The 57,671-nt window shown below is 69.0% G+C and carries 41 protein-coding genes, 1 tRNA gene and 6 pseudogenes (2 of these 48 running past the window's edge); 24 read left to right on the top strand and 24 right to left on the bottom strand.

From position 1 onward, the window contains the following. Nucleotides 1-911, bottom strand: the beginning of a protein-coding gene (locus tag GVO57_RS08860) for a ribonuclease R family protein (RefSeq protein ID WP_160592838.1). Its footprint begins 1,393 nt before the window's first position; the window shows 911 of its 2,304 coding nt (coding positions 1-911); the start codon lies at nt 909-911; the stop codon falls past the left edge of the window. Nucleotides 912-1,069: 158 nt separating this feature from the next. Here GVO57_RS08860 and glpD point away from each other — a divergent pair, with 158 nt between their 5' ends. Next, a complete protein-coding gene (gene glpD / locus GVO57_RS08855; RefSeq protein ID WP_233281310.1) occupies nt 1,070-2,536 on the top strand; it encodes a glycerol-3-phosphate dehydrogenase in 1,467 nt (488 codons plus the stop codon). 120 nt (nt 2,537-2,656) lie between these two features. Here glpD and GVO57_RS08850 read toward each other — a convergent pair whose 3' ends face one another. The 6 genes and pseudogenes from GVO57_RS08850 to GVO57_RS08825 all read right to left on the bottom strand — a co-directional run bounded on the left by GVO57_RS08850 (nt 2,657) and on the right by GVO57_RS08825 (nt 9,835). Further along, nucleotides 2,657-4,192 carry an aminoacyl--tRNA ligase-related protein gene (locus GVO57_RS08850; protein WP_160592836.1) on the bottom strand — a complete coding sequence of 512 codons (1,536 nt, stop codon included), beginning with the start codon at nt 4,190-4,192 and terminating at the stop codon, nt 2,657-2,659. A 224-nt stretch (nt 4,193-4,416) separates the two neighbouring features. Beyond that, a complete protein-coding gene (gene mmsB / locus GVO57_RS08845) occupies nt 4,417-5,292 on the bottom strand; it encodes a 3-hydroxyisobutyrate dehydrogenase (RefSeq protein ID WP_160592835.1) in 876 nt (291 codons plus the stop codon). A 42-nt stretch (nt 5,293-5,334) separates the two neighbouring features. Continuing rightward, a pseudogene (locus tag GVO57_RS08840) lies at nt 5,335-6,107 on the bottom strand (enoyl-CoA hydratase). 25 nt (nt 6,108-6,132) lie between these two features. Further along, nucleotides 6,133-7,166: pseudogene (locus tag GVO57_RS08835) on the bottom strand (enoyl-CoA hydratase/isomerase family protein). A gap of 25 nt (nt 7,167-7,191) precedes the next feature. Beyond that, nucleotides 7,192-8,337, bottom strand: coding sequence for an acyl-CoA dehydrogenase family protein (locus tag GVO57_RS08830; protein ID WP_160592834.1), 1,146 nt, complete (start codon nt 8,335-8,337; stop codon nt 7,192-7,194). A gap of 4 nt (nt 8,338-8,341) precedes the next feature. Next, on the bottom strand, nt 8,342-9,835 hold the full coding sequence (locus GVO57_RS08825; RefSeq protein WP_160592833.1) for a CoA-acylating methylmalonate-semialdehyde dehydrogenase: 1,494 nt from the start codon (nt 9,833-9,835) through the stop codon (nt 8,342-8,344). Between the two features lie 189 nt (nt 9,836-10,024). On the opposite strand from GVO57_RS08825, the gene GVO57_RS08820 reads away from it, so the two are divergent. Then, on the top strand, nt 10,025-11,026 hold the full coding sequence (locus GVO57_RS08820; RefSeq protein WP_160592832.1) for a DMT family transporter: 1,002 nt from the start codon (nt 10,025-10,027) through the stop codon (nt 11,024-11,026). Nucleotides 11,027-11,548: 522 nt separating this feature from the next. Here the strand turns inward: GVO57_RS08820 and GVO57_RS08815 are convergent. The 4 genes and pseudogenes from GVO57_RS08815 to GVO57_RS08800 all read right to left on the bottom strand — a co-directional run bounded on the left by GVO57_RS08815 (nt 11,549) and on the right by GVO57_RS08800 (nt 16,723). Next, the gene (locus GVO57_RS08815; protein WP_160592831.1) at nt 11,549-12,586 is read right to left on the bottom strand and encodes a DUF6607 family protein; all 1,038 of its coding nucleotides are present in this window, start codon (nt 12,584-12,586) and stop codon (nt 11,549-11,551) included. Nucleotides 12,587-12,635: 49 nt separating this feature from the next. After that, complete coding sequence (locus GVO57_RS08810; RefSeq protein WP_160592829.1) at nt 12,636-14,831, bottom strand: TonB-dependent hemoglobin/transferrin/lactoferrin family receptor; 2,196 nt, start codon at nt 14,829-14,831, stop codon at nt 12,636-12,638. Nucleotides 14,832-14,891: 60 nt separating this feature from the next. Then, nucleotides 14,892-16,211, bottom strand: a pseudogene (locus tag GVO57_RS15620) (DNA-packaging protein). Between the two features lie 38 nt (nt 16,212-16,249). After that, nucleotides 16,250-16,723 carry a hypothetical protein gene (locus tag GVO57_RS08800; protein ID WP_160592828.1) on the bottom strand — a complete coding sequence of 158 codons (474 nt, stop codon included), beginning with the start codon at nt 16,721-16,723 and terminating at the stop codon, nt 16,250-16,252. Nucleotides 16,724-16,949: 226 nt separating this feature from the next. Between GVO57_RS08800 and GVO57_RS08795 the strand changes: the two genes are divergently transcribed. Beyond that, complete coding sequence (locus tag GVO57_RS08795; RefSeq protein ID WP_160592827.1) at nt 16,950-17,714, top strand: hypothetical protein; 765 nt, start codon at nt 16,950-16,952, stop codon at nt 17,712-17,714. Nucleotides 17,715-17,756: 42 nt separating this feature from the next. Here GVO57_RS08795 and GVO57_RS08790 read toward each other — a convergent pair whose 3' ends face one another. Then, the gene (locus tag GVO57_RS08790) at nt 17,757-18,236 is read right to left on the bottom strand and encodes an SH3 domain-containing protein (protein ID WP_160592826.1); all 480 of its coding nucleotides are present in this window, start codon (nt 18,234-18,236) and stop codon (nt 17,757-17,759) included. 113 nt (nt 18,237-18,349) lie between these two features. Here GVO57_RS08790 and GVO57_RS08785 point away from each other — a divergent pair, with 113 nt between their 5' ends. Beyond that, on the top strand, nt 18,350-19,339 hold the full coding sequence (locus GVO57_RS08785; protein WP_160592825.1) for a 2-hydroxyacid dehydrogenase: 990 nt from the start codon (nt 18,350-18,352) through the stop codon (nt 19,337-19,339). A gap of 80 nt (nt 19,340-19,419) precedes the next feature. Here the strand turns inward: GVO57_RS08785 and GVO57_RS08780 are convergent, their stop codons facing one another. Next, nucleotides 19,420-20,826, bottom strand: a complete 1,407-nt coding sequence (locus tag GVO57_RS08780; protein WP_160593922.1) for an NAD(P)H-dependent flavin oxidoreductase — start codon at nt 20,824-20,826, stop codon at nt 19,420-19,422. Nucleotides 20,827-20,931: 105 nt separating this feature from the next. Beyond that, nucleotides 20,932-21,803: pseudogene (locus GVO57_RS08775) on the bottom strand (alpha/beta fold hydrolase). A 37-nt stretch (nt 21,804-21,840) separates the two neighbouring features. On the opposite strand from GVO57_RS08775, the gene GVO57_RS08770 reads away from it, so the two are divergent. The 8 genes and pseudogenes from GVO57_RS08770 to GVO57_RS08735 all read left to right on the top strand — a co-directional run bounded on the left by GVO57_RS08770 (nt 21,841) and on the right by GVO57_RS08735 (nt 29,163). Next, on the top strand, nt 21,841-23,223 hold the full coding sequence (locus GVO57_RS08770; protein ID WP_160592824.1) for a protein adenylyltransferase SelO family protein: 1,383 nt from the start codon (nt 21,841-21,843) through the stop codon (nt 23,221-23,223). A 33-nt stretch (nt 23,224-23,256) separates the two neighbouring features. After that, entirely contained in the window at nt 23,257-24,687 is a 1,431-nt protein-coding gene (astD, locus tag GVO57_RS08765; protein WP_160592822.1) for a succinylglutamate-semialdehyde dehydrogenase, read from the top strand. A gap of 57 nt (nt 24,688-24,744) precedes the next feature. Then, entirely contained in the window at nt 24,745-25,569 is an 825-nt protein-coding gene (cobA, locus tag GVO57_RS08760; RefSeq protein WP_160592821.1) for a uroporphyrinogen-III C-methyltransferase, read from the top strand. Then, on the top strand, nt 25,566-25,862 hold the full coding sequence (locus tag GVO57_RS08755; protein ID WP_160592820.1) for a DUF2849 domain-containing protein: 297 nt from the start codon (nt 25,566-25,568) through the stop codon (nt 25,860-25,862). Before cobA ends, GVO57_RS08755 begins: the two co-directional genes overlap by 4 nt. Before the next feature lie 84 nt (nt 25,863-25,946). Next, the gene (locus GVO57_RS08750; RefSeq protein WP_160592819.1) at nt 25,947-26,360 is read left to right on the top strand and encodes a hypothetical protein; all 414 of its coding nucleotides are present in this window, start codon (nt 25,947-25,949) and stop codon (nt 26,358-26,360) included. A 3-nt stretch (nt 26,361-26,363) separates the two neighbouring features. Beyond that, nucleotides 26,364-27,997: pseudogene (locus tag GVO57_RS08745) on the top strand (nitrite/sulfite reductase). Next, nucleotides 27,990-28,418 carry a DUF934 domain-containing protein gene (locus GVO57_RS08740; protein WP_160592817.1) on the top strand — a complete coding sequence of 143 codons (429 nt, stop codon included), beginning with the start codon at nt 27,990-27,992 and terminating at the stop codon, nt 28,416-28,418. The pseudogene GVO57_RS08745 and the gene GVO57_RS08740 overlap by 8 nt, the downstream one beginning before the upstream one ends. After that, nucleotides 28,411-29,163, top strand: a complete 753-nt coding sequence (locus GVO57_RS08735; protein ID WP_160592816.1) for a phosphoadenylyl-sulfate reductase — start codon at nt 28,411-28,413, stop codon at nt 29,161-29,163. The genes GVO57_RS08740 and GVO57_RS08735 overlap by 8 nt, the downstream gene beginning before the upstream one ends. Nucleotides 29,164-29,190: 27 nt before the next feature. Here the strand turns inward: GVO57_RS08735 and GVO57_RS08730 are convergent, their stop codons facing one another. Beyond that, nucleotides 29,191-29,901, bottom strand: a complete 711-nt coding sequence (locus tag GVO57_RS08730) for a uracil-DNA glycosylase (RefSeq protein WP_160592815.1) — start codon at nt 29,899-29,901, stop codon at nt 29,191-29,193. Nucleotides 29,902-29,930: 29 nt separating this feature from the next. Between GVO57_RS08730 and folK the strand changes: the two genes are divergently transcribed. The 3 genes from folK (at nt 29,931) to GVO57_RS08715 (ending at nt 32,032) form a co-directional block, all read left to right on the top strand. Continuing rightward, on the top strand, nt 29,931-30,467 hold the full coding sequence (gene folK, locus GVO57_RS08725; RefSeq protein WP_160592814.1) for a 2-amino-4-hydroxy-6-hydroxymethyldihydropteridine diphosphokinase: 537 nt from the start codon (nt 29,931-29,933) through the stop codon (nt 30,465-30,467). Nucleotides 30,468-30,491: 24 nt separating this feature from the next. After that, nucleotides 30,492-30,567: transfer RNA gene (locus tag GVO57_RS08720), tRNA-Lys, on the top strand. 436 nt (nt 30,568-31,003) lie between these two features. Further along, the gene (locus GVO57_RS08715; protein WP_160592813.1) at nt 31,004-32,032 is read left to right on the top strand and encodes an oxidoreductase; all 1,029 of its coding nucleotides are present in this window, start codon (nt 31,004-31,006) and stop codon (nt 32,030-32,032) included. Here GVO57_RS08715 and dmeF read toward each other — a convergent pair. From dmeF to GVO57_RS08700, 3 genes are read right to left on the bottom strand one after another with little or no spacing between them, the layout of a single operon-like run. Then, nucleotides 32,018-32,956, bottom strand: coding sequence for a CDF family Co(II)/Ni(II) efflux transporter DmeF (gene dmeF / locus GVO57_RS08710; protein WP_160592812.1), 939 nt, complete (start codon nt 32,954-32,956; stop codon nt 32,018-32,020). The two genes, GVO57_RS08715 and dmeF, sit on opposite strands and share 15 nt — an antisense overlap. Next, nucleotides 32,895-33,689 (bottom strand): 3'(2'),5'-bisphosphate nucleotidase CysQ, encoded by a 795-nt coding sequence (locus tag GVO57_RS08705; RefSeq protein ID WP_160592811.1) that lies wholly within the window; start codon nt 33,687-33,689, stop codon nt 32,895-32,897. Before GVO57_RS08705 ends, dmeF begins: the two co-directional genes overlap by 62 nt. Beyond that, nucleotides 33,686-34,294 carry an NADPH-dependent FMN reductase gene (locus GVO57_RS08700; protein ID WP_407695683.1) on the bottom strand — a complete coding sequence of 203 codons (609 nt, stop codon included), beginning with the start codon at nt 34,292-34,294 and terminating at the stop codon, nt 33,686-33,688. The genes GVO57_RS08705 and GVO57_RS08700 overlap by 4 nt, the downstream gene beginning before the upstream one ends. Nucleotides 34,295-34,338: 44 nt before the next feature. Here GVO57_RS08700 and GVO57_RS08695 point away from each other — a divergent pair, with 44 nt between their 5' ends. Continuing rightward, nucleotides 34,339-35,181 (top strand): HpcH/HpaI aldolase/citrate lyase family protein, encoded by an 843-nt coding sequence (locus GVO57_RS08695; RefSeq protein ID WP_160592809.1) that lies wholly within the window; start codon nt 34,339-34,341, stop codon nt 35,179-35,181. Between the two features lie 37 nt (nt 35,182-35,218). On the opposite strand, the gene GVO57_RS08690 is transcribed toward GVO57_RS08695, so the two are convergent. The 6 genes and pseudogenes from GVO57_RS08690 to GVO57_RS08665 all read right to left on the bottom strand — a co-directional run bounded on the left by GVO57_RS08690 (nt 35,219) and on the right by GVO57_RS08665 (nt 42,617). Then, entirely contained in the window at nt 35,219-37,075 is a 1,857-nt protein-coding gene (locus GVO57_RS08690; RefSeq protein WP_160592807.1) for an acetyl/propionyl/methylcrotonyl-CoA carboxylase subunit alpha, read from the bottom strand. Between the two features lie 84 nt (nt 37,076-37,159). Continuing rightward, nucleotides 37,160-38,761: a carboxyl transferase domain-containing protein gene (locus GVO57_RS08685; protein ID WP_160592806.1), complete on the bottom strand. Its 1,602-nt coding sequence runs from the start codon at nt 38,759-38,761 to the stop codon at nt 37,160-37,162. A gap of 175 nt (nt 38,762-38,936) precedes the next feature. Then, entirely contained in the window at nt 38,937-40,106 is a 1,170-nt protein-coding gene (locus GVO57_RS08680; RefSeq protein ID WP_160592805.1) for an isovaleryl-CoA dehydrogenase, read from the bottom strand. Further along, nucleotides 40,107-40,939: pseudogene (locus tag GVO57_RS08675) on the bottom strand (HpcH/HpaI aldolase/citrate lyase family protein). Further along, the gene (locus tag GVO57_RS08670; RefSeq protein WP_160592804.1) at nt 40,936-41,388 is read right to left on the bottom strand and encodes a MaoC family dehydratase; all 453 of its coding nucleotides are present in this window, start codon (nt 41,386-41,388) and stop codon (nt 40,936-40,938) included. The pseudogene GVO57_RS08675 and the gene GVO57_RS08670 overlap by 4 nt, the downstream one beginning before the upstream one ends. A gap of 104 nt (nt 41,389-41,492) precedes the next feature. Beyond that, the gene (locus tag GVO57_RS08665) at nt 41,493-42,617 is read right to left on the bottom strand and encodes a YeiH family protein (protein WP_327785505.1); all 1,125 of its coding nucleotides are present in this window, start codon (nt 42,615-42,617) and stop codon (nt 41,493-41,495) included. A 122-nt stretch (nt 42,618-42,739) separates the two neighbouring features. Between GVO57_RS08665 and GVO57_RS08660 the strand changes: the two genes are divergently transcribed. From GVO57_RS08660 to GVO57_RS08625, 8 genes are all read left to right on the top strand, one after another. After that, a complete protein-coding gene (locus GVO57_RS08660) occupies nt 42,740-43,456 on the top strand; it encodes a hypothetical protein (protein WP_160592803.1) in 717 nt (238 codons plus the stop codon). 557 nt (nt 43,457-44,013) lie between these two features. Then, a complete protein-coding gene (locus tag GVO57_RS08655) occupies nt 44,014-46,533 on the top strand; it encodes a TonB-dependent receptor domain-containing protein (RefSeq protein WP_160592802.1) in 2,520 nt (839 codons plus the stop codon). Nucleotides 46,534-46,608: 75 nt separating this feature from the next. Next, nucleotides 46,609-48,468, top strand: a complete 1,860-nt coding sequence (locus GVO57_RS08650) for a methyl-accepting chemotaxis protein (protein WP_160592801.1) — start codon at nt 46,609-46,611, stop codon at nt 48,466-48,468. 73 nt (nt 48,469-48,541) lie between these two features. Next, nucleotides 48,542-49,597: a DUF2332 domain-containing protein gene (locus tag GVO57_RS08645; RefSeq protein ID WP_160592800.1), complete on the top strand. Its 1,056-nt coding sequence runs from the start codon at nt 48,542-48,544 to the stop codon at nt 49,595-49,597. A 222-nt stretch (nt 49,598-49,819) separates the two neighbouring features. Beyond that, nucleotides 49,820-51,013 (top strand): efflux RND transporter periplasmic adaptor subunit, encoded by a 1,194-nt coding sequence (locus GVO57_RS08640; RefSeq protein ID WP_160592799.1) that lies wholly within the window; start codon nt 49,820-49,822, stop codon nt 51,011-51,013. A 12-nt stretch (nt 51,014-51,025) separates the two neighbouring features. Beyond that, entirely contained in the window at nt 51,026-54,205 is a 3,180-nt protein-coding gene (locus GVO57_RS08635) for an efflux RND transporter permease subunit (protein WP_160592798.1), read from the top strand. A 10-nt stretch (nt 54,206-54,215) separates the two neighbouring features. Further along, a complete protein-coding gene (locus tag GVO57_RS08630; protein WP_160592797.1) occupies nt 54,216-55,655 on the top strand; it encodes an efflux transporter outer membrane subunit in 1,440 nt (479 codons plus the stop codon). Nucleotides 55,656-56,117: 462 nt separating this feature from the next. Further along, nucleotides 56,118-57,671 carry the 5' portion of a hypothetical protein gene (locus GVO57_RS08625; protein WP_160592796.1) on the top strand. Its footprint extends 498 nt past the window's final position, so the window shows 1,554 of its 2,052 coding nt (coding positions 1-1,554); it begins with the start codon at nt 56,118-56,120; its stop codon lies beyond the right edge, outside the window.

Below are 57,671 nucleotides of genomic sequence, written 5' to 3'. Positions count from 1 at the left end.
ACGATCGCCTGCCAGCCGCTGTCCGTCTCCTCCGCCCACACGGCATCGTCATGATCGCGGGCATCGGCCGGATCGATGGCGACGATCGGCAGGTGGCGCAGATCCTCGCGCGCGCCCAGGTCGAGCCGCGCCATCCGCTCGGCCTCGGCCAGCGCCTCGTCGGCGAAGCGGTCGGGAATGCCGTGGCGGTGAATGGCAACCAGCGAGAAGCTGCGCGGCTGGAACGGATCGCCCAGCCGCTCGACCACCCGCGCGGTGATGCGCGGCGGCCGGCCGGTCTTTTCGGCGAGCACCAGATCGCCCGGCTCCGCACTACCGGGATCGGACACCGGCAGATCGCGCCGCTCGCGCTTTTCAACGCCCTGCAGCCACCAGCGATCGCCCTCGCGGTGCAGCACGCCGAGCAATTGTTCGGAGCCGCGCGCCAGCGTCTTCATCGGATGGGCGATCCACCCCCGCCCCGCTTCCTCGGTGCGCGCCAGCACCCGGTCGCCCGGCGCGACCGCCGACTGGCGACGGCGTTCGCGCAGGCGCAGCCGCGGCGGCGGGGTTGCCGCTTCCCAGCGTTCGGGCACGGCCCAGGCCTGACCGTCCTCATCGACATCGACAACGCGCAGCACCGTGACCTTGGGCACGCCGCCCATCTTGTGAAAGGCGCGGCCGGGGGCGCTGTCGATCAGCCCCTCATCGGCCATGTCCTTGAGCAGCGCCTTGAGCGCGATCTTGTCCGCGCCCGACAGGCCGAAGGCGCGGGCAATCTCGCGCTTGCCGGCGGGCGTGTCCGACCGGGTGATGAAATCAAGGATCTGCTCCCGGCTCGGCAGGCCGGGCACGGGCTTGCGGCCCCGCTTGGCAGCGGGGCGGACGGTGTCGGAGCGGGCGGATGCGGGGCGTTCGGGGGATCGGGCCATGGCCCGGTCTAGACCCCGCCCCGGTGCGATGCCAGCCCCGCCGGGCGGGTGCAGCCAATCGATCCGGCTTTCGCGGATCCGGCGCACCGCCTATCGACGGATGCAGCGCGGCCGCGCTATGGGGCGTGCCACAAGATAGCGTTGTCAGAAGGGCGAACGTGACCGACTGCGATCTTCTCATCATCGGCGGCGGGATCAACGGCACGGCGATCGCGCGCGAAGCGGCGCTCAACGGGCTCGGCGTCATCCTGGTCGACAAGGGCGACCTGGCGGGCGCGACGTCCTCGGCCTCGACCAAGCTCATCCATGGCGGGCTGCGCTATCTGGAGTTTTTCGAGTTCAAGCTGGTGCGCGAGGCGCTGATCGAGCGCGAACGGCTGGTGCGCATGGCCCCGCACATCATCTATCCGATGCAGTTCGTGCTGCCGCATGATCATGCGCTCCGCCCCTGGTGGATGGTGCGCGCCGGGCTGTTCCTCTACGATCATCTGGGCGGCCGCATGTCGCTGCCGCGCTCGCGCGGGCTGAAGCGCGGATCTCCGCTGCTCGCCCCGCTCGCGCGGTCGCTGCCGGGCTTTTCCTATTCGGATGCCTGGGTCGATGATGCGCGGCTGGTCGTGCTCAACGCCGTCGATGCCGCACGGCATGGCGCGGAGATCCTGACCCGGACCGAGCTGCTGTCGGCCAGGCGGCAGAACGGGCTGTGGCGCGCCTATCTGGCGGGCGGGCGGGAAATCACCGCCCGCGCCATCGTCAATGCCGCCGGGCCATGGGTGGCGGAAGCGGGCGGACGGCTGGGCGTCAATGCCCGCGCCGGGGCGCGGCTGATCCGCGGCAGCCACATCATCGTGCCGGGCCTGTTTGACGGCGACCACGCCTATATCCTGCAGCAGCCGGACCGGCGCATCGTGTTTGCCATTCCCTATGAAAACGGCACGACGCTGGTCGGCACGACCGATGTCGCCGTCGAGGATCCGCGCGATGCGCAGATCAGCGCGGCGGAGACCGATTATCTGCTCGCCGCGGTCAACCGTTATTTCCCGCGCCAGCTGAGCCGTGGCGACATCATCGCCACCTATGCCGGCATCCGTTCGCTCTATGACGACGGGGCAAGCGAGGCGCGGCAGGTGACGCGCGACTATGTGCTCGAACTGGACGACAGCGGCCCGCCCCTGCTGTCGGTGTTCGGCGGCAAGATCACCACCGCCCGGCATCTGGGCGAGGTCGCGGTCGAACGGCTTGCCGCGCCGCTCGGGCTGACCGTCCGGCCGATGACGCTCGACCGGCCGCTGCCGGGCGGCGAGATCGGCGATTTCGCGGCGTTCCTTGCACGGGTGCGGCGGCAATGGCCGTTTCTGGGCGAGGCGCGCAGCCTGCGCATGGCGCGCGCCTATGGCGGGCTGCTGGACGAGATGCTGGCCGGGGTCGAGACCGAGGCCGGACTGGGCGAGGATTTCGGCGCCGGGCTGACCGCGCGCGAAGTCGATTGGCTGGTCACCCGCGAATGGGCGCTGACGCCCGAGGACATTCTCTGGCGGCGCACCAAGATCGGCCTGACCGGCGCGGTCGATCCCGAACGACTGGCGGCCCATCTGGCCGGCATGACCAGCGGCCGGACGGGCTGAGGCGGGAGCGGCGTTCGATCCGGCTTCATCGGATCGGCCGCTCCAGGCTTTTGTTTTAACCTGTTTTCCGCACCGCCGGGTCAGGTCCACCCGGCTTGAAAACGCTCTGTCCGGCCCGGATCAATAGGCGCGCGCGACCAGGATCCGTTCGACCGCCGGCCTGCCGGTGAAGATGCACGCCCCGTCCGCCGGCGCGGCATCGCTGGCGACGTTGCGGAAGGTGAGCTTCAGCGCCTTCAGCCGCTCGACCACCGCGTCCAGTTCGGCACCGGTCGGCCGCGCCCAGTTCACCTCGGCCCAGCCGGGGAACCTGACCGAGTCCGCAAACATCGCCGCCAGCGCGTCGAAATCGGTGATGTCGCGGCGAATACTGGCGTCGAGGCGCGCGCGCGCATCCTGATGGAGCGCCTGCTGGATCGCCTCGAGCATCGCCGCCGCCCCCGCGACGAAATCGCTGCGCGGCAGGATCTGCGAATCAAGCTTGCCATCCTCGCGGTACAGCCGGTCGCGGCGGATGACCGAGACATTGCCGCCGGCGACATCGCGCCCGCCAACCTCGATCACGATCGGCGCGCCCTTCTTCACCCAGCCCCAGCGCTTGGTCTGCGCCTTGACCGCCTTGAGGTCGAGCAGAGCGCGCACCGGCTCGCCAAGCGCGGTCAGCTTCGCCAGTTCGGCCTGGAGCGTCTTGCAATAATCGACCACCGCCGCGTCCTCGGGCTGGTCGCGCAGCATCGGCACGATCACGATCTGCCAGGGCGCGACCATCGGCGGCACGCGCAGCCCGTCATCATCGCCATGCACCATGATCAGCCCGCCGATCATGCGGGTGGAGACACCCCAGCTGGTCGTCTGCGCCAGCTCGAACTGGCCTTCGGAGTTCTGGAACCGGATGTCCTGCGCCGACGAGAATGTGGTGCCGAGGAAATGCGAGGTGCCGGCCTGAAGCGCCTTGCCGTCCTGCATCATCGCCTCGATCGAATAGGTCGAGACGGCGCCGGGGAAGCGTTCATTTTCGGGCTTCTCGCCCGCGACCACCGGCATCGCCAGGCAATCCTCGGCAAAGCTGCGATAGACCTCCAGCATCTTCATCGTCTCTTCGCGCGCCTCGTCGACCGTGGCGTGGGCGGTATGGCCCTCCTGCCACAGGAACTCGGCGGTGCGCAGGAACATGCGGGTGCGCATTTCCCAGCGGACGACATTGGCCCATTGATTGATCAGCACAGGCAGGTCGCGCCAGCTCTGCACCCAGCGCGACATCGCCGCGCCGATCACCGTTTCCGACGTCGGGCGAACGACCAGCGGCTCTTCGAGCTTCGCTTCGGGATCGGGCACCAGCCGGCCATCCTTCTGGACCAGCCGGTGATGGGTGACGACCGCCATTTCCTTGGCAAAGCCGTCGACATGCTCCGCTTCCTTTTCGAAATAGGACAGCGGGATGAACAGCGGGAAATAGCAATTCTCGTGGCCCGTCGCCTTGATCCGGTCATCGAGCAGCCGCTGGATACGTTCCCAGATGCCATAGCCCCAGGGGCGGATGACCATGCACCCGCGCACGCCCGAATCCTCGGCCATGTCGGCCTCGGCGATGACGGTCTGATACCAGGCGGCGAAATCGGCCGCGCGCGTGACGGAAAGGGCGTGCTTGATCGACATGGCCCGCCCCTAGAGCATTTTCAAGCCGGGTGGAATCACCCGGTGGCCCGGAAAATGCGACCCGCAGGACCGCGCATTTTCAAGCTGGGTGAAATCACCCGGCGACCCGGAAAATGCGACCCGCAACACCGCGCATTTTCAAGCTGGGTGAAATCACCCGGCGACCCGGAAAATGCGACCCGCAGGACCGCGCATTTTCAAGCCGGGTGGAATCACCCGGCGGCTCAGTCGAGCATCTTGATGATGCCGGAGAAATCGAGCCCGCCCTGCCCCTGATTGGCAAAGGCCTGATAGAGCGCCATCGCCTCCGCGCCCATCGGCACGCTGGCATCGGCATCGGCGGCGGCCTTCACCGCCAGCTTCAGATCCTTGAGCATCAGCGCCGCGGCGAAACCGCCCTGATAGTCGCGGTCGGCCGGGCTGTCCGGCCCAACGCCGGGCAGCGGGCAATAGCTGGTCATCGACCAGCACTGGCCCGACGCCTTGGACGCGATGTCGTAAAAGGTCTGCGGATCAAGGCCGAGCTTGCGCGCCAGCAGGAAGGTTTCGGCGGTCGCGACCATCGACGCGCCGAGCAGCATGTTGTTGCAGATCTTGGCCGCCTGACCCGCGCCCGCCGGCCCGGCATGGATCACCGCCTTGCCCATCAGCGCCAGGATCGGCTCGGCGCGGCGGAACGCCTCGGCCGGGCCGCCGACCATGAAGGTGAGCGTCCCGCCCGCCGCCGCCGCGATCCCGCCCGACACCGGCGCGTCGACCGCCGCCAGCCCGCGCGCCACCGCCGCTTCGGCGACGCGCCGCGCGGTGGCGACATCGATGGTCGAACAGTCGATCAGCAGCGCGCCCGCCGGCGCGGCGGCAAACACCGCCTCTTCATAGACCTGCGCGACATGCGCGCCCGCCGGCAGCATCGTCACCACCGCTTCGGCACCCGAAGCGGCCTCGGCTGCGGTGGCCGCGGCAAGGCAACCCGCCGCCTCGGCCCGCGCCAGCGCATCGGCCGACAGATCAAAGGCGCGGACGTCATGCCCGCCGCGCGCCAGATTGGCGGCCATGCCGCCGCCCATATTGCCAAGCCCGATGAACCCGATGCGCGCCATGAAGCGATCCTTTTTCCGCAGTAAGTCAGCCGGTTGGGGCGATCAGCGCCCGGTCCAGACGCCGGGCCGCTTTTCGACGAACGCGGCCATGCCTTCCTTCTGGTCTTCAGTCCCGAACAGGCCGTGAAACAACCGGCGCTCGAACAATATCCCTGCGCCAGCTGGGTCTCGAACGCGGCGTTGACCATTTCCTTGTTGGCGATGGCGGCCAGCGGCGGCATGCCGGCGATGACGGCGGCGGTCTTGAGCGCCTCGTCGATCAGCGCATCGGCGGCGACGATGCGGGCGACCAGCCCGGCCCGTTCGGCCTCGGCCGCGTCCATCATCCGCCCGGTCAGGCACATTTCCATCGCCTTGGCCTTGCCGATCGCGCGGGTCAGGCGCTGAGACCCGCCCATGCCCGGCGACACGCCGAGCTTGATCTCGGGCTGGCCGAACTTCGCGGTGTCGGCGGCGATGATGAAATCGGCCATCATCGCCACTTCGCAGCCGCCGCCCAGCGCATAGCCGGCAACGGCGGCGATCCACGGCTTGCGGGTGGCGGTCACCCGTTCCCACCCGGCGAAGAAGTTGGAGCCGTACATGTCGGCAAAGCCCTGTGACGACATTTCCTTGATGTCGGCCCCGGCGGCAAAGGCCTTTTCGCTGCCGGTCAGCACCAGGCAGCGCTGCGCCGGATCGGCGTCATAGGCGGCGAACGCCTGAATCAGATCGGCCAGCACCTGGCTGTTGAGCGCATTGAGCGCCTGCGGCCGGTTCAGCCGGACCAAGGTCACCGCGTCATGGCGTTCGATCAGGATGGTCTCATGGCTCATCATTCGGGTCCTTCGCAGCAGGAGATCAGTCAGCCGGCGTCCACGCCTGGTCGGCGGGCAGCGGCGCGAAAATGCCGTCGATCAGCGTGTCGGGCACGTCTTCGGGCCGCGCCGCCGTCCAGCGGGGGGCATTGTCCTTGTCGATGATGACGGCGCGCACGCCCTCGAGGAAATCGGGCATCTGCACGACGCGCGCGGCGATCGCATATTCCTGCGCCATTTCGGCGGCGAAATCGGCCATGTCCGCCCCTCCGCCAGCTGGCGCAGCGCGACCTTCATCGTCTGCGGCGATTTGGTGGCGAGGGTCTTAAGCTCGCGCGCCGCCCAGTCGGAGGGATCGGCCGCCAGATCGGCGAAGATGTCCTCCAGCCGGTCGGACGCGAACAGCCGGTCGATCAGCGGCAGATTGTCCTCGATCCGCGCCGGCGGCGGATCGCTGTCATAAGCCTCGAGGATCGCCTCCAGCGCGCCCGGATCGGCGGCGATGCGCGCCTTTACCTCATCAAGCGCGGCGGACGGGATGTAATGGGTGGCAAGGCCGAGCAGCAGGCATTCCGCCCCGTCGAGCCGCGCCCCGGTCAAGGCCAGGAACTGCCCCACCCGCCCCGGCAGCCGCGACAGATACCAGCCGCCGCCGACATCGGGGAACAGGCCGATCCCGGTCTCGGGCATGGCAAAGCGGGTGTTTTCGGTCGCGATGCGGAACCGGCACGGCATGGCGAGGCCGACGCCCCCGCCCATGGTGATGCCGTCCATGAACGCGACCAGCGGCTTGCCATAGGTGAACAGCCGGTGGTTCATCCGGTATTCGGTGTGGAAGAATGCGCGCGCGGCAACGCCGTCGCCCGCACCCGATTCCGCCAGCATGCGGATGTCGCCGCCCGCGCAGAAGCCGCGCCCGGCGGCATGATCGATCAGGATCGCGCGCACCGCATCGTCGCGGTTCCAGCCGTCGAGCGCCGCCAGCACCGCCGTGCACATCGGCCGGGTCAGCGCATGGATGGCCGCCGGCCGGTCGAGCCGGATGCGGCCCACGCCCCCGTCGGTCGCGGCGATGATGCCCGCCGCTTCGCTGTCCGCCCGCTCATTGGCGCAGCAGATCCCGGCCGACGATCATCCGCATCACCTGGTTCGTCCCCTCAAGGATCGAATGGACGCGCAGGTCGCGCCAGAAACGCTCGATCGGATAATCCATCAGATAGCCGTAACCGCCATGCAGCTGCAGCGCCCGGTCGACGACTGCCGAGCCGGTATCGGTCGCCAGCCGTTTCGCCATGGCGGCAAAGCGCGTCTTGTCGGGCGCATCGGCGGTCACCTTGGCGGCGGCGAGATAGAGCAGCGCCCGCGCCGCCTCCAGCTCGGTCGCCATGTCGGCCAGCATGAACTGGGTGTTCTGGAACTCGGCGATCGGCTGGCCGAATTGCTGGCGGTCCTTCACATAGGCAACCGCTTCGTCCAGCCCGCGCTGCGCGCCGCCCAGCGAACAGGCACCGATGTTCAGCCGCCCGCCATCCAGCCCCATCATCGCGATGCGGAAGCCCTCGCCCTCGCCGCCGACCAGATTGGCCGCCGGCACGCGGACATTGTCGAGGATCACCTGCGCGGTCGGCTGCGAATGCCAGCCGAGCTTGCGCTCATTGGCCCCGAACGACACGCCGGGCATGTCCTTTTCGATCGCCAGGCAGCTGATCCCCTTGGGCCCCTCGGCCCCGGTGCGGACCATGACCAGATACAGCTCATTCTCGCCGCCGCCCGAAATGAACTGCTTGGTGCCCGAGACGATGAAATCATCGCCGTCGCGCACCGCGCGGGTCTTGAGCGCCGCCGCGTCCGAGCCGGAGGACGGCTCGGTCAGGCAATAGCTCGCGATCCAGTCCATGCCGACCAGCCTGGGCAGATAGCGGGCCTTCACCGCGTCCGACCCGAACCGGTCGATCATCCATGCGGCCATGTTGTGGATCGAGATGAACGCGCTGGTCGACGGGCAGCCATAGGCCATCGCCTCCATGATCAGCGCCGCCTCGAGCCGCCCCAGGCCGATGCCGCCCGAGGCCTCGGACACATAGATGGCGCCAAAGCCAAGCTCGGCCGCCGCGCGGATCGTGTCGCGCGGGAAGATGTGTTTTTCGTCCCACTCGGCCGCATGCGGGGTGATGCGCTCGGCGGTGAAACGGCGCGCAAGCTCCTGGATCTCGCGCTGGTCGTCGGTCAGGTCGAACTGGTTGGTCATCGGTTCAGCCCATGGTCGGAATGACGAACGCGTTGCCGCCGTCGGGCGAGCCGTCGGGCCAACGCTGGGTCACGGTCTTGATCCGCGTCCAGAACCGGACGCCTTCCATGCCGTGCTGGTTGGTGTCGCCGAACGCCGAACGCTTCCAGCCGCCAAAGCTGTGATAGGCGACCGGCACCGGGATCGGCACGTTGATGCCGACCATGCCGACATTGACGCGGGCGGCGAACTCGCGCGCGGCATGGCCGTTCCTTGTGAAGATCGCGACGCCATTGCCATATTGATGCGCGCTCGGCAGGCGCAGCGCGGTTTCGAAATCGGGCGCGCGGACGATCTGCAGCACCGGGCCGAAGATCTCCTCCTTGTAGCTCTGCATCTCCGGCGTGACATGATCGAACAGGCTCGGGCCGATGAAAAAGCCCTGCTCATGCCCCTGAAGGGTAAAGCCGCGCCCGTCGACGACCAGTTCCGCGCCTTCATCGACGCCGGTCTGGATCCATTGTTCGACCCGCGCCTTGTGGGCGGCGTTGACCACCGGCCCGTAATGCGCGTCGGCATCGGTCGACACGCCGATGCGCAGCGCCGCGATCGCCGGCAGCAGCGCCTCGCGCAGCCTGTCGGCCGTCGCCTCGCCGACCGGAACGACCACCGGCAGCGCCATGCAGCGTTCGCCGGCCGAGCCATAGGCAGCGCCGGTCAGGTCCTTCACCACCTGATCCATGTCGGCATCGGGCATGACGATGCCGTGATTCTTGGCCCCGCCCATCGCCTGCACGCGCTTGCCGGCATCGACACCGCGCCGATAGACATAATGGGCGATGTCGGACGAGCCGACAAAGCTGACCGCGGCAATCGCCGGATGGTCGAGGATCGCATCGACCATTTCCTTGTCGCCGTGCACGACCTGCAGCACGCCTTCGGGCAGCCCGGCCTCGCGCATCAGTTCGGCGAGGCGAACGGGGACCGAGGGATCGCGCTCCGACGGCTTCAGGATGAAGGCATTGCCGCAGGCGATTGCCGGGCCGAACATCCACATCGGGATCATCGCCGGGAAGTTGAACGGCGTGATCCCCGCACCGATGCCAAGCGGCAGGCGCATCGAATAGACATCGATGCCGGGGCCGGCGCCCTGGCTGTATTCGCCCTTCAGCGCATGGGGGATGCCGCAGCAGAACTCGATCACCTCAAGCCCGCGCTGGATGTCGCCCTTGGCGTCGGCGATCACCTTGCCATGTTCGGACGACAGCAGCCGGGCGAGCTCGTCCATGTTCGCTTCGACCAGTTCCTTGAACCGGAACATCACGCGGGCGCGGCGCTGCGGGTTGGTCGCCGCCCAGGCCGGCTGGGCGGCTTCGGCCGCCGCCACCGCGCGGTCGAGCAGCGCCCGGTCGCCCAGCGCCACCCGCGCCTGCACCTGGCCGCTATTGGGGTCGAACACCTCGCCCGTGCGGGGCGAAACGCCGGCATCGCCGACGATGACATGGGAAATCTCGCGCATAAGCCGGTCAACTCTCCTGCTGCCGCCGAGGCGGCGATCTGCCTGCTGCCGTCCGGGGACGGCGAAGGGGGACGCAATTTTGTTTCGTGCTTTTCTTACCCGGCCCCTAGCGCCGTCCGCCGATTCCGCACAAGAGGGAGAGATGAGAGCGGAGATGATGGCCGGGCTCGACCTCAGGAGGCCCGATTAATGGCTGCGATGCGCGCCGAACGCCCCTTGCTTGCGATCCTGATCCGGCTTGCCGCAGCGATTGCGCTCACCATCATGTTCACGCTCGTCAAGCTCGTCGAGGCGCATGACGTGTCGCTCGTCGAGAGCATCTTCTACCGCCAGGCGCTGGCGCTGCCGCTGGTGCTCGGCTGGCTGTGGGCCGGCCCCGGCCTGGCGTCGGTACGCACCAAAAGGCTGGGCGCGCATGGCTGGCGCACGCTGATCGGTCTCACCGGCATGGCGCTCAACTTCAGCACCTATCTGCTGCTGCCGCTCGCCGAGGCGACGGTCATCCTGTTCACCACGCCGATCTTCGCCACCATCCTGTCGGCGCTGATCCTGAAGGAAAAGGTCGGCCGGCACCGCTGGTCGGCGGTGGTGGTCGGCTTTGTCGGCGTGGCGCTGGTGGTCGATCCACGCAATGCCGCGCTGCCGCCGCTGGGGGTCGCGGTCGGGCTGACGGCGGCGCTGGTGGTGGCCGGGGTCAGCATCACGCTGCGCCAGATCGGGCGGACGGAAAGCGCGACCACGACGGTGTTCTGGTTCACGGTGATGGGCACGGCGGCGCTCGCGCTCGCCATGCCGGTCGCCGCCAGGGTGCATGACGTGCCGACCTTCGGCCTGCTGCTCGCGCTCGGCATCACCGGGGCGCTCGCGCAGCTGGGCCTGACCGCGTCGCTGCGGCTGGCACCGGTGTCGGTGGTGCTGCCGATCGATTATTCGAACCTGATCTGGGCAGCGCTGATCGGCTGGCTGGTGTTCGGCACCGTTCCCGGCCCGACCTTATGGGCAGGTGCGCCGCTGATCATCGGCAGCGGGCTCTACATCGTCTATCGCGAGCACCGGCTGAAGCGCCGCGCGACCAGCGCCGCCGGCCCGGCGGACATTGCCGAGGTCGAAGGCGAGGACGAGGTCGACGGCGGGGACGAGGTCGAAGGCGGGGACGGGCCCGAAACCGGAGCCGAACCCGCTCCGCGCTGAGCCGCGCTCCTGCGCCAGTCAGTCAGGGACCGGTCAGCCGAAAATCAGCCGGCGGACCAGCGCCGCGATGCCCAGCACCACAGGCAGCGCGATCACCGCCCAGATCGCGGCATTGCAGGCCCGGTCGATGGGCGACCGGCCAAGCAGAGGGGCAGGCCCCGCATCCGGCCGGACGGCATCCGCACCGGTGCGCGCCCTTGCGGCGGCGGCGCGATATTCCGCCTCCAGCGCCGCGACATGGGCGCGGGCACGGGCCAGTTCGTCGCGAAATGCCGGCGTGTCGACGCGGGCGGCAAAGCTGCGCGGGCCAGACCCGCCGGGCGTTGCGCCCGCGCCTGAGAAAAACTCCTGCCCCTGTGCATGCTCATCCCCCCGAACGGCTGCGATGACGGCAAGGTGACATTGCGGCGGCCGCCTTGCAAGCGGGCGCGCAAAAGGATGCCCGCCCCGTGGCTCTGCCCGGCAGCCAGAGCCGGGACAGCGGGGCGGGCCAGTTTGGGGGATCAGCGCCCGTTCAGGCGTTTACCGGCTGTGCCTGGCGATCAGCGCCCGCGCCTCGGCCACCGCCGGGCGGGCCGCGCGCTTTTCGGCTGCAACCTCATCGGCCAGTTCCATCAGCCGCGCGGCGACGACGGAGCCGGTCTCCGCCTCTTCGGCCACATTGACGCCGCGGCCGCGCGCAATCGCCTCGTCCCACGCCGCGCGCACACCGGCCCAATAGTCCTTGGTCTTCAGCCAATAGCTGTCGCCGGCCGCGACGTCATAATCGCCAAAGCGGCTATAGCTGTTGAGCACATATTCCTGCACGATCGGCCGGGGCGGGCCGCCGGCGGTCTCGGCACCCATTTTCAGATTGTCCTGCCAGTGGATCCAGCCGCCGCCGGGGGCCGGTGAATGGCGGTTGATCGACAGATAGCGGTCATAGACGGGCTTCCGCACCGCATCACGCCGCGCGAGCGGCCGCCACGTCCAGCCCGAGCGCCAGCGCGGCACGCCGCCCGTGAGCGTCCAGCGCCCGACCCCGCCGTAACGCGGCGAATCGTCGGTCTGCCAGACGGTCTGCGACCATGCCCCGCGCCGCTCGCCCGCGCCGACCGGGGTCAGCGCCCAGCGGCCCTTGCCCTGATAGGTGAGCACGGTTTCCGGCTCATAGGTCCAGTCCTGCCGCCAATGCTTGATGACATGGCTTTTGCCGTCATGGCTGACGACCAGCAGATGCTGCAGCTTGATATGCCGGCCGCTGTCCTCGATCACCCGGACGATCTCGTGCCCGCCGGAGATTTTGCGGTCGAGCGGCTGATAGCCTTCGGCCCATGCGGTCGCTTCCTGCATGTCGAAGCGGACGCGGTAATCGCCGGCCATGGCAAGGATCGCCGCCCGGTCGGCGGCAAAGGCCGCCGCCTCGTCCGCGCCCAGACGCGGCGACTGCACTGCCAAGTCCTGGCCCGCCGATTCCTGGCCCTTCGATTCTTGGCCCGCCCGGCCGGGATCGGCCACCGCCACCCCGGCAAAGGGGCTGAGGATAAGGGCTGCGGCAAGCAGCATATGCCTGAGTTTCATGTTTTTTCTCCCCATTTTCTGGTGTTTGGATGGCAAGCTGCCGAGCCGGTCAGAAGCGCGCGGTGATCGATGCGCTGACATTGCGGCCGGGCTGGGTGAAGGCGTCGGTGATCGTCGAGCTGGCGGGCAGGCCGCGGACATCGGCCCACCACGCATGTTTGGCGTCGGTCAGGTTGAAGATGCCGGCGCGCAGGGTGAGCGCAGGCGACAGCCGCCAGAACGCCGTCACATCAAGGATGGTGAAGCCTTCGGGGCGGAAACACGGCCCGGTGCACAGCCCGTCGGCGCGGTCGGCGGCCTTGCGCGCGCTCGACGTCAGGATCAGTTCGCCGCCGAACCGCCCGCCCGGATCGCGATAGCCGGCCCCGACCACGACATTGACCGGGTTGATCGTCACCAGCGGGCTGCGGCCGCCATCGGGGGCGATCACATCGCCCTTGGCATAGGCGATGGCAAAGCGCGTGGTCACGCCCGAACGGCTGCGCCAGTCGAGCCGCCCTTCCCAGCCATTGATCCGCACCCGGTCGAGATTGACGAACTGGAACACACCCGGATCGGTCGGGGTCAGCGTGCCGCCCACCAGCTGCTGGGCGATGAAGCGCCGGTAGCGCGCCTGGAATGCGGTGACGCTGGCCGACACCTCGCGGCTGCCGAACCGCACCCCGCCCTCGACCGTCGCGCTGGTTTCCGGCCTCAGCTCGGGATTGGCGATCGAGATATAGTTCTGCAGCGGGTTGGAGAAGAAGTTGTTGACCTGGGTCGGCGACGGGGCACGGAACCCCTGCGCATATTGGCCGAACAGGCTGAGCCCTCCACCCAGCCGCGCCGTCGCGCCAAGCTTGGGCGACAGGCGCGATCCGCTCTGTTCGGCCGCGCGGAATTGCGGCAGCAGCGCATCGGCGCGCGGATCGAGCGAGAAATGATCGAACCGGAGCGCGGGAAACAGCGTCACCGCCCCGTCGGCGATGCGGATCTCGTCGGTCAGGAACAGCCCGGCGAGCGTGAAATCGGTGGTCGGGAACGCCCGCGTCGGGAAGGTCTCGCCGGCCGGCGGCACCGTGCCGTCGCGCAGCCCGTTCTGACGGGTGATCGAGCCGTCCGCGCCATAGACGAGGCTGTGGCTGATCGGGCCGGTGGTGAGCGTCGAGCGCAGCTCGAGCGCCGCACCGATGACGCGGTTGTTGAAGGTGTTGAGCCGGGTGCGGTCGGCGGCGGTGTTGCGGTCCTCGGCGGTGAACTGGCGGTTCTCGCCGTCCTGATACCAGAGGCTTGCCTGCAGGAAGCGGATCGCGCCGTCGCTTTCGCGCCGCCAGTCGAGCGAGACGCGGTGGCGGCTGACCGTGTCGCGCGCCGTCAGCCCGATCACGCTGGTCGCCGCCGTCGCCACGGGGGCGACCCCGCTTAGCACATTGGTCGCTATGCGGTTGTCATTATATTCGGCGGTCAGGCGGATGCGGTTGGCGGCATCGGGCGCCCAGACCAGCTTGCCGAGCACCGCATTGCCGCCCGTGTCCTGCGGATTGGGGGTGGTGCGATTGGCGTTGGGCGCATCATTGGTGCCCTGATTATCCAGTTCCTGCCCGTCGCGCCGCGTATAGGCGATGAGCGCGGACCAGTCGCCCGACCGGCCGGCCAGGATCGCGGTGTTCGACCATTGCTGATCGGCGCTGTCATAAGCGGCGCGCGCGCTGCCGGCAAAATCCTGGCCGCCGGTCAGCAGATCCTCGGGATCGCTGGTCTGGAAGCTGATCGCCCCGGCCAGCCCGTCGCTGCCATAGAGCGCCGAGGCCGGGCCGCGCAGGATCTCGACCGACTTGATCAGCCCCAGATCGACATAATCACCGCGCCCGGCCGCCTGGGCGCCGAATTCGAACCCGTCGGGCACGCGCACGCCATCGACCTGGATGAGCACGCGGTTGCCCTCGATCCCGCGGATGTTGATCCCGGAATTGCCGTCGCGCCCCGTCGATCCGAACGCCGCGCCGAAGCGGCTGGGCGCGCGGCGCACGGTGATGCCGGGTTCAAAGCGGACCAGATCGCGCACGTCGCTCGCCAGTTCATCGGCGATCCGGTTGGCGTCGATCACGGTGACGATCGCCGGCACCTCGTCGACGCTGCGCGGTTCGCGGGTGGCGGTGACGGTGATGACCGGACCGGCTTCGGCGGCGGGCGCGGCGTCGGCGGCGGCGTGGGCGGCGGCGAGAGCGGCATTGGCGGCCGCGGCAAGGAGCGAGGAGATGAGCATGTCCCGGCTGCTATTGCGAATGAGATAGATTCGCAATAGCAATTATGGCGCGGTTCATCGTCAAAGGCGACGCACGCCTGCACGGGGCCGTGCGCCGCCCATCAGCGCGGTCATCGCCCACACCATCGCATCGGCCCGGTCGGGGCTGCTGCCCGGCCCGGCATAGCCGCCGCCCGCCAGCAGCCCGGCCATCTGGTCCTCAAGTGCCGGGAAGCGCCCGGCCAGATGCGCCAGCCCGCGCTCGAACAGCAGCGCCACCGGTTCGGCCCGCGCCGATTTGCCCCGGCTGGCATGAACCAGCCGCACCGGCAGCGCGACATCGGCGGCGGCGAGCACCGCCCCACCATGTCCCCGCCCTGATTGGCCTCGGCCACCACCAGATCGGCCTGCCAGTCGCGCGCGGCGACGGCGACGGCGGCGGCCCAGCCATGCGGCGGCGCCGACAGGCTGGCATCGCCCAGCACGTAAAGCCGCCCGGCCATATCGGCCCCGGCCACGACCAGCCCGCACACGCCCCCGCGCTGGCCGGCGGATCGACGCCGATCACCACGCGGGCGAGCGCCGCCGGCCGGGGCCGCCGCGCCGCCTCGATCGCCGCGCGGCTCCACAGCGCGCCCTCGATATCGGCGAGCATCTCGCCATCCAGTTCCTGCCGGCCGAGCCGGGTGCCGCCATAGCTGGCCTGCAGATCGGCGCGCACCGAGGCTGCCAGATGCGGGTTCTGCGCGGTCCGCCCGCGCGCCACAGCCGTATCGGGCAGGCCCAGAATGCGCTGGATCAGCGGCGTGGGCCGGGGCGTGGTGGTGATGAGCACGCGCGGGTCCGCGCCCAGCCTCAGGCCCAGGCGCAGATTGTCCCAGGCCGCATCGGCACGCCGCCATTTGGCCAGTTCGTCGCACCAGCCATGATGATGCTGCGGACCCCTGAGGCTGTCAGGCCGTTCCGCCGAATAGGCATAGGCCTCCGCCCCGAACAGAAGCGCAGCAGCCGGCGGCTGGGATACCAGCGCGGCCGTTCATGCGCGCGGGCAACGGCGAGGATGCCGCTTTCGCCCTCCACCATCACCTGGCGCACATCGTCGAGCGTCGCGCCAACGAGCGCGATGCGCAGCCGGCCATCGGCACGCGCCAGCGCCGACACCCATTCCGCCCCGGCGCGCGTCTTGCCATAGCCGCGCCCCGCCATCAGCAGCCAGATCCGCCAGTCGCCGGGCGGCGGCCGCTGCCCGTCAAGTGCAAAGCTGTGCCAGTCATCGGCAAGCGCGAACGACACCGCCTCGGGCAGGGTGCGCAAAGCCTTCAGCACGGCATCGGGGGGCAGGCCGCGCAACGCCTCCAGCCATGTGCGCGGATCGTCCTTGATCGATCTGGTTCCGGTCATGCCAATCCCCCCATATGCACGCGCCACAACGCTGCCGGTCAGTCCGCCCGTCCGATCAGGCCCATCGCCGCCAGCCGGGCGAGCAGCCGTGCTCGCGCCTCTTCCACCGGCATGGTGCTGCCCTTTTGGCCGGCCGCATCGGAATCCACGCGCGCGCCCGTCCGGTGCAGCCGCAGCAATTGCAGCGCCCGGTCCCAGACCAGTTTGTCAGAAGACGGGACGACATGGGCCGGCAGACCATCTTCCGGTGCTGCAGCGGCCACGCCGGTCAGGGCGGCGGCGGCATCGCCGATCAGTTCGGCCTCGATGCGGGCATAGGCCTGGTCGATCGCGCGCGCCCAATCGGCCCGGAATCCGGCATCGCGCAGCCGGTGGCGATAGACGGTGTCGGCCGAGACGCCGGCAGCGCGCGCGGCGTCACGGACGGTCGCACACCCCGCCAGCGCATCGAGAAAACGGGTCCGCGCAGCGCCGGCAAAGCGCCGCGACGGCCGGAATTGCCGTTCGGTCATGGCGATATCCAATAAAGGGGAAGGATGGGGCCATGGCCGGAGCAAATCACGGCCAAGTCTTATACTTCTAGCGCATATGGCCGTTTTTGTCAAGTTGCATGTGCCAGATCGGTTCGTCTGTCACAGCGGCCGGTGCGTATTTCCGCAGCCGGGACCGCGCTGCTAGGCTGTGGCGACCCGGCGCTTCGCCGCACACGGGACGACACAGGCAAAGGACCACCACCCGATGACCGATCTCAGCATCTTGCGACACCTGCTGCCGGGCGTGCTGGCGGCGGCCCTGCCCGTTCTGCCCGCTGCGGCCGAGCCGACGCCAGTAACGGTCCGCGTGCTCAGCCAGGGCGGCAAATATGTCGGCTCGTCGATGGGCGGGGCGATGGTGCGGATCGCCGACGCCGCGACCGGGCGGCTGCTGGCCGAAGGGCCGACGAGCGGCGGCACCGGCGACACTGCCCGCATCATGGGGCCGCAGCCGCGCGGGGCGGCGCTCGCCGATGACGGCACCGCCGCGTTCCGCGCGACGCTCGATCTCGACCGGCCACAGCTTGTCCAGATCAGCGCCTATGGACCGGTCAGCGATCCGCAATCGGCGGTCAGCGTGGCGGTCACGCGCTGGCTGGTCCCCGGCGCGTCGGCGACGCTTGGCGACGGGATCGTGCTCGAACTGCCGGGGCTGGTCGTGCGCCCCGCGCCGCCCGCGCCGCCGGAGCGGGACGGATCGGCGCGCATCGCCGCGCGGGTCATGCTGATGTGCGGCTGCCCGATCGAACCGGGCGGGCTGTGGGATTCGGCCCGGTTCGAGGTGTCGGCGGTGATCATCGATGCCGCAGGCCGGGAAAGCGCGCGCCACCGGCTCGATTATGCCGGGCAGACCGGCATGTTCGCCGCGCGGATCCCGGCAACGTCGCTCGCCGGGCGGGCGGTGCGGATCATCGCCATCGACACCCGAACCGGCGCTGCCGGGGTGGCGATGGCCCCGCCCGGCGGCTGAACCGCACCGCGCCGAGGGCTGGGATTCAGGGGCTTAGAGGGCTTAAGGGTTCAGGCGCTCGTCCGGGGCAACGCCCCACAGCCGCCCGGTTTCCACCCAGCCGCGCCGGCCGGCAATATCCAGCTCGCACCAGCCATCGGCGCAGGCGCGCAGCCGCCCGATCACCCCGTCAGCGGCGCGCCACGCGACCGGCGCCCCCGCCTCCGGCCGGGTGCGCAGCGCCGCTTCGCCGCCACGCACCATCGCCATGCGATCATCGCTCAGCATATTGGCCTGCATCCAGCCCTGCGCGCCGTCCGGATCCTCGACCTTGCGCCAGGCGGGGAACACGGCGACCACCCGGACCGGCAGGCCGCGCCGCTGATACATCCACATCGCCGGATAATTGCGCCCCGGCCCGGTGCGGGTGCGCGCCTGACCGGGGACGATCGACGCCCAGTAAGGCGGCGTCTTCTGGAGCGCGAGCGCCTCGCCCGCCGGCAGCAGCAGCGCGAGCGTGAAGATCAGGGCCCGCTTCATCATGGCAGCATTCATGGCGCTCGTGTTGCCCGACGCGGGGACGCGCTTCAAGCCCGGCCAGTCTCACTGCCCGTCCCGAGCTTGACGCGCGCGGCCCGGCCCGCCTAGCTCCTGCCATGGCTGTTCTTGCTCGCCCCAGGGTCGTCGTCACGCGCCGCTTGCCCGACGCGATCGAAGCGCGGATGCGCGAGCTGTTCGATGTCGTGCCGCTGGCCGAGGAGCGCCCCCCCAGCCCCGACCGGCTCGCCGCGCTGATCGCCGATGCCGATGTGCTGGTGCCGACCATCGTCGACCGCATCGATGCCACGCTGATCGCCGCCGCCGGCCCGCGGCTGAAGCTGATCGCCAATTACGGCAATGGCGTCGATCATATCGATCTGGCGGCGGCGCGGGCGCGCGACATCCTGGTCACCAACACGCCGGGCGTGCTGACCGACGATGCCGCCGACATGGCGATGGCGCTGATCCTGGCCGTGCCGCGCCGGCTGTCCGAGGGCGAAAGGCTGGTCCGGTCGGGCGAATGGGCCGGCTGGGGGCCGACCGCGATGCTCGGGCGGCGCGTGTCGGGCAAGAAGCTGGGCATTGTCGGCATGGGCCGGATCGGCCAGGCGATCGCGCTGCGCGCGCGCGGCTTCGGCATCGCGATCCATTACCATAACCGCCGCCGCCTGCCCCATGTCGTCGAAAAGGCGGTCGATGCGACCTACCATGCCGAACTGGACGACATGCTGACCGAAATCGACATGCTGTCGATCAACTGCCCGCACAACGCCTCGACCCATCATCTGATCGACGCGCGCCGCCTCGCGCTGCTCGGGCGGCAGGGCTATCTGATCAACATCGCCCGGGGCGAGATCGTCGACGAACCGGCGCTGATCGCCGCGCTCGAACAGGGCGTGATCGCCGGGGCCGGGCTGGACGTGTTCGCGCACGAGCCGGCGGTCGATCCGCGGCTGATCGGGCTGCCCAATGTCGTGCTGCTGCCGCACATGGCGTCGGCCACCATCGAGGCGCGCCACGCGACGGGGGAAAAGGTGATCGCCAATATCCGCATCTGGGCGGACGGCCACCGACCGCCCGATCAGGTGCTGGAAGGCTGGGCCTGAGTTAACTGCGGACCTGGTCAACGCCGGACCTGAGCGGTGCCGGGGCCGGGCGGTGAAACGCCCGGTCCCGGCGCGCGGCCTCAGTCGCCGGTCAGGATGCGGTCGACCAGCTGCTTGACCGTCGGCACGAACCCGTTCGAATAGAAGGGATCGCGCTTGAAGTTATAGGCATTGTGGCCGGCAAACATCAGGTTGCGCTCCACATCGCCGCCATGGGCGATGTCCTGCAGCGTCTTCTGGATGCAGAAGCTGCGCGGATCGGCCAGCCGCCCGGTCGAGTTTTCCTCATTGTCCGCCCAGGACGAAAAGGCGCACTGGCTGAGGCAGCCCATGCAGTCGGCCTGATCCTTGCGGATCACCACCTTGTCCTCGGGCGTGACGAAGACGAGCGTGTTGTCGGGCGTTTTCAGCGCATCGGTAAAGCCCAGGCCATGCCATTCGCGCGCGCGCAGCAGATCGCCGCGCGTCACCCAGAAGTTCTTGCCGCGCACGCCGACATCGAGCTGATACTGGTGATCGCCCGCAGCCTCGGTCGAAAAGGCGATCTGCCGTTCGGACCGCGCCTCAAGGTCGCGCAGGAAGGGATTGCGCACCGCCGAGGAATAAAAGCCGGTCGGCGAGAAACGGTGAAGCAGGACATCGCCCTCCTCCAGCGTCATCAGCCGCGCCTTCCACTCATCGGGGATCGGGCTTTCCTTGGTCAGCAGCGGGCGCGTGCCATATTGAAAGGCGATGGTGCCCAGTTCCGGATTGTCGATCCAGTCGTTCCAGTCGCGCAGATACCAGACGCCGCCGGCCATCACGATCGGCACATCGTCCGAAATGCCGCCCTCGCGCATCGTCTCGCGCAGCGCCTTGACGCGCGGATAGGGATCTTCGGGCTTGAGCGGATCTTCGGCGTTGGACAGGCCGTTATGCCCGCCGGCCAGCCAGGGATCTTCGTAGACCACCGCGCCAAGCCATTCGGAAGCCTTGGAATAAGCGCGCTTCCAGAGCGCACGGAAGGCGCGCGCCGAACTGACGATGGGCAGATAGCTGACGCCGTAGGACGCCGCGATCTCCGACAGCTTATAGGGCATGCCTGCGCCGCAGGTCACCCCCGCCACCAGCCCGCGCGTCCGCTCCAGCACGCCGTGCAGCACGCGCTGCGCGCCGCCCATTTCCCACAGCACGTTGATGTTGATGGCCCCGCGGCCGCCCGCCATCTCATAGGCGCGGCGCACCTGCTCCACGGCGCCGTCGATTGCATATTGGATCAGCTCTTCATGCCGCTCGCGGCGGGTGCGCGCGCGATAGACCTGGGGGATCACCCGGCCCTCGGCATCATAGCTGTCGGCATTGACGGCCGACACCGTGCCGATGCCCCCGGCCGCCGCCCAGGCGCCCGAACTGGCATGGTTGGTGGCCGAAACCCCCTTGCCCCCCTCGACAAGCGGCCAGACTTCCCGGCCGGCGTAAATGATCGGGCGAAGGCCCTTAAACCCCATGGTCGCTGCAGTCATGCTGCGCCCTATGCATGGATTTCATGCGGAGCGCAAAACCGGTTTTTCATGTGCCTGCAACACGGCCCTTCCGAGGCCAGGCCGCCCGGCTCAGCCCGCAACCGGCCAGGCACGCGCGAGCAGGCGGTCGATCGCCGCCATCGCCTCCGGCTCGGCAAGGGTCGGCGCATGGCCGACACCCGGCACGGTCACCGCCTCGGCCAGCGGCAGCATCTGCTGCATCCGCGCCACCGTCGCCTCGGCGAGCAGATCGGACAGCGCCCCGCGCAGGATGACGAGCGGCACGCCGCGCAACGGTTCAAGCGCGGGCCACAGGTCGATCCCCGCCTCCCCGCCCGGCAGACGCATCGGCTCGGCGATGCGCGGATCATAATCGATGACGATGCGGCCCGATGACGACAGGCGGTAAAGCCGCTTGGCCATCGCCAGCCAGTCCTCGATCCGATAGCCCGGATAGGCATGGCGGTTGGTGTCGGCGAGCGCGCGGGCGGCGTGCAGCCAGGTCGGCCAATTGCCCCCTTGCCGACATAGGTACGGATGCGCGCCAGCCCCGCCGGTTCGAGCGCCGGCCCGACATCGTTGAGCACGACGCCCTTCAGCCGATCGCGCTCGGCACCTGCCATCAGCATCGTCACCAGCCCGCCCAGCGAGGTGCCGATCGACACGAATGCCTTGAGCTCCAGATGCCGGATCAGCGCCTCCACGTCCTGCACATAGGTGAGCGGGACATAGCTCATCGGATCCTTGGCATAGGCGCTCTCGCCGCGGCCGCGAAACTCGGGCGCGATCACCCGCCATGCCGGGCTCAGCCGTTCGGCCAGCGCCGCGAAATCGCGCGCATTGCGGGTCAGCCCCGGCAGGCACAGGATCGGCGGCCGGCCATCGGCCCCGCCCGCATAGTCGCGGTAATGCAGCCTCAGCCCGTCGTTCGACCACCAATATCCGTGCGCGAACCCGGCCATGCTTGCGTCCCACTGCCCAAGGCCCCCATATCACGGCATGGCCGATGCCCCGCAACCCCAGCCTGACGTGCCGATCGCAGCCGTTGCCGATTTCCTTGCCGATCCGGTCGAACCGGCCGATTTTCCGCAGGCAAGGCTGCGGTTCAGGAACGACCGGGCGGCGGCGGCGATCGGGCTGGGCGGGCTGGACGATGCCGCCTGGATCGCGCATTTCGCCCGCTTCGCGCCGCTGCCGGGCAATCTGCCGCAGCCGCTGGCGCTGCGCTATCACGGCCATCAGTTCCGCGTGTACAATCCCGAAATCGGCGACGGGCGCGGCTTTCTGTTCGCTCAGCTGCGGGATGCGGGCGGCCGCTGGCGCGATCTGGGCACCAAGGGGTCGGGCCAGACGCCCTATAGCCGGTTCGGCGACGGGCGGCTGACGCTCAAAGGCGCGGTGCGCGAGATCCTGGCCACCGAAATGCTCGAAGCGCTGGGCGTCACCACGTCGCGTACCTTTTCGGTGATCGAAACCGGCGAACAGCTGCACCGGGGCGACGAACCCTCGCCCACCCGCTCGGCCGTGCTGGTCAGGATGAGCCATGGCCATATCCGCATCGGCAGCTTCCAGCGGCTCGCCTATCTGGGCGACCGGCAGGGCCTTGAACGGCTGACCGCGCACGCGCTTCAGACCTATCACGGCGATGACAGCGGCGATCCGGTGGCGCTGCTGCGCCATGTCGTCGCCGCGACCGCGCAGCTCGCCGCCAGCTATATCGCCGCCGGCTTCGTCCACGGCGTGCTCAACACCGACAACATCAATGTGAGCGGCGAAAGCTTCGATTACGGTCCGTGGCGCTTCACCCCGCGCTTCGACACCGGCTTCGTCGCCGCCTATTTCGACCAGACCGGGCTTTACGCCTTTGGCCGCCAGCCCGAGGCGATCCAGTGGAACGCCGTGCAGCTGGCGGGCGCGCTGCGCGACATCGCCGATGTCGATGCGATGATCGCGGAGCTGGACCGGTTCGCCCCGCTCTACCGCGCGGCGCTGGTCGAACGGATGCTGTGGCGGCTGGGCGTGGCGCCGACCGATGCCGAGGCCGATGTCGCGCTGGTGCGGGCGATCGAGCAGGGGCTGATCGAAACCGGGGTGGAGATTGACCGCTTCTTCTTCGACTGGGCGGGCGGCGCGCGGCGCGGCCCCTCGCCCGCCGATCCGCTCTACACGCTGCCGGCCTTTGCGCCCTTTGTGGATGCGGTCGCCGCGCGGCAGGCGGCCCGCGCGACCGATCATCCCTATTGGCAGGACGACGCGCCGTGCAGCATGCATATCGACGAGGTGGAGGCGATCTGGGCGCGCATCGCCGGGGCCGATGACTGGCAGCCGCTTGCAGCCAAGATCGCCGCGATCCGGCGCATGGGTGCGGCACTTGCGGCTTGACCGGGGCCGGGCCGGGTGCTGGAAGGCGGGCAGATGACGCCCGAGCTGCTGTCCCTTGAACCCGCGACCGGTGCCGAACTGTGGCGCGCCCCCGTCAGCGATGTCGATCACGAAGTGGCGCTGGCGCGCGCCGCATGGGTGGACTGGGCGTCGCGGCCCTTCACCGTGCGCATGGAAACGCTGCGCCGCTTCGCCAACCATGTCCGCGCCGAAGCCGAGAAGCTGGCCGACCTGATCGCGCGCGAGACGGGCAAGCCGCTGTGGGAAGCGCGCACCGAAGTCGAGAGCGTGATCGCCAAGGTCGACATCTCGGTCTCCGCCTATAGCGAGCGGACGGGCAAGAAGCGGCTGGAAGGCGCGATGGGCGCGAAGATGGCGCTCCGGCACAAGCCGCACGGCGTGCTGGCGGTGCTCGGCCCCTATAACTTTCCCGCCCATCTGCCCAACGGCCATATCGTGCCCGCCTTGCTTGCCGGCAATGCGGTGGTGTTCAAGCCGTCGGAAAAGACCCCGGCGGTCGGTGCGGCGCTGGTCGCGCTCTACCGCGAGGCGGGCATTCCCGAAGGCGTGATCCGGCTGGTCATCGGCGGGCCGGACCAGGGCCGGGCGCTTGCCGCCCATGACGGGATTGACGGGCTGCTGTTCACCGGCTCCGCGCGCACCGGCCTGGCGCTCAACCGCCAGTTTGCCGAGACGCCGGAGAAAATCCTGGCGCTGGAAATGGGCGGCAACAATCCGATCATCGCCTGGGACACCGGCGATCTGGGCGCGGCGGCGGCGCTGATCGTCCAGTCGGCGTTCATGTCGGCCGGGCAGCGCTGCACGGCGGCGCGGCGGCTGATCGTGCGCGACGGGCTTTACGAGCCGCTGATGGCCGAGCTTCTGAAGCTGACCGAGCGGCTGATCATCGACCATCCCCATGCGACGCCCGCGCCCTTTCTGGGCCCGGTGATCGACAATGATGCGGCCGACAGCCTGACCGAGGGGTTCCTCGCGCTGATGATGAAGGGCGGCCGGGTGATCAAGCATCTGGAACGCCCCGATGAAAGCCGCCCGTTCCTGAAACCGGGCCTCATCGACATGACCGGCATTGCCGACCGGCCCGATGCCGAAATGTTCGGCCCGGTGCTGCAGGTGGTGCGCGTCGCCGATTTCGAGGCGGCGATCATCGAGGCCAATGCCACGCGCTATGGCCTGTCGGCCGCGCTGATCGGCGGCACCCCGGCGCATTACGACCAGTTCTGGGCCAATATCCGGGCCGGGATCGTCAACTGGAACCGGCCGACCAACGGCGCGTCGTCCGCCGCGCCTTTTGGCGGGATCGGCTGGTCGGGCAATCACCGGCCAAGCGCCTATTATGCCGCCGATTACTGCGCCTATCCGGTCGTCTCGACCGAGGCCGAACAGCCGCGCGCGGCAATCGGCGTCGGGCTGGCCGATCCGGCCACTGAAAAGCTCAGCTAAAGCCCGCCCAAGCATCGCTGCTTTGCCGCTGTCGGCGCCCCGTCCCATGTGGCGGGCATGACAGGTGCATCCTCTTCACCCGGCGCCCGACAGGGGCGCGTCTGGCTGGTGGGCGCGGGCCCCGGCGATCCGGACCTGCTGACGCTGAAGGCCGCCCGGCTGCTGGCCGAGGCCGATCTGCTCGTCCATGACGGGCTGGTCGATCCCCGGATCCTCGACATGAGCCCGGCACCGCGCGTGTCGGTCGCCAAATCGCGCAGCCGCCATTCGATGCCGCAGGAGGAGATCAACGCCCTGCTGGTCGCCGAGGCGCGTGCGGGCCGCCGCGTCGTCCGGCTGAAGGGCGGCGATCCGTTCATCTTCGGCCGCGGCGGCGAAGAGGCCGAAGCCTGCCAAGCAGCGGGCATCGCGGTCGAGGTGGTGCCCGGCGTGTCCGCCGCGCTCGGCTGCGCGGCGGAGGCGATGCTGCCCCTCACCCATCGCAACTGGTCGAGCGCGGTCAGCTTCGTCGCCGGCCAGTGCAAGGGGCTGGCCGATCAGGACTGGTCTGGCCTGGCCGGGCAGGGCCGCACGCTCGTCATCTATATGGGCGTCGCGACCGGGGCCGACATTGCCGACAAGCTGATCGCCGACGGCGTGTCGCCGGCTATGCCGGTCGCCGTGCTCGAACGCGGCACCCGGCCGGGGTCGCGGGCGCTCCGCACGCTGCTTGCCGATCTGGGCGGGCTGATCGAGCGGGCGCGCGTCGCCAGCCCGGCGCTGATCGTGGTAGGCGAAGTCGCGGCGCTCGGCCGCGCGCAGGACATGCTGGCGCTGGCAGACGCGCACCCAGCGGTAACGGCGGCGGTGACGGCGGCGGTGACGGCGGGGGCGCGGGCATGAAGCTGCTGACCGGAAACGATCTCGGCTCGGGCGATGTCATCTGGTGGACCGGCAGCGGCTGGTCGCGCCACATCGCCGACGCCGTCGATGTCGGCCAGGACGGCGAGGCGATCGCCCACCGCGAGGAAGGGGCGCGGCGGGTGAATGTGCCCTATGTCGTCGATGCGGTCGCCGGCCCCGACGGTCCACGCCCGGCCCATATCAAGGACCGCATCCGCGCGCTCGGCCCCACCGTCCGGCCCGACCTGTCGCTCCAGCCCGCCGATCCGGGTGCCGGCAGCTGGGTGATCTGACATGATCGCGGCCACCTTCGCCCTGCTGCTCGGCCCTGCCGCCCCGGCCCCCGTCCCGGCCCCGCCCCGGCCCCCGCCCCGACCATGTCCGCGACCACGGCGCCGGGGATGGTCGAGCAAACCTATCTGAAGGCAGAGCCTGGCGCGCGCGCGGCGCTTGCCCGCTACATCGTCGCCAACTGGCTGGCGATGGACCGGGTGGCGACCGAACAGGGCTGGTTCGACGGCTATACGCTGCATGAAAATGCCGATGGCGACGCCGCGGGCTGGGATCTGCTGGTCACCGTCCACTACCGCAGCGCCGACGGCTATGCCGATCCGGCCACTCAGGCGGCGTTCGAAGCGATCCGCCGCGCGCACCGCGAGGTCAGCATCGATGGCCGTCGTCTCGCGCAGCTTGGCCGCATCGTCCGGCACCAGCGGCTGCGCCCGATCGCGCCGGTCCTGCCGCCCGCATCCCCCCTTCCTCCGGCCGCCGTCAGCGGCCCGCAAAGGTAGAGCATGTACAGATACGACAGCTATGACACGGCGATGGTCGCCGCGCGGGTGGACGAGTTTCGCGATCAGGTCGCGCGCCGCCTGTCGGGGCAGATGACCGAAGACCAGTTCAAGCCGCTCCGGCTGATGAACGGTCTCTATCTCCAGCTCCATGCCTATATGCTGCGCGTCGCCATTCCCTATGGCACGCTCGACAGCCGGCAGATGCGGATGCTCGGCCATATCGCGCGCCGCTATGACCGGGGATATGGCCATTTCACGACGCGCCAGAACATCCAGTTCAACTGGATCCGGCTGGAGGACGCGGCCGATATTCTGGCCGAGCTGGCGACGGTCGAGATGCATGCCATCCAGACGTCGGGCAATTGCATCCGCAACATCAGTTCGGACCAATATGCAGGCGCGGCCGCCGACGAGGTGACCGATCCCCGCCCCTGGGCCGAGCTGCTGCGCCAGTGGAGCAGCTTTCACCCCGAGTTCAGCTATCTGCCGCGCAAGTTCAAGATCGCGGTCATTGCCAGCGACACCGACCGCGCGGCGATGCGGCTGCACGATATCGGCATCCAGATCGTGCGGGGGCGGACGGCACGCTGGGCGCGCGCATCTATGCCGGCGGCGGCATGGGCCGCACGCCGATGATCGCGCATCTGATCCGCGATTTCGTTCCCGCCGACCAGCTGATCAGCTATGTCGAGGCGTGCCTGCGCGTCTACAACCGCTATGGCCGGCGCGACAACATCTACAAGGCGCGGATCAAGATCCTGCTGCACGAGATCGGGGCCGATGAATATCGCCGCCAGGTCGATGAGGAATTCGCCCATGTGCTGACGCTGGGCATCGACCCGCCGGCTGCCGAACTGGCGCGGATCACCGGCTTTTTTGCCGGGCCCGCGCTCACCCCCCGCGACGATGGCGACGAAGCGCCCGCCGATCCGGCCTTTGCCGCCTGGATCGACCGCAATGTCGCGCCACACAAGGTGCCGGGGCACGCCATCGTCAATATCAGCCTGAAACCGGTGGGCGGCATTCCGGGCGATGCAAGCGCCGACCAGATCGACCTGATCGCCGATCTTGCCGAACGCTACAGCCATGACGAGCTGCGCATCTCCCATGCCCAGAACATCGTGCTGCCGCATGTCGCGCGCGCCGATCTGAAAGCGGTGTGGGACGCGCTGGTCGCCGCCGGGCTGGCCGAGGCCAATCTTGATCTGATCACCGACATCATCGCCTGCCCGGGCCTTGATTATTGCAGCCTTGCCAATGCCCGGTCGATCCCGGTCGCGCAGAAGATCGCGCGGCGCTTCGCCGATCCGGCGCGGCAGCGCGACCTTGGCGAACTCAAGCTCAAGATCAGCGGCTGCATCAACGCCTGCGGCCATCACCATGCCGGCCATATCGGCATTCTGGGCGTCGACCGCAAAGGCACCGAAAACTATCAGCTGCTGCTCGGCGGTTCGGGGGCGGAGGACGTCAGCCTCGGCCGCATCACCGGACCGGGCTTTGACGAGGACGGCGTCGTCGACGCGATCGAGCGCGTCACCGACCGCTATCTGGCGCTGCGTGCCGAGGGCGAACGCTTTGTCGACACCTATCGCCGGGTCGGCATGGATCCGTTCAAGGAGGCGATCTATGGCTGATCAGCTGCTCAGGCTGCGCGACGACGACCCCGCCGAAGAGCCGGCGGTGACGCTGGATGCCTTTCTTGCCCAGGCCGATGCCGGCGCGGTCCGGATCGAGCCGGGCGACGATGCCCGCGCGCTGCTGCCCCATCTGCAGCGGCTGCGACTCATCGAAATCGCCTTTCCGGGCTTTCGCGACGGGCGCGGCTATTCGGCGGCGCGCATCCTGCGCGAACATGGCTATGCCGGCGAACTGCGCGCCGAGGGCGATGTGCTGATCGACCAGATCGTGCCGATGCGCCGGGCGGGGTTCGACAGCTTTGCCCCGCGCGTGCCGATCGACCGGGCGGCGGTCGATACGGCGCTCGCGCGCTATCGCCATGTCTATCAGGCGGCCGCCGATGACCGGGCGCCGGTGTGGAAGCTGCGCCATGGCTGATCCCGCCCGCGCCGCCGACCGGATCGACACCGCCCCGGCCTTCACGCCTGCCGATGCCGCAGCACTCGAGGCGCGTTTTGCCGGGGTGGCGACGGCCGACATGCTGGCCGCGCTGCTGCCCGAACTGGCCGGGCGGGTGGCGCTCGTCTCCTCGTTCGGCGCCGAATCGGCGGTGCTGCTCCATCTGGTCGCGGCGGTCGACCGCCAGGTGCCGCTGATCTTCATCAACACCCAGAAGATGTTCGGGCAGACCCTTGCCTATCGCGACGAGCTGGCGGAACGGCTGGGCTTTGTCGACCTGCGGGTGTTCCGCCCCGACCCCTATCAGCTGGCGCTCAAGGACCAGACCAGCCTGCGCTGGTCCTATGACCCCGATGGCTGCTGCGCGCTCCGCAAGGTCGAGCCGCTCGACCGCGCGCTTGGCGGCTTCGATGCATGGATTTCGGGGCGCAAGGGCTTTCAGGCGAAAACGCGCGTCGCTTTGCCCCGCTTCGAGATCGAGGACGGACGGCTGAAGATCAATCCGCTTGCCGACTGGAGCAAGGGCGATCTCGACGCCTATTTCGCCGCGCACGAGCTGCCGCGCCATCCGCTCGAGGCCGAGGGCTATCCGTCGATCGGCTGCTCGCCCTGCACCAGCAAAGTCCGCCCGGGCGAAGACCCGCGCGCCGGGCGCTGGCGCGGCTGGGACAAGACCGAATGCGGCATCCACGGCAAGGGCGGCGCCGACGATCCGGTGTTCTAACAGGCCGGGATTCCCAGCCGCTCCGCATCAGGCCTTGACGGGCGGTTCCCGGCCAATCGCCACCGCGCGGGCAAAGACGCGCGCGAACATGTCCGGCGTCAGCCGCCCGGTATTCTGATTGTAGCGCGAGCAGTGATAGCTGTCGATCAACACCTGCCCGCCCGGCAGCCGGTGTTCGGCCAGATGGCCGAAGCGGAAATCGGCCTGCCGCCCGCCACAGGTGCGGACCAGCTGCTGATGCGCGATCTGGCCGAGCGCGACCAGCACCCTGACCTGCGGCAGCGCCGCCAGCTGGCGCGCGAGGAATGGGCGGCAGGCATTGGCCTCGGCCGGGGTCGGCTTGTTTTCCGGCGGCAGGCATTTGACCGCGTTCAGGATCACCGCCCCGTCGAGCACCAGCCCGTCATCGGGCCGGGCATCGTAGCGCCCGCGGGCGAGCCCGAAATCGATGAGCGTTTCATACAGCAGATCGCCGGCGAAATCGCCGGTGAACGGTCGGCCGGTGCGGTTGGCGCCATGCTTGCCGGGCGCCAGCCCGATGATCGCCAGCCACGCCCCCGGATCGCCAAAGGCCGGCACCGGCGCGTTCCACCAGCCCGGATGCTCGGCGCGGAGCGCATCCCTGAACGCGGCCAGCCGCGGGCACAGCGGACAGTCGACCGGCGCCTCAAGCTGCGGCCATGGGCTGATCGCCGGGGCCGGCGATGCGGGCGTCAGAGAGTTTTCAGGGCTTATCATGGCGGTCGCCCCGCGATAGGCGCAGCGGCATGACAGGGGCAAGCCCGCACACCAGCTATGCCGTCGCGATCGGCTCCAACCGCCGCCATCACCGGCACGGGCTGCCGGCGGGCGTCGTGCGTGCAGCGGCGCAGGCGCTGGCGGCACTCGGCACGATCCGGGCGGTCGCGCCGGTGCGCGCCACCCCGGCGCTCGGCCCGGCGGGGCGCGGCTTTGCCAATGGCGCGGTGCTGATCGACAGCCCGCTCGCCCCGCCCGCCCTGCTCGCCGCGCTCAAGCGCATCGAACGCGGCTTTGGCCGGCGTGGCGGACGGCGCTGGGGGCCGCGCGTCCTTGATCTCGACATCATCCTGTGGTCGGGCGGCGGCTGGGCGGAACCGGGGCTGGTTATCCCGCACCCCGATTACCGGATCCGCGATTTCGTGCTCGGCCCGCTTGCCGCCATCGCGCCGGGCTGGCGCGATCCGCTGTCGGGGCTGACGGTGCGCCAGCTTCGCCACCGCCAACGGCGGCCGCAGCCATGCCCAGCCGTTCCACCGGTTGACCGGGGCCGGTCATCCTTCTAAGGGGGCCGGCCTATGCCCGATCGGGGGCCCTTAGCTCAGTCGGTAGAGCAACTGACTTTTAATCAGTAGGTCGCTGGTTCGAATCCAGCAGGGCTCACCATTTCCGCCGGTGCCAGCCGGCGGTCGCCTGCCCCGGTCGCGGTCATCTGCATACAATCCGCACCACCCCCCGCCGAAGCCGGACAGTCGTTCGTCGATCCGGGTTGCGGTTTGCAACGGGCTGGTTGCATCCGTTCCGGATACATTTAGGCTGGCGGCATTTCGATCCCAGCGGATGCCCGATCCATGACCGATGCGCCGATCCTTGCATCCCCGTTCCAGCCCGCGCACGGCCCGGCGCTGCCCAACCGGCTGGTCAAGGCGGCGATGACCGAGGGGCTGGCCGAAGGCGGACGCCCCGGCGCGGCGCTGAACCAGCTTTACCGGCTGTGGGGCGCAAGCGGCGTCGGCCTGCAGATCACCGGCAATGTCCAGATCGACGCTGCCCATCTCGAACGGCCGGGCAATGTCGTGATCGACCGCCCCCCGATGCCGATATGGCCGCGCGGCTGGCCGACTGGGCGATGGCGGCGAAAAGCGGCGGCGGCCGGGTGTGGATGCAGATCAACCATCCGGGGCGGCAGACGCCGATCCACGTCAATCCGCGCCCCAAGGCCCCGTCCGCCGTTCCGGTCGCACTGCCGGGCAAGCGGTTCGGCGCGCCGGTTCCGCTTGATGAGGCCGAGATCGCGGCGCTGATCGCGGGCTTTGCGACAGCCGCGCACGCCGCCGCCGATGCGGGGTTTGACGGCGTGCAAATCCATGCCGCCCATGGCTATCTGTTGTCGCAATTCCTGTCGCCGCGCGCCAACCGGCGCACCGATCAATATGGCGGGTCGCTGGAAAACCGGGCGCGGATGCTGATCGCGACCGTCCGTGCGGTGCGCGCGGCGCTCCCGGGCGGCCAGACGGTGTCGGTCAAGCTCAACTCGGCGGATTTCCAGAAGGACGGCTTTGCGTTCGAGGATTCGCTGCGCGTCGCCGCATGGCTGGCCGATGAGGGGGTGGACCTGCTCGAAATCTCCGGCGGCTCCTATGAACAGCCGCGCATGATGGCGCTTGACGGGCTGGAGCGGCCGGTCGAGCCGATCGCCGGCTCGACCCGTGCGCGCGAGGCCTATTTCCTCGATTTCGCGCGCGCGATGCGCAGCGGCCGCACCCCGCCGCTGATGGTGACCGGCGGGTTCCGCACGGCGGCGGCGATGGCGGGCGCGCTGGCGGACGGCATCGCGCTGATCGGCATCGGCCGCCCGATGTGCGCCGATCCGCTCGGCCCGGCCCGGCTGCTGGCGGGCAGCGACGAAATGCTGGCGCGGATCGAGGACCGGCTGCGCATCGGGCCGGGCATTTTCGGCCCGGCATCGCCGTTGCGGATGGTGAAGGCGCTGAACGGCTTTGCCGTCATGTCGTGGTATTATCAGCAGATCAGACGGATGGGCGCGGGCCAGATGCCCGATGCCGACCAGTCGGTCCTCGGCGCGCTGATCGCGGAACAGCGCACCGACCGGGCGTTAATCGGCCGCTGATCGGCCCGAAACCCCGATCCACAGCCAGGCCAGCCCGTGCTGCCCGGCCAGCCGCGCGCGATAGGCCGCCACCGGCAGCGGCTGCGCGCTGTGCAGCGCGATCAGTGCGGCAAACCGCCCCGGCCCGATGCGCCAGCAGCGCAGATCGACCACCTCAGTCGCCTCATCCTCCACCGCCGCCCGCAGGCGCGCGGCCAGCCCCGGATCGGCGGTTGCGTCAACGAGCACCAGCCCGGTCGTCCGCATCAGCCCCAGCGCCCAATGCGCGATGACGAGTGCACCCGCGATCCCGGCCGCCGCATCGAGCCAGCGCCAGCCCAGATACAGCCCGGCCAGCAGCGCCGCGATCGCCAGCACCGATGTCAGCGCATCGGCCAGCACGTGGAAATAGGCGGAGCGCAGATTATGGTCATGATGATGGCCGTGCGCGCCATGGTGATGGTCATGGCCATGGTCATGGTCGTGCGGATGGTCATGGTCATGCGCCAGCAGCAGCGCGCTCGCCAGATTGACGGCCAGCCCCAGCCCCGCGACCCACAGTGCCTCGCCATAGGCAATCGCCCCCGGCGCGAACAGCCGGTCGACCGATTCCGCCGCAATCCCGATGGCGAACACGCCCAGCATCAATGCGCTGGCAAAGCCCGCCAGATCGCCGACCTTGCCGGTCCCGAACACGAAACGCGGATCGGCGGCATGGCGGCGCGCATAGCGATAGGCAAAGGCGGCAAGGCCCAGCGCACCGACATGGGTTGCCATATGGATGCCGTCGGCCAGCAGCGCCATCGACCCCGTGGCCAGCCCGGCCGCAATCTCGACCAGCATGGTGATCGCAGCGAGCGCGACCACCCACAGCGTCCGGCGTTCATGGACCTGATGGCCCGCGCCAAGCGCCGCCACCGGGCCGTGATCCGTTCCGGCGCTCACGACAGGTCGATCCCGTCCAGCACGGCGCGCACGCGGGGGCCAGTTCGGGTGCGCAGATCAGCAGATCGGGCAGCAGCGTCTCCGCGCCGTTATAGATGCACGGGCCGCCATCGGCGCGCGTCGCCACCATGCCGGCGGCCCGCGCGACCGCGACCGGCGCGGCATTGTCCCATTGATGCTGGCCGCCGGTGTGGAAATAGATGTCGCCCTCGCCCATCAGCACCGCCATCGCCTTTGCGCCCGCCGATCCCATAGGCACCATGTCGGCGTCCAGCGCCTCGGCCAGCCGGGTGGCGGCCTCTGGCGGGCGCGAACGGCTGACCAGCAGGCGCGGGCGCGCCGGGCGCGTCACCGGCGGCGGCGGCGCATCCGAACGGAACACCAGCCCGCGCGCCGGCAGCGCGACCGCGCCGACCGTCGCCACACCGTCCACCGCCAGCGCGACATGCACGGCCCAATCATCGCGGCCCTCGGCATATTCGCGCGTGCCGTCGAGCGGATCGATGATCCACACCCGCGCCTTGCCCAGCCGGTCAAGACTGTCGGTCGTCTCTTCCGACAGCACACCGTCCTCGGGCCGCGCCTCGGCCAGCGCCTTCATCAGCAGCACATTGACCGCCTGATCGCCGGCATCGCCCAGCGCGCGCCCGGAAACAAGGCCGGTGTCGCGCAGCGTCAGCGCAAGGCGGCCGGCCGCGCCGGCCAGCCGCGCGGCCAGCTCGGCATCGGTCATTGCTCGACCGGGCCGGTGCTGGTCGCGTCGGGGGTGCGCTGGCGCAGCCGGGCAAACTCCACCACCTGTTTGCCGACCAGATCGAGCTGCCCGGCCGCCGCCTCGTCATGGCAGGCACCGTCGCGGAACATGCCCGACACGCTGCGAATGCCCGCCCCCAAAGGCGTCGGCCAGCCGCGCAGCGCATGGACGATGGCGCGCAGCGTGGCGAGCGTCGATCCGGTCGCCTGCCAGCCATAGGCGGTGGCGATCAGCCCGACCGGCAGCCCGTCCAGATAGACGCGCGCATCGCGGGCGGTTTCCTCGATATAATCGATCGCATTCTTGACCAGGCCGGAAATCGACCCGTGATAGCCCGGGCTGGCCAGGATCAGGCCATGCGCGCCGCGCACCGCCTCGACCAGCCGGCGGCCTTCGGCCGACTGCGCGACCGCGCCGGGCGCATAATGGGGAAGCGCGGCCAGCGTCGGGCCATCGAACAATGTCACCGTCGCGCCTTCGGCCTCGGCGGCGGCAAGCGCGAGGCGGAGCGCCTGTTCGGTCGACGACCCCGGCTGGGTGGTGCCCCCGATCCCGACAATCGACAATTCCCGGCTCACCCGCACCCTCCCGCTTGCATCGCGGGGCCAGCCCCCGCACAGACTCGTGGATGACCCAAAAGCATATCCGTCCCCGCCGGTCGATGCTCTATGTGCCCGGCGACAAGCCCCGCGCGCTCGAAAAGGCGCGGACCCTGCCGGTCGATGGCGTGATCTTCGATCTTGAGGACGCGGTCGCGCCCGAGGCCAAGGACGCCGCCCGCGCCGGCATCGCCGCAGCACTGGCGGGCGACTGGGGCGGGCGCGAACTGATCCTGCGCGTGAGCGCCGCCGATTGCGCGGCCGATTTCGACCTGGCCGACCGGCTGGCGCTTGACGGCGTGCTGCTGCCCAAGGTGGAGGACGCGGCGACCGTGCTGGCGGCGGCGGGCCGAACGCGGCATCCGATCTGGTCGATGATCGAAACGCCGCTCGGCGTGCTGCGCGCAGCCGGGATTGCGGGTGCGGGCGACCGGCTGGCCGGGTTCGTCGTCGGCACCAACGATCTGGTCAAGGATCTGCGCGCCCGCCATGTGCCGGACCGGACGCCGATCCTGACCGCCCTGTCGCTGATCCTGCTCGCCGCGCGCGCGCACGGGCTGGCCGCGATCGACGGTGTGCATCTGGGGCTGGACGACATGGCCGGGCTGGAGGCTGCCTGCCGACAGGGCCGCGACATGGGATTTGACGGCAAGACGCTGGTTCATCCCGCCGGGATCGACATCGCCAACCGCATCTTTGGTCCCGACGCGCAAGAGGTCGCACAGGCGCGGCGGATCATCGCCGCCTGGGCCGAGGCGCGCGCCGCCGGCAAGGGCGTCGCCCGGATCGACGGCCAGATGGTCGAACAGCTGCATGTCGACCAGGCGGAAGCGCTGGTCGCGCTGGCCGAGGCGGTCGCAGCCGCCGCCTGAGTGAGGCCAGGCGGCGGCGGGCGTCAGCAGGCCGGAATCAGCCTTGCGCCTCGACCCGGACGAGCAGCGTCCCCTCGCTCACCTGCGCCCCCGCCTCGGCGCGCAGCTCGGCGACATGGCCGTCGAACGGCGCGGTCAGCGTATGCTCCATCTTCATCGCCTCGAGCGTGACGAGCTTCTGCCCCTTGGCGACGCGCGCGCCCTCGGCCACGTCGACGGCGATGATGCGGCCGGGCATCGGCGACAGGATCGCCCCGTCGCCGCCGCCGCCCGCCGCACCGCCCGCCGCGCGCCACGGCGCGACCGCCCAGCTCTGCCCCGCCTCGCTGAGCACCAGCGCCTCGCGGTCGGCACCCGGCGCTTCGAGCCGGCCGGTGCCGGCGGCGGTGCCTTCAGCGGCGACCAGGTGCAGCGCACCGTCGACCGACAGGGCAACCCGGCGCTCGGCCGCGCGGTTGAGGCGGAAACCTGCGAGCGGCCGGGCCGCGAACATCGCCGCCGCCTCGGCAAGCGCAGCCTCCGACGGCAGCGCATCGGGCATCAGCGCCTCGCCCGCCCGCGCGATCAGCCCGGTATCGAGCGTGCCCGCCATGAAATCGGGATGGGCGAGCGCCTTGACCAGAAAGCCCGCATTGGCCCTGACCGGCCAGACCACCGTGTCGGCCAGCGCCTCGGCCAGCGCGGCGCGCGCCGCTTCCCGGTCCTCGCCCCAGGCGATCAGCTTGGCGATCATCGGATCATAATAAGGGGTGACCTCGCCACCCTCCTCGACCCCGGTGTCGATGCGGACATCCTCGCCCAGTTCAAACGCCTCCAGCCGGCCGATCGACGGCAGGAAGCCCTTGGCCGGATCCTCGGCGTAAAGCCGCGCTTCCATCGCCCAGCCGGTGATCGACAGCTCGTCCTGCGCCAGCGGCAGCCGCTCGCCCGCAGCGACGCGCAGCTGCCATTCGACCAGATCGACGCCGGTAATCTCCTCGGTCACCGGATGCTCGACCTGGAGCCTGGTGTTCATTTCCATGAACCAGATCCGGTCGGCGCGCAGCCCTTCGGAGGCGTCGGCGATGAACTCGATCGTTCCCGCGCCCTCATAATCGACCGCGCGCGCCGCGCGCACGGCGGCGGCGCACACCGCCTCGCGCGTTGCCGCGTCCATGCCGGGCGCTGGCGCTTCCTCGATCACCTTCTGATGGCGGCGCTGCAGCGAACAGTCGCGTTCGAACAGATGGACGACCTCGCCATGGCTGTCGCCGAACACCTGCACCTCGATATGCCGGGGGGCGAGGATGTATTTCTCGATCAGCACCCGGTCGTCGCCAAAGCTCGCCGCCGCCTCGCGCTTGCAGCTGGCGAGCGCGTCGGCAAACTCCGCCGCGCTGTCGACGCGGCGCATGCCCTTGCCGCCGCCGCCGGCCACCGCCTTGATCAGCACGGGCCAGCCGATCGCCGCCGCCTCCGCCGCCAGCCGGTCGGGCGACTGGTCCTCGCCCAGATAGCCGGGGGTGACGGGCACGCCGGCCTCGGCCATCAGCTTTTTCGCCGCATCCTTCAGCCCCATCGCCCGGATCGCGTGCGGCTTCGGCCCCACCCAGATCAGCCCGGCATCGATGACCGCCTGCGCGAAATCGGCATTTTCCGACAGAAAACCATAGCCCGGATGGATGGCGGCTGCCCCGGTCGCGCGGGCGGCGGCGATGATCCGGTCGCCCAGCAGATAGCTTTCGCGCGCCGGCGGCGGGCCGATATGCACCGCCTCGTCCGCCTCGCGCACATGCAGCGCCCCGGCATCGGCGTCGGAATAGACGGCGATGGTGCGCACGCCCAGCCGCCGCGCGGTGCGGATGATGCGGCAGGCAATCTCGCCGCGATTGGCGATCAGAAGCGAAGGGATCATCTCGTCGGTCCTCAGAGCATTTTCGATGCCGGGTTCGTTCACCCGGCGGCCCGGAAAATGCGGCAACTCAAAAACCCGGACAGGTCACATGCGGAACACGCCGAAGCGCGGCGTGTCGCCGACCGGCGCGTTCAGGCTGGCGGCAAGCGCGAGGCCGAGCACGTCGCGCGTCTGCGCCGGATCGATCACCCCGTCGTCCCACAGCCGCGCGGTCGCGTAATAGGGATTGCCCTCATCCTCATATTTCTGGCGGATCGGCGCCTTGAACGCCTCGGCCTCTGCCGGCGTCCAGCGTTCGGCGTCGCGGTGGACGGTGGCCAGCACGCTTGCCGCCTGTTCGCCGCCCATCACGCTGATCCGCGCATTGGGCCAGCTGAACAGGAAACGCGGCGAATAGGCGCGGCCGCACATCCCGTAATTGCCCGCCCCGAAGCTGCCGCCGATCAGCACGGTCAGCTTGGGCACGCTCGCCGTGGCGACGGCGGTGACCAGCTTTGCGCCATGTTTGGCAATGCCTTCGGCCTCATATTTGCCGCCGACCATGAAGCCGGAAATATTCTGCAGGAACAACAGCGGCACCCGACGCTGACAGGCCAGTTCGATGAAATGCGCGCCCTTGACCGCGCTTTCGGAGAACAGGATGCCGTTATTGGCCAGGATCGCGACCGGCATGCCCCAGATATGGGCAAAACCGCACACCAAAGTGGTGCCGTAAAGCGGCTTGAACTCGTGAAACTCCGACCCGTCGACGATCCGCGCAATCACTTCGCGCACGTCATAGGGCGCGCGCACATCCTCGGGGATGATGCCGTAAATCCCGGCGGGATCATAAGCCGGGGGGCGCGGCGCGCGCAGGTTCAGCCCCGGATCGGCGGGCGGCGGCAGCGTCGCCACGATGTCGCGCACAATGGTCAGCGCATGATCGTCATTTTCGGCGACATGATCGACCACGCCCGACCGGCGGCCATGCAGATCGCCGCCGCCCAGATCCTCGGCCGAAATCACCTCGCCGGTCGCCGCCTTGACGAGCGGCGGGCCGCCCAGAAAGATCGTGCCCTGGTTGCGCACGATCACCGTTTCGTCCGACATCGCCGGGACATAGGCGCCGCCAGCCGTGCAGCTGCCCATCACGCAGGCGATCTGGGCAATTCCCTGCGCCGACATGTTCGCCTGGTTGAAAAAGATGCGGCCGAAATGGTCGCGGTCGGGAAACACCTCGGCCTGGTGCGGCAGATTGGCCCCGCCGGAATCGACCAGATAGATGCAGGGCAGCCGGTTCTGCTCGGCGATTTCCTGCGCGCGCAGATGCTTTTTGACGGTCAGCGGATAATAGGTGCCGCCTTTGACGGTGGCATCGTTGCACACGATCATCACCTGCCGGTCGGACACGCGGCCAATGCCGGCGATCAGCCCGGCCCCCGGCACATCCTCGCCATAGACGCCGTCGGCGGCCAGCTGGCCGATTTCCAGAAAGGGCGACCCCGGATCGAGCAGCCGCTCGACCCGCTCGCGCGGCAGCAGCTTGCCGCGCGCGACATGGCGGTCGCGCGCCGTCTCCGGCCCGCCCAGCGCCGCCTCGGCGACGCGCGCGGCCAGCGCATCGGCAAGCGCGCGGTTATGCGCTGCCCGCGCCTGAACGGCGGGGCTGTCGGGCTGGACCGCCGTCGGGATCACGGGCGCGCTCATCGCCTTTCTCCCCCGGCTGGAGCGGTCATCCCGCCCGGATTGCCCTGTTCGCCCGCCCGGAGGGGGCCGCTTGATGCCATCATGACCATCGCCCTGTGTTCGCCCGAAATGAATGCCGCCCGGCAGCCGCCAACCCCGCCCCGCCCCGGCGGACAGGGAGGCGGCGGCCCGTGCCTCAGGCCGCCCCGATCAGTTCGCGGCCGATCAGCATCCGCCGGATCTCATTGGTCCCCGCGCCGATGTCGAGCAGCTTGGCATCGCGCAGGAAGCGTTCGACCGGCCAGTCGCGCGTATAGCCGGCACCGCCCAGCGCCTGCACCGCCTCGCCGGCGACGCGGAATGCGTTTTCCGACGCCAGCAGGATCGCGCCCGCCGCATCGAACCGGGTCGTGCGCCCGGCATCGCAGGCGCGCGCGACCGCATAGACATAGGCCCGGGCCGAGTTGAGCGCGACATACATGTCGGCGACCTTGGCCTGGATCAGCTGGAACGCGCCGATCGGCTTGCCGAATTGCTGACGCTCGCGGACATAGGGAATGACGGTGTCGAGACAGGCCTGCATGATGCCAAGCTGGATGCCGGCCAGCACCGCCCGCTCATAATCCAGCCCCGACATCAGCACGCCGACGCCGCCATTTTCCGGGCCCATCACATTTTCCTCGGGCACCTCGCAGTCGGTGAACACCAGCTCCGCGGTCGGCGAGCCGCGCATGCCCATCTTGTCGATCTTCTGCCCGATGCTGAAACCGGGCATGTCCTTTTCGATGAGGAAGGTGGTGATGCCGCGCGATCCCGCCTCGGGCGCGGTCTTGGCATAGACGACCAGCGTGTCGGCATAGGCCGAGTTGGTGATCCAGAATTTGGTGCCATTGAGCACCCAGCCGCCCTGGACGCGTTCGGCGCGCAGCTTCATCGACACGACGTCGGACCCGGCCCCGGCCTCGGACATGGCAAGGCTGCCGACATGCTCGCCCGAGATCAGCTTGGGCAGATATCTGGCCTTCTGCTCGGCATTGCCCCAGCGGGCGATCTGGTTGACGCACAGATTGGAATGGGCGCCATAGGACAGGCCGATCGAACCGGACGCGCGCGCAATCTCCTCACAGGCGATCACATGCTCCAGATAGCCAAGGCCCAGCCCGCCATCGGCCTCGGCCACGGTGATGCCATGCAGGCCAAGCTCGCCCATCGCCGGCCACAGCTCGTCACGGGGGAACCAGTCCTCCGCGTCGATGCGGGCGGCGAGCGGTGCAATCCGTTCGTCGGCGAAGCGGCGCGTCGTCTCACGGATCATCTCGGCATTTTCGCCAAGCGCGAAATCAAACTCGGGCGTTGCGACAGTCATTTATCGGGTTCCTGCTCTCTCCAGCAGCCGCCGTGCCTGTTTCACGTGCGGCGCGTCAACCATCTTGCCGCCGACCTTCAGGACGCCGGCACCGGGATTGGCGGCAAAGGCCTCGATCACCGCCCGGGCATGGGCAATGGCCTCGGGCGCGGGGGTGAAGGCGGCGTTGATCACCGGGATCTGGGCGGGGTGGATCGCCATCATGCCCTGAAAACCGTCGCGCGCGGCGCGGGCGGCATAGGCGGCAAGCCCGTCCAGATCGCGGATATCGGGATAGACGGTCTCGACCGGCGCGACCCCGGCTGCAGCGGCCGCGAACAAAGTGAGCGCGCGCGCCACCTCATAAGGCGGCGTATAGCTGCCATCGGCCTCGCGCGCCGACACCGCACCGATCGCGGCGGGCAGATCCTCCGCCCCCAGGTCAGCCCGGCCAGATCGGCGGCGGCCTGTTCATATTCGCCAAGCCGGAACAGCGCGCGCGGCGTCTCGGTCACGATCGGCAGGATCGGCAGGCCGGGGGCGGCGGCGGCCAGCGCCGCGATGCTCGCCGCGCCTTCGGCCTTGGGCAGCACCAGCCCGTCCGGCCCGGCGGGCAGCACGGCTGCCAGATCAGCGGCATGATCGGCGGTGCCGAGCGGATTGACGCGCACGAACAGGCGCGGTCCTTCCCTGCCCGCGCGGGCAAGGAACGCGGCGATCGCCGCCCGCGCCTCCGGCCGGGCATCGGGGGCGACCGAATCCTCAAGGTCGAGGATCAGCGCATCGGCGCCGAGGCCGAGCGCCTTGTCCATCCGCTCCGGCCGGTCGCCCGGCACGAACAGCCAGCTCTTCATGCCGGCCGCCGCCGGACAAGCGCCATGCGCAGGCAGCGGCAGACCAGCTGGTCGCGCTGGTTGAACATCCGGTGTTCGAAGGTGACGATCCCGGCATCGGGGCGCGATCCGCTGGCACGCAGTTCGGCGACAGCGGTTTCGGCGCGCAGCGTGTCGCCGATGAACACCGGGGCGGGCATCACCACCTTGTCATAGCCCAGATTGGCGACGAGCGTGCCGAGCGTCGTGTCGCCGACCGACACGCCCACCATCAGCGCAAAGGTGAAGGTGCCGTTGACGAGGATCTGGCCGAACTCGCTGGCGCGCGCCGCCTCTGCATCCAGGTGCAAAGGCTGCGGATTGTGGGTGAGCGCGGACATCATCAGATTGTCCGTCTCGGTCACCGTGCGGCGGATGTCATGGGCGATGGTGTCGCCCACGGTCCAGTCGTCGAAATAGCGTCCGGGCATCGTGAATCTCTCCTGCCGGCGCGCCTCTAGAGCATTTTCCGGCCGGGTAAAATCGCGCGGCAGCCCGGAACATGCGGCAAATCGAACGTCGCGGGCAGCGCCCCTCAAAACAGCATTTCGGCCGCCGCCAGCGCGAGCAGGAAACTGACCGCGGTCGCCGCCACCACCGGCATCGATGCGCGCCAGCCTTGCTGGAGCAGCAGGTGCATCGGTGAGCGGATGCCGGTCGCGACCACGGCCAGCAGCAGCAGGATCGTCGTTGCGCGCTTGGCGATCAGCGCGACCTCGGCCGGCAAGGTGATCGCCGAGTTGAGCGCAGTCAGCCCCAGAAACGCCGCGATGAACCAGGGCACCGGGGCCCCGCCGCCCGCCCCGCCCGGTTCACGCGGCACGGCGAGGGTGACGAGCAGCAGCGTCGGCGCGAGCAGCGCCACCCGGGTCAGCTTGACGATCGCCGCCGTCTGCCCCTCGACCTCGCCCAGCGAATAGCCGGCGCCCAGCGCCTGGGCGACGTCATGGATCGACGCGCCGATCAGAAAGCCCGCCGCCTCGCGGCCCAGCCCCAGGCTGGTGGCAAGGATCGGGTAGAGCGACATGGCAAGCGCGCTCGCCGCCGAAACGGTGACCAGCACCAACGTCAGCTGCGCCTGATTGACGCGCTTTTCGCCCAGCGCGGTGGCGAGCGCCAGCGCCGCCGATGCGCCGCAGATCGCGACCGAGCCGCCCGCCAGCAGCCCGAAGGCCAGCCCGAGGCCGAGCGCGCGCGCAACCAGCGTGCCCGCCGCCATCACCAGCAGGATGATGAGCGCGATGGCGACGAAGCTCGGCCAGCCGAGATCGGCGATTTCCCATAATGTCACCTGGAAACCGACCAGCACGATCCCCCAGCGCAGCAGCGTTTTCGACGCAAAGCCCAGCCCCTCGTGCAGCCGCTGATCGGCGTTCAGAAAGTTGAAGGCGAGGCCGATCAGCAGCCCCATCAGCATCAGCGGCGCGGCATAATGATCGGCAAGCCAGGCTGCAGCAGCGCCTGCCAGCGCTGTCACACCCAGGCCCGGCAACAGCGCGAACAGGGCCGGACGCAACCGGCCCGCACCGCCGCCCGCCGGGCGCGCATCGACCTCCAGCAGGTCACCGAACAGGTCCGCCGCGGCGGGCATGGGCCGCGCTGCCGGAACGGGGCGACCAGGGGGCTGGGTGTCGGGATGATGCGCCATGGCGCTGCTCATGGCGCAAAGCCGTCCGCGCGAAAAGGGGGCGGGCGCGCTTGCGCCCGGCGGCAGGCGCGGACAGGATGCGCCGATGTCCATTCCGCCGGTCGCCCCCGCCTTCCCTCCCCGCCCTCAGCGCCATGCGCGGTGCGGGCCGATCCGCCCGCCGGGCGGGGACGGTGCTGGCGCTGGTCGCCGCGCTTGCCGCCACGGCCTGCGGCACAGCCGATGACGGCAATGACAGTGCGGAGGCGGCCCGGCCGATCGTTTTTCCGTCCAACCGGGCGGCGCAGGCGGCGGCCTGCTATGCGGCGCGGCTGGCGCGCACCGATGCCACGGGCGGCAAGCCGCTCTCGATCGACGAGGTCAGCGAGGCCGCGCATTATCTGCTGCTCGGCGCGACCGAGGCCGGGATCACCGAACCGAACCGGGCCAATGGCCTGCGCGACGAGGGGCTGGCGCTGGTCGACCGCATCCGCGCCAGCGGCCAGGCGGACAGCCTGTTGCGCCAGTGCCAGCAGGCTTTCGCCGCCACCCGCCCCGGCGCATTCGTCGCGCTGCCCGCCGACACGCCCGGCGCGCGGCAGCAATGCTATGGCCTGGGCTTTGCGATTGCGCAGATCGCCGGCAACTCGCCCGATGTGGCGCGCGATGCGCGGCTGACCGGCTATCTGAAGATGACGGCGGCGCTTGACGAGCGGGTGGCCGCCGATGCGCGGGCCAGCGGCACGACCGCGCCCGAACTGCTGCTGCAGGATGTGAAGCGCGGCCTTGCTCGCGCGCTCGAGGCGGGACCGGTGACCACCGTGCTGGACGCGTGCAGCCAGCGTTACGGCGGGACCGACGCCAGGGGCTGATCCGGCCTGATACGCCAGGCCCTGACACCGCAAACATCTCCGCGCGCCCGCCAGCCTGAGCGGGCGTAGCCGCCTGCGCGGCCGGCGCATCATCTCCGTGTGACGTTACGGCATCAGGCCATCATCTTCGCAGATGCAGCATGACCACGCACGCCCGGCGCACACCCGGCCGGGGCAACGGATCGCGCACCCATTCTGTCCGGTCGCGGCCAGATTCTGTTCCGTTCGCACCCGGATCGTCCGCCCCCCTCTATAATGACTGCGATAGGCGATCGGACAGCATTGCGGAGAACATCGGTTGGGCATGAGCAAAGGCAGGACTGCGGATTTAGCCGGAAACCCTGTTTGTTAAATTCTAGCAAACCCTATCAGCATTTCTACTTACTTAGGCCGAAACCACTCTGAAATCGCTGTCATATAGCGCCGTGACATGACCTGATGAAATCACAACCTACGTGTTTAGTTTATCCTGACTGTCGAATATCATCGGTCTTAACCAAATATTTAGTTGTTTTTCTGCGTTTTCCCACCCGGCATTACAGAAGAAAGCGGATTAGATGACCAAGACCCTCCTTCTCCTCACCGCCGCGCCGTTCGCGCTTGCGACACCCGCCCTCGCCGAAACCACCATGGCCGGCGCTGCTGCCGACGCCGTAGAGGCTTCGGAAGCTGCGGAGCCGCAGGATGCCAAGAACGCGCCGCCGGCCGAGATTTTCTCCACCGGCGTCGCCAAGGGCCGCGACCGTCTGGACAGCGCCACCTCGACCAGCTCGCTGCGCGCGACCGAGATCGAGAAGTTCGGTGCCCGTTCGCTCGCCGAAGTGTTCCGCAACATCCCCGGCATCCGCGCCGAAGCGATCGGCGAGGGCCTGGGCAGCTACACCATCCGCGGCCTGCCGCTCGCGTCCAACGGCTCGAAGTGGCTCAATTTCCAGGAAGACGGCCTTCCGGTCGTCGAGTTCGGCGACATCAACTATCTGACGCCTGACTCGCTGATGCGCTTCGACCTCAATGTCGGCCAGATCGAGACCATCCGCGGCGGTTCGGCCTCGACCTTCGCGTCCAACTCGCCGGGCGGGGTGATCAACCTCATCTCCAAGACCGGCGATGTCGAAGGCGGCGCGCTGCAGGCCTCGACCGGCATCGACTATCAGGATTACCGCGTCGACTTCTCCTATGGCGCGCGCCTCAGCGAAACCGTCCGCTTCCACGTCGGCGGCTATTACCGGGAGGGCGAAGGCCCGCGTGACAATGGCTTCACCGCCTATCGCGGCGGCCAGATCAAGTTCAACATCACCAAGGACCTGCCGACCGGCTATATCCGCCTCTACGGTAAGTATCTGAGCGACCGCACCCCGCTGTATCAGGGCGTGCCGATCGCGGTGACCGGCACCAACGAGGATCCGCGCTATTCGAACGTCGCGGGCTTCGACGCGTCGCGCGACGTGCTCCAGGGCCGCAACATCAGCAACTATGTGATCCCGAACGGCCAGAACAACCTGACCCGGTTCGACGCGCGCCAGGGCATCAACCCGACCGTCAAGTCGATCGGCCTCGAGGCGCAGTTCGACGTCGGCGACTGGACCATCACCGAGCGCTTCCGCTATTCCGACATCGGCGGCAGCGTGCAGCTGATCCTGCCGCTGCGCATCGCCCCGGCGGCGACCATCCTGGGCGCACTCAATGCGCCGGGCGGCTCGCTGCGCTACGTGAACGGCGACCGCGCCGGGCAGGTGGTGAACAATGCGGGTACGGCCACGCTCAACGGCAACGGCCTGCTCGTCAGCGGGATGCTCTACAACCCGCAGATGAAGAACATGGACAACATCACCAACGACCTGCGCGCCAGCCGCGTGTGGAAGGCCGGTGCCGGTGAGCTGACGACGACCGTTGGTCTCTACACGTCGCGCCAGTCGGTGTTCAACGACTTCCTTGGCCCGAACATCGTCACCGACGTGCGCGGCGGCGGCAACACGGCGCTGGTCGATCTGATCAACGCCGGCGGCATCGCCCAGACCCAGGGCGGTTTCTTCAACTTCAATGCGTCGGTCGCGGCAAGCTTTGATGCGGACTATCAGGTCCTCGCGCCCTATGCCTCGGTCAACTACAAGGTCGGCAAGTTCTCGTTCGGCGGCAGCGTCCGCTTCGATCGCGGCAATGTCGAGGGCCAGGCCTTTGGCTACACGATCGGCGCGACCAACATTCCGACCCGCCCCGTCGACATCAACCGTGACGGTACCATTTCGGTCGCGGAAACCCGCACCGCGGTGTTCGATTTCAACGCCCCGTCGCTGGTCGACTATAACTACAACTATGTCAGCTATTCGGGCAGCGTGAACTATCGCGCGTCGGACTCGCTCGCCGCCTTCGCGCGCTACAGCCGCGGCGGCCGTGCGGCGGCCGACCGCATCCTGCTGACCCCGAGCATCGATCCGGTCACCGGCCGGCTCGCACCGGGCTTCCGGGGCTATGACGTGGTCACCCAGACCGAGCTGGGCCTGAAGTTCCGCAAGTCGAACGTCACGCTGAACGTGACCGGCTTCCTTGCCAACACCGGCGAAGTCAACCGTCAGGTCACCTCGAACGCAGCCGGCGAAACCGTCGCCTTCCTGATCGAGCGTGACTACCGCGCTTACGGCGTGGAGTTCGAGGGTGCGGTCACCTTCGGCAACTTCAGCCTGTCGGCCGGCGCCACCTACACCAAGGCGGAAATCACCGCCGACGCCACCCAGCCGCAGTTCGTCGGCAACACCCCGCGCCGTCAGCCGAACCTGATCTTCCAGGCGACGCCGCAGTACAACACCGATCTGTTCACGGTCGGCGTCAATGTGGTCGGTCACACCGACAGCTACACCCAGGACGTCAACCAGCTGCGCCTGCCGGGCTTCACCATCGTGAGCCCCTTCCTGCAGGTGCGGCCGGCCGACCGGGTGACGGTGATGCTCAACGTCAACAATGTGTTCGACACCATGGGCATCGTCGAAATCTCGCAGGGCGCGCTGCCGGCCAACGGCGTCGTGACCGGGCGGACCATCAACCCGCGCACCGTCTCGGCCGCGGTCCGGTTCAACTTCTGAGGAACGCCGTCCCGGCCGGGGCATGACGCCCCGGTCGGGATGGCTTCCCCATGGATACCCGATGAGAGTGCCAAGATGCTGAAGTCCCTGAGCCTTCCCAGAAAACTGGGCCTGTCGTTCATGCTGATCTGCGTGTCAGCCGCGATCATGATGGCGGTGTTCTTCGCGAACATCTCCATGATCCGGTCGACGACCGACCAGAACAACCAAAGCCAGTCGATCCATGCCCAGGCGCTGGCGCTGGAGACGGCTCTGTTGCGCCAGAACAGCCAGCTGCGCGGCTATCTGGTGACCGGGGACGACAGCTACCTGAAATCCTATGACGAAGGCCGGGACGAATATGACCGGACTTCGGCCGAACTCGAAAAGACGCTGACCGAGGCGGCGCACCGCACCGCGCTCCTCAAGTCGCGTGAAGAAACCCTCGCCTGGCGCGAAAAATGGGGCGACCGGCTGATCCGCATGGTCAAGTCCGGCCAGCGCGACCGCGCGCAGGAGGAAGTGCGTGCGGCAGGCAAGGCGGTGCTCGTCACCAACGCCGTGCTGCCGCTGCGCGACATCCGCGACGCCCAGGTCGAACTCAGCAAGAAGAATGGCGAGCTGCAGGAAGGCGCGATCAGCTCGGCCACCACCGCGCTGGTGCTCGGCGGGCTGGCGCTGATCGGCATCGCGATCGGCCTTGCCGTCATGCTCAGCCGCGCGATCGCCAAGCCGATCACCGACCTGACCCGCGTGATGGGTGACCTGGCCGCCGGCCGCAACGACATCAACGTGCCCGACACCGACCGGGGCGACGAGCTGGGCAACATGGCGCGTGCCGTGCTGGTGTTCCGCGACGCCGCGCTCGCCAAGCAGAAGGCCGATGCCGCCGCTGCCGAGGCCGAAGCGGTGCAGAAGCTGGTGGTCGATACGGTGTCGAGCCAGCTCTCCGCCCTCGCAGGCGGCGACCTGACCGTTCAGATCGATGCCGATTTCCCGGGCAGCTATGCCACGGTCAAGACCAACTTCAACGCCGCCGTCTCGGCACTGCGCGACCTGATCGCGTCGGTCAGCCAGACCACTGCGTCGATCCGCACCGGATCGGGCGAAATCGCCCAGGCTTCGGAAGATCTGGCACGCCGCACCGAAGCCAATGCCGCGAGCCTCGAGGAAACCTCGGCAGCCGTGGCGGAGATGGATCAGCGCCTGAAGGCGACCGCCGAGGCCGCGCGCCGCACGGTCGAACGCGCCGACGGTGCCATCGCCACGGTGAGCGGCGGCCGCTCGACCGCCGACCAGGCAGTGCAGGCCATGACCCGCGTCGCCGACAGCGCCAAGGGCATCGACAGCGTCATCGAAGGCCTCGACAAGATCGCGTTCCAGACGCGCGTTCTGGCGATGAACGCGGCGGTCGAAGCGGGCCGCGCCGGCGAGGCGGGCCGCGGCTTCGCGGTCGTCGCCGACCTGGTGTCCGCGCTGGCCATGCGCTCGGAAGAAGAAGCCGCCCGCGCCCGCGACCAGCTGACCTCGACCCAGACCGATATCGGCGCGGCGGTGGAAGCGATCCACCGCGTGGATACGGCGCTGGCCGACATTTCGACCGATGTCGGCGAAGTGCACCAGCTGCTTGCCGGCATGGCCAATGACAACCAGGCCCAGGCCGCCGCGATCAGCGAGATCAGCACGGCGATCGGCTCGATGGACCAGTCGACCCAGCAGAATGCGGCGATGGTCGAGGAAACCTCGGCTGCGGCCCGCAACCTGGCGAGCGAGGTCGACGCGCTGTCCGAACAGGCGCTGCGGTTCAAGATCAGCGACCAGCTGGGCACGGCTGCCCGGATGCGCAGCCCGGTGCTGAGCACGACGGCGCCAACCCGGCCGCTGCCTGCCGCAGCCGTCAGGGCACTGTCCCGCCCGGCGGCGGCGACCGCCGACGACGACTGGACCAACTTCTGATGTCCCGGCGCCGCGGCGGTGTGTTTGCCGCGGCGCCGGAAACCGGCCGGCCCGCTCCGGCTGAGAGGATTTTATGACGATCATGGTCCCGGCCGTCGAAGCCGGAGAACTCTGGCGCCAGGCGCGTATTGCCCGGCAGCTCGGGTCCTTCTTTGTCGCCGAAGTTCTGGAAGCCGCCGAACGGCAGCTTCACCGCGCCCCGCGGACCGCCGAAATGGTCCGCACCTGGCCGGGCGATCCGTCGGCTGCGGCCATGGCGATGCGGCTCAATGCCGCGCTCCACGCGCTTGCCCGCCGCGACACTATTCCTGTTCTGACAGCGCTTTACCGCGGCGAGCATGAGGATTACGACCGGGCGATCGCCGCCGCGCTCACCCTGGCGGACGAGTTCATCCAGAAATGGATGATGCATGTTCCCCAGACCAACGAGGTCGGTCGCGCTGCCGCAATTGCCGCCGCGCTGATGCAGGTCAGCGGCCGCACCGCGATGCCGTTCGAGCTGATCGAACTGGGATCCAGCTGCGGGCTCAATCTCAACCTTGCCCGCTATGGCTATAATCTGGGCGGGGCGACCGCCGGGGTGGAGGATTCGCGCGTGCAGATCGCGCCGGTCTGGCATGGCCCCGCGCCCAGCGTCGCCCCGCTCCAGGTCGTGCGCGCCGAGGGGGTGGACCTCAATCCGCTCGATCCGGGTGACGAAGCGACGCGCGAGCGGCTGCTGGCGTTCATCTGGGCGGATCAGCGCAAACGCTCGCACCGGCTGCAACAGGCGCTGGCGCTCGCCTGCTGCCATCCGCCGGTTGTCCATCAGGGCCATGCCGTGCCCTGGCTGGCAGACCGCCTCGCCCGCCCCCAGGCCGATGGCGTGTGCCGTGCGGTCATCCATTCGATGGTGCTGCAATATCTGACCGCCGAAGAGCGCGCGCAGGTGACCAGCATGATCGCCGAGGCCGGTGCGCGGGCGACGGCAGCGCGCCCACTGTGCTGGATCAGCTTTGAATGGACGCCGCAGCGCACCGAGGTGCTGCTGACCCTCACCACATGGCCGGACGGCGAAAAGCGGGTGCTCGCCCAATGCCATCCTTATGGCGACTGGGTCGAATGGTATGGCGAGCAGGGTCGGGCCTGAGCGGACACCCTTGGCCGATCATCGTTGACGCGGGTTGCAAAGGATTGCAATTCGCGTCATCACCTTGCCATTGACAAATGGAATGATCTCGATCAGTTTCTCTTTGAAACTTTGATCGGCGCGTGAGTCTCATGCGCCGTGGCTTTGCTGTTTCGACCGCGCCGGCAGTTTGCCGGCGGGCTCAGGTTGAACGGCAGCAGCCGGTGATGAGGTGTACGGCACATGCACAGCCCCCTTCCCCGCTCCCTCGCCCTCGGGCTGGCCGCGCTTGCCGCTGCCTGTTCGGGCGGCGCGCCCCAGCCCCCGCCGCCGATGACCGTCGCGGTCGCCGTGCCGCTGACCCGCGAGGTCATCGACTGGGACGATTATGTCGGGCGGTTCGAGGCCATTCAGGATGTGAACATCGTGCCGCGCGTGTCGGGGCAGGTGACGCGCATCGGCTTTCGCGAAGGGGTCGAGGTCGGCCAGGGCGCGATGCTGTTCGAGATCGATCCCCGCCCCTATCGCGCCGCCCTGGCCCAGGCCGAAGCCGAAGCGGCGCGGGCCGAGGCGACGCGGGCCAACGCCGCCGCCGAACTGGCGCGCGCCCGGCAGCTGCTCGACCAGCAGGCGATCAGCCGCGAGGAATATGACCAGAAACTGGCCGCCGCCCGCGCGGGCGACGCCGGGCTGGCGGCCGCCCGCGCGCAGGTGCAGGCGCGGCGGCTGGACATGGAGTTCACCACCGTGCGCGCGCCGATCGGCGGGCGCGTGTCGGACAAGCGGGTGGCGATCGGCGACTATGTGGTCGCCGGCCAGACGCAGCTCACCCGCATCGTCTCGACCAACCCGATCTGGTTCACCTTTGACGGGGCTGAGAGCTTCTATCTCAAATATGTCCGGCAGGACAAAAATGGCGAGCGGCGATCATCGCGCTATGCCCCCAATCCGGTCGAGATCCAGCTGGCCGATGAAAGCGGCTATCGCTGGCGCGGGCGCATGGTGTTCGTCGACAATGCCATCGATCCGCGTTCGGGCACGATCCGCGCCCATGCCGAAGTCGCCAATCCCGACGGGTTTCTGGTGCCCGGCATGTTCGGCCGCGCCCGGCTGCTCGGATCGGGCACCTACAAGGCGATGCTCGTCCCCGATGAGGCGGTGGTGACCGACCAGACGCGGCGGCTGGTCTATGTCGTCGGGCGCGACGGCAAGGCCGCGCCGCGGCTGGTCGAGACCGGACCGATGGTCGAGGGGCTGCGCGTGATCAAGACCGGCCTTGCGCCGACCGACCAGGTGGTGCTCGACGGGCTTGCCCGGCTGCAGCCCGGCGCGCCGGTCAAGCCCAAGCTGACGGTGATCAAGCCGCGCGCTGCCGATGACGCGCCGATCGCCACGCCGATCACGACGCCCCCGCCCGCCGAAGCCACGACGCGCTGACGGGAGCCGGCCATGCGCTTCCCCCATTTCTTCATCGACCGGCCGATCTTCGCGGCCGTCCTGTCCATCCTGATCGTCATCGTCGGCATGGTCGCCTATCCGACGCTGCCGGTCGCCCAATATCCGGAGATCGCGCCGCCCACCGTCGTCGTGTCGGCAAGCTTTCCCGGCGCCTCGGCGGAAACGCTTGCCGAGACCGTCGCCGCGCCGCTTGAGGAGCAGATCAACGGCGTTGAAAACATGATCTACCTGTCGTCCTCCTCGACCGGGGACGGCAATGTCGCGATCACCGTGACCTTCGCGCAGGGCACCGATGTCGATCAGGCGCAGGTGCTGGTCCAGAACCGCGTCGCGACCGCCGAGCCGCGCCTGCCCGAAGAGGTGCGCCAGATCGGCGTCACCGTGCGCAAGAACGCGCCCGACCTGCTGCTGGTCGCCACGCTGATCTCGCCCGACGGCTCGCTCGACCAGCAATATCTGTCGAATTATGCGACGCTGCAGCTGATCGACCGGCTGAGCCGCGTCACCGGCGTCGGCAGCGTGCGGCTGTTCGGCGGGCGCGACTATAACATGCGGGTGTGGATCGACCCCGACCGGGCGGCGACCCATGACCTGACGGTGGGCGAGATCGTCGCGGCGATCCGTGCGCAGAACGCGCAGGTGGCAGCCGGCGGCGTCGGCCAGCCGCCGTTCAACAAGGGCGGCACCGCGTTCCAGCTCAACCTCCAGGCGCGGGGTCGGCTGTCGAGCCCCGAAGAGTTCGGCCAGGTGATCGTGCGGCGGTTCGACGACGGGCGGCTGATCCGCCTGCGCGACGTTGCCCGGATCGAGCTGGGCGCGCAGGATTACAGCATCAACGCCTATCTGTCGGGCAGCCCGACGGTCGCGATCGCGATTTCGCAGCTGCCGGGATCGAACGCGCTCGCCACCGCTGCCGCGGTCAAGGCGGAGCTGGACTCAGCCGCCAAGAGCTTTCCGCCGGGGATGAGCTATACCATCCCCTATAACCCGACCGAATATATCGATGCGTCGATCGCGGCCGTCAAAGACACGCTGTTCGAGGCGGTGGTGCTGGTCGCGCTGGTCGTGCTGCTGTTCCTGCAAAGCTGGCGCGCGGCGATCATCCCGATCATCGCCATTCCGGTGTCGCTGATCGGATCGTTCGCGGTGCTCGCGGCCTTTGGCTTCAGCCTCAACAACCTGTCGCTGTTCGGCATGGTGCTGGCGATCGGCATCGTCGTCGACGATGCCATCGTCGTCGTTGAAAATGTCGAGCGGCTGATGGAGCAGGAAGGCCTGTCGCCGCGCGATGCCGCGCACAAGACGATGGACGAGGTGTCGGGCGCGCTCATCGCCATCGCGCTTGTGCTGATCGGCGTGTTCCTGCCGACCAGCTTCATCCCCGGCATTTCCGGCCAGTTCTACAAGCAGTTCGCGCTGACGATCATGAGCGCGACGGCGATTTCGGCCTTTGTCTCGCTCACTTTGTCCCCGGCGATGGCGGCGCTGGTGCTGCGCCCGCGCCATGACGCGGAGCCGGCGCCGGGCTGGCGCGGCGCACCGGGGCGGTTCGCGCGCGGTTTCAACCGCGGGTTCGATCGGCTCTCAGAACGCTATGGCCGCTTCACCGCCCGGGCGGTGCGCGCGCTGGCGATTGTCGGCATCGCCTATGCCTGTCTGATCGGGCTGGCCGGCTGGCGCTTCGCCGCCACGCCGACCGGCTTCATCCCGGCACAGGATCAGGGCTATCTGATTGCCGTCGTGCAGATGCCGCCCGGCGCGTCGCTTGAACGCACGACCGAGGTGCTGGAAGAGGCCCAGCGCATCGCGCTGCGCAACCCGGCAACGGCGCGCACGGTTGCCTTTGCCGGCTTTGACGGGGCGACATTTTCAAGCGCGCCCAACGCCGCCGCCATGTTCGTGTCGATGAAGCCGCATGACCAGCGCGCCGGGGCTGATCAGGTGCTGGGCGAACTGAACGGCGCGCTGAGCGCGATCACCGCCGGCAGCATCTTCGTCATTCCGCCGCCGCCCGTGTCGGGCATCGGCACCGGTGGCGGGTTCAAGATGATGATCGAGGACCGGGGCGGCGCGGGCCTGCGCGCGCTCGAAGGCGTGACCTTCCAGATGATGATGGCGGCCAATCAGGCACCGGGGATCGTCGGGGCCTTCACCACCTTCAACACGCGCACGCCGCGCCTGTTCGCCGATGTCGACCGCGAACGCGCGGAACAGCTGGGCGTGCCGGTTGAAAGCGTGTTTGCAACGCTCGGCACCTATCTCGGCTCGACCTATATCAATGATTTCAACTTTCTCGGCCGCACATTCCGCGTAACCGCGCAGGCCGATGCCCCCTATCGCGACAGCGTTGCCGACATTTTGCAGCTGCGCACCCGTTCCGACACCGGGCAGATGGTGCCGCTCGGCTCGGTGATGTCGCTTGCCAATGACAGCGGCCCCTACCGCGTCGTGCGCTACAATCTCTATCCGGCGGCCGAGCTGCAGGGCAACACGCTGCCCGGCTTTTCGAGCGGCCAGTCGCTGGAGACGATGGAGGCGCTGGCGGCGGCCAATCTGCCCCAGGGCTTTGCCTATGACTGGACCGAGCTGGCGTTCGAGCAGAAACAGGCGGGGAGCACCGGGGTGATCGCCTTCGGGCTGGCCGTGGTGTTCGTGTTCCTGCTGCTCGCCGCCCAGTATGAAAGCCTGATTCTGCCGCTCGCGGTGATCCTGATCGTGCCGATGTGCCTGCTGGCAGCGATGCTGGGCGTCAACGCGATGGGGATGGACAATAACATCCTGACCCAGATCGGGCTGGTGGTGCTGATCGGCCTGGCCGCCAAGAACGCCATCCTGATCGTCGAGTTCGCCAAGCAGAACGAGGATCATGGCATGGAGCTGCGCGAAGCCGCGCAGGCGGCGGCGGCGCTGCGCCTGCGGCCGATCCTGATGACGTCGATCGCCTTCATTCTGGGCGTGCTGCCGCTCGTCATCGGCACCGGCCCGGGGGCGGAGATGCGTCAGGCGCTGGGCGTGGCGGTGTTCTTCGGGATGCTGGGGGTGACGCTGTTCGGGCTGATCTTCACCCCCGCTTTCTACGTCATCAGCCGCCGCTTCGGCGACTGGGCGGCGGCGCGGCTCAGGCGCGGTTCGCCGGCAACACCGGCCGCGACCGGGGAGATGGGCGCATGACCGGGGGCGTATGACGCACAAGGCCGGCGGGCGCCGCCTGTTTGCAACCCTGCTGCCGGGGCTGCTTCTGGCCGGCTGTGCGGCCGGCCCGGATTACCAGACCCCGGCTGTGCCCGGCGGCGCCGCGCCCCGGCTGCGCGAGGCGGATCTGGCGGCGGTCACGCCCAGCCCGCTGCCGGCGCAGTGGTGGCGGCTGTTCGGCGATGCCGAGCTTGACCGGCTGGTCGCCCGCGCGCTTGAACGCAACACCGATCTGCGTCAGGCGAGCGCCAATCTGCAGCGCGCACGGGCGCTGCTGAGCGAGGCGCGCGCCGGGCAGCTGCCGACGACCGGCCTCAACGCCCAATATGTCCGCCAGCGCTTTGGCGGGCAGGTGTTCAACGCGGTCGGCGGCTTTCCGGTGCTGACCACCGATTTCTATTCGACCACCTTCGACGCGAGCTACGAGATCGACCTGTTCGGCGGGGTCAGCCGGGCGGTCGAGGCCGCGCGTGCCGATGCCGCCGCCGCCCAGGCGCAGGTCGATGCCGCGCGGGTGACCGTCGCTGCGGAAACCGCGCGCGCCTATGTGCTTGCCTGCGCCTATGCGGTGCAGGCCGATGTCGCGCGCGAGACGGTGCGGTTGCAGGACCAGAGCTTTGACCTCACCCGCCGGCTGGTCGAAGCCGGGCGCAGCACAAGGCGCGATCTTGCCCAGGCCGAGGCGCTCAAGGCGCAGACCGAGGCCGAGCTGCCCCGGCTGGAGGCCGAACGCCGCGCCGCGCTCTATGCGCTTGCCTATCTGACCGGCGACGCGCCCGAGGCGGCCGACATGACGGCGGCGCAGTGCCGCACCCTGCCCCGCATCGCGCAGCCGATTCCGGTCGGCGACGGCCAGGCGCTGATCGCCCGGCGGCCCGATGTGCGCGCCGCCGAACGCACGCTCGCCGCCGACACCGCGCGCATTGGTGTGGCGACCGCCGCGCTCTATCCGTCAATCTCGCTCGGCGGGCAGGCGCTGCTCGGATCGCCGCAGATCGGCGATCTCGGTCGGTCGGCCAGCTTTGGCTATTCGCTCGGCCCGCTGATCAGCTGGTCATTCCCGCTGAACGGCGCCGGCCGCGCGCGCGTGCGCCAGGCGCGGGCCGGCGCGGAGGCCAGCCTTGCCGCCTTTGACGGCACGGTGCTGAAGGCGTTGCAGGAGGCCGAACAGGCGCTGGCCCGGCTGGGCGGTGCGCTCGACCGCGAGGCGGCGCTCGCCCGCGCAAATGCCGCCACGGCGGAGGCCGCGCGCCTGTCCGAACTGCGTTACCGCGCGGGGGCCGACAGCTTCCTGCAATTGCTCGATGCCGAGCGGCAGCGCGCCGCCGCCCGCGCCACCCTCGCCCAGGCCGAGGCCGACCGCGCCGAGGCCCAGATCACGCTGTTCAAGGCCCTAGGCGGGGGCTGGGAAGCCCCCGCGAAACCTTAGACCCCGGGGGCTGGGAAGCCCCCGCAAAACCCTGAAACGCCGCGGGCTGGGAAGCCGCCTCAAAACCCTAGGCTCCGGGGCCGGGAAGCCCCGGCGCGCGGGGGCCTGGCGCATCTGGCGAACCCGTTTTCGGGTGAACAGATCATCCGGCGATGACCGCACCGGCATCACCCACCGGCTGCCCGGCCAGCATCCTGCTCGTTCCGATGGCACCCGAACGCCTCCATATCTTGGTGGGCAAGGCATTTACCGGGCAAGCAACTGATCCGACGCGATCTCAACAACGCTGTCATCGGCTTTGGACGATGACATATTCGTTATGGATCATGTTTACGGTATCGGTTTTGATTCAGATATCGACCTCAAGGTCATCATCCGAGATACTGACAATCAGTCCGAATAAAGACTCGAAACATTTTTGACCGCAAGGCGTGCAATGACACCTTTGCGGAGGGGGTGGTCATGACCTTGCAATATAGCGACATCAATGCGCCGCATCTGAACCGTTCCGTGCTCATTGCGCCCGGCCGCAGGATCAACCTGGCCGGCACCGATCACCCGCTCGCCAGGATCGCGCCGCGCACCCGGCTGGGGGCGCTGGCGCTCAACCTGTCGGTGCAGTCGTCGATCGCGACGATCCAGATCATCGCCACCAGCACCTATGTGAACGCGCTGACCGCACTGGCCGCACCGGCGATCACCTTTACCGCCCCGCCGCCCGGCACGCACGGGATCACCGTCCAGCAGCTGCAGTCGTCGTGGCAGAGCTTTGTCGAACAGCTGGCCGCGCTCCAGGGTCGGGCGATGGCGTGGATCGCGACCTCACCGGGCAGCGGGGCCAGCATCTTTTCCAATCTGGTGTCGGTCGCCGGCACGATCGGCGGCATCAACGCCACCGTGCAGAGCCAGTTCACCCTGCTCCAGACGCTGCCGCCCGGTTCGTCGGAGTGGCAGAAGGCGCTTACAAGTGCGAAAAGCCTGGTCGGTGTGGAGATCGCGCCGCTTGCCAGCCTTGGGACGCAGATCGAGACGCTGTCGACCAATCTGGGCGCTGCCGCGTCGATGCTGACCAGTGCCGCATCGACCGGCGTGCTGCAGCAGCTGCAGACCGCCTATCAGAACGAGATCGACGCGCTCAAACAGGATATCACCAACTGCAACAACACGATCAGCAGCGACAATTCAAAGATCGTCGGGCTGGGCTTTGCCGCCGGCGCGGCGATCGTCGTCGGGATTGTCGGGCTGCTCAACTTCTGGAACCCCATTGGCTGGATCATGATCGCCGGCGGGGCTGCCGGGGCCTATTTCGCGATTGCCGAGATCGAGGCGCTGAAGGGCGAGATCGCGATCCTGACCCAGAAGATCAAGAACGACACCGCGACCATCGACACCGACCGCACGGCCGCGCAGACCATTGCCGCCTTTGCCCAGAGCGCACAGGCCGCCGCCAATATGAACAGCGCCGCCCAGCAGGAGCTGAACACGCTGATCCAGCTGTGCACGACGCTTGGCGACGAGATGACGGCCGCGCTCAACGACCTGAATCAGGATGAGATCGCCGATGCGCTGACCGAATGGAACGAGGTGGTGGCCGCCGCCGCGTTCCTGGGGGGAATCACCGCCTATATCTGGCCGGGATCGATCCAGTTGGCCAACCCGACCAACCTGTCGGCGACCGGCAATTCCGCCTATCTCGTCAGCAACTCCGGCACGGTTTATCAGTATCAGACCGGCGGCAACAGCTGGTCGGCGCTGCCCGGATCGAGCCTGTCGGTCGTCTCCGGCAGCGGCGGGGTGTTCGGCATCGACGGCGCGCCCGCCGACGGCTCGCATATCGAGCCGACACCCTATGGCCTGAGCTTCTTGGTCAAGGCCTATGCGAACGGGGCGTGGACCAACATCTCCACCTTCCCCGCCGCGCAGATCGCGACCGACGGCCAGGGCCATGTCTGGGCAATCAACCAGACCATGTCCGACCGTCAGGCCTATCGCTACGGCGGCAGCAGCACCGGCTGG

The sequence above is a fragment of the Sphingomonas changnyeongensis genome, from assembly GCF_009913435.1.
GTDB classification, from domain to species: domain Bacteria; phylum Pseudomonadota; class Alphaproteobacteria; order Sphingomonadales; family Sphingomonadaceae; genus Sphingomonas_B; species Sphingomonas_B changnyeongensis.
This window is presented reverse-complemented; position numbering and strand designations above follow the sequence as displayed.

Coding starts and splice junctions, on each gene's coding strand:
- GVO57_RS08850 (WP_160592836.1), bottom strand. CDS start 4,192: ATGTCGATCAAGCACGCCCTTTCCGTCACGCGCGCGGCCGATTTCGCC.
- mmsB (WP_160592835.1), bottom strand. CDS start 5,292: ATGGCGCGCATCGGGTTCATCGGGCTTGGCAATATGGGCGGCGGCATG.
- GVO57_RS08830 (WP_160592834.1), bottom strand. CDS start 8,337: ATGACCAACCAGTTCGACCTGACCGACGACCAGCGCGAGATCCAGGAG.
- GVO57_RS08825 (WP_160592833.1), bottom strand. CDS start 9,835: ATGCGCGAGATTTCCCATGTCATCGTCGGCGATGCCGGCGTTTCGCCC.
- GVO57_RS08820 (WP_160592832.1), top strand. CDS start 10,025: ATGGCTGCGATGCGCGCCGAACGCCCCTTGCTTGCGATCCTGATCCGG.
- GVO57_RS08815 (WP_160592831.1), bottom strand. CDS start 12,586: ATGAAACTCAGGCATATGCTGCTTGCCGCAGCCCTTATCCTCAGCCCC.
- GVO57_RS08810 (WP_160592829.1), bottom strand. CDS start 14,831: ATGCTCATCTCCTCGCTCCTTGCCGCGGCCGCCAATGCCGCTCTCGCC.
- GVO57_RS08800 (WP_160592828.1), bottom strand. CDS start 16,723: ATGACCGAACGGCAATTCCGGCCGTCGCGGCGCTTTGCCGGCGCTGCG.
- GVO57_RS08795 (WP_160592827.1), top strand. CDS start 16,950: ATGACCGATCTCAGCATCTTGCGACACCTGCTGCCGGGCGTGCTGGCG.
- GVO57_RS08790 (WP_160592826.1), bottom strand. CDS start 18,236: ATGATGAAGCGGGCCCTGATCTTCACGCTCGCGCTGCTGCTGCCGGCG.
- GVO57_RS08785 (WP_160592825.1), top strand. CDS start 18,350: ATGGCTGTTCTTGCTCGCCCCAGGGTCGTCGTCACGCGCCGCTTGCCC.
- GVO57_RS08780 (WP_160593922.1), bottom strand. CDS start 20,826: ATGGGGTTTAAGGGCCTTCGCCCGATCATTTACGCCGGCCGGGAAGTC.
- GVO57_RS08770 (WP_160592824.1), top strand. CDS start 21,841: ATGGCCGATGCCCCGCAACCCCAGCCTGACGTGCCGATCGCAGCCGTT.
- astD (WP_160592822.1), top strand. CDS start 23,257: ATGACGCCCGAGCTGCTGTCCCTTGAACCCGCGACCGGTGCCGAACTG.
- cobA (WP_160592821.1), top strand. CDS start 24,745: ATGACAGGTGCATCCTCTTCACCCGGCGCCCGACAGGGGCGCGTCTGG.
- GVO57_RS08755 (WP_160592820.1), top strand. CDS start 25,566: ATGAAGCTGCTGACCGGAAACGATCTCGGCTCGGGCGATGTCATCTGG.
- GVO57_RS08750 (WP_160592819.1), top strand. CDS start 25,947: ATGTCCGCGACCACGGCGCCGGGGATGGTCGAGCAAACCTATCTGAAG.
- GVO57_RS08740 (WP_160592817.1), top strand. CDS start 27,990: ATGGCTGATCAGCTGCTCAGGCTGCGCGACGACGACCCCGCCGAAGAG.
- GVO57_RS08735 (WP_160592816.1), top strand. CDS start 28,411: ATGGCTGATCCCGCCCGCGCCGCCGACCGGATCGACACCGCCCCGGCC.
- GVO57_RS08730 (WP_160592815.1), bottom strand. CDS start 29,901: ATGATAAGCCCTGAAAACTCTCTGACGCCCGCATCGCCGGCCCCGGCG.
- folK (WP_160592814.1), top strand. CDS start 29,931: ATGACAGGGGCAAGCCCGCACACCAGCTATGCCGTCGCGATCGGCTCC.
- GVO57_RS08715 (WP_160592813.1), top strand. CDS start 31,004: ATGGCCGCGCGGCTGGCCGACTGGGCGATGGCGGCGAAAAGCGGCGGC.
- GVO57_RS08705 (WP_160592811.1), bottom strand. CDS start 33,689: ATGACCGATGCCGAGCTGGCCGCGCGGCTGGCCGGCGCGGCCGGCCGC.
- GVO57_RS08695 (WP_160592809.1), top strand. CDS start 34,339: ATGACCCAAAAGCATATCCGTCCCCGCCGGTCGATGCTCTATGTGCCC.
- GVO57_RS08690 (WP_160592807.1), bottom strand. CDS start 37,075: ATGATCCCTTCGCTTCTGATCGCCAATCGCGGCGAGATTGCCTGCCGC.
- GVO57_RS08685 (WP_160592806.1), bottom strand. CDS start 38,761: ATGAGCGCGCCCGTGATCCCGACGGCGGTCCAGCCCGACAGCCCCGCC.
- GVO57_RS08680 (WP_160592805.1), bottom strand. CDS start 40,106: ATGACTGTCGCAACGCCCGAGTTTGATTTCGCGCTTGGCGAAAATGCC.
- GVO57_RS08670 (WP_160592804.1), bottom strand. CDS start 41,388: ATGCCCGGACGCTATTTCGACGACTGGACCGTGGGCGACACCATCGCC.
- GVO57_RS08665 (WP_327785505.1), bottom strand. CDS start 42,617: ATGAGCAGCGCCATGGCGCATCATCCCGACACCCAGCCCCCTGGTCGC.
- GVO57_RS08660 (WP_160592803.1), top strand. CDS start 42,740: ATGCGCGGTGCGGGCCGATCCGCCCGCCGGGCGGGGACGGTGCTGGCG.
- GVO57_RS08655 (WP_160592802.1), top strand. CDS start 44,014: ATGACCAAGACCCTCCTTCTCCTCACCGCCGCGCCGTTCGCGCTTGCG.
- GVO57_RS08650 (WP_160592801.1), top strand. CDS start 46,609: ATGCTGAAGTCCCTGAGCCTTCCCAGAAAACTGGGCCTGTCGTTCATG.
- GVO57_RS08645 (WP_160592800.1), top strand. CDS start 48,542: ATGACGATCATGGTCCCGGCCGTCGAAGCCGGAGAACTCTGGCGCCAG.
- GVO57_RS08640 (WP_160592799.1), top strand. CDS start 49,820: ATGCACAGCCCCCTTCCCCGCTCCCTCGCCCTCGGGCTGGCCGCGCTT.
- GVO57_RS08635 (WP_160592798.1), top strand. CDS start 51,026: ATGCGCTTCCCCCATTTCTTCATCGACCGGCCGATCTTCGCGGCCGTC.
- GVO57_RS08630 (WP_160592797.1), top strand. CDS start 54,216: ATGACGCACAAGGCCGGCGGGCGCCGCCTGTTTGCAACCCTGCTGCCG.